This is a genomic window from Desulforhabdus amnigena (assembly GCF_027925305.1).
GTDB classification, from domain to species: Bacteria; Desulfobacterota; Syntrophobacteria; order Syntrophobacterales; family Syntrophobacteraceae; genus Desulforhabdus; species Desulforhabdus amnigena.
The window spans coordinates 678,701-736,371 of record NZ_BSDR01000001.1 but is presented as its reverse complement, the minus strand read 5'-3'; the positions used below and the strand labels follow the sequence as shown (position 1 = coordinate 736,371).

Sequence of the window (57,671 nt, the reverse complement as noted above, 5' to 3'; positions counted from 1 at the left end):
ACTTCGTTGAGATCCAACACTTCGATTTGGACTTCCATACGGCGGGCAAATCCCAGAAGGCGATGCGTAATGGAACGACACCGATTGATCGATTGAAGGATCACCTCGGCCAGCGCCTTGAACTTTTCCTTCTCCGGGAAATCCTCGCTGTATTCGAGCAGGTCAGTCATCAGGCCCGCCTTTTCGTTGATGATGGCCAGTGGGTTGTTGATTTCGTGAGCCACTCCCGCAGCGAGCCTCCCTATAGAGGAAAGCTTATGCGTGTGCTCCATTTCTCTGAATGCGGCTTCCCGCTTTTCGTCACTTTCCCGCATGCGCCGCACCATGACATCCGTAAGCTTTAAAACTACAAGGAAAATGACGACCACGCTGAAGAGAAACAGAAAAAAGAGTTCTGTCTTGAGCGTATACCAGGCCTTCAACACTTCTCCCCGGGGCTTTACAACAGCCAGGATATAGGGGGAGTGGAGAAAATAGGTATAGGCTATCAAGACTTCCCGACCCTGCGGGTCCTTTTCTTCCACAACATTGGCTTCACTGCTGAAAGGGGGAAGAACGAGCGGAAACTGGTCCAGGACCCCCCCATACCGCTTGGACGGGGTTTGAAAAACACCGCTCTTGTTGAGCAAAAACGCATCGCTACTGGGATCCAGCTGCATGGAGGCAATGAGGTCGTTGAATTTTTCAGTATCGATAGTGGCCCTCAGTATCCAGGCGCTCCCACCGTCCGTCCGGCGCTGCACCGCCATAACAATGTGAGGGAATTTTCGGTATCCCATAAAAACATCACTGATGTAGGTCCCCCGAATCCTCACTTCATGAAACCAGCTCTGTTCTTCGTAATTCTTCCCCTTGAGGTCGTAGGGCCCCACATAGCTGACCTGGACCCCCTTGTCATCGATGAGGCCCAGGTCGACGAACCCTCCGAACTCCTGCCGCATTACCCTGAAGATACGGTTCAAAGCGTTTTCATCCGCCAATTCTTCAAGAGGATAGGCAGAAGCGATGAAACTCACCGTGGAGAGCCGCTGAGCGAGAAACAACTCAAAAGAGTGTTTCGTTTTGTTCACGAGAACCCTCAAAGGATTGACGATCTCGTCTTTGAGAGTGGACTGATACTGGTGATAGTTCATAATCGCCATAAAAAGGAGGGGAACGATCGTGATGACGATCATCAAGATCATCATATTACGGCGGAGCAATCGGTAGCGTACGGGGGATTCTCCTTCTTCAGGAAAATCCAAAAGATGAAAACTCTTGAACCACTCCTGGACCTTCATCTGTCTCCCTTCACCTCCCGTTCAAAAAGGATGTCTCCCGGTTTCAGCATTCCCCGCCGAAACCGGTTCAACACCGCTTCTGCAGAACCTATGACGGAATCAAACACCTGGACGCGCTTCCAGGTGAGGTATTGGTGATATTCTTCTTCAATAGCCCCGCAAATCACCGCCTGGACATCTTCCGTGAGGACCATGTGGCAGAGCTTTTCCGCCGAAGCCTGGGGAAGAACGAGAATCTTTTCCTCCACCACTTTTCCGTCTTCTCCCACTGCGGCGATCAACACTTCCGTCGCCAGATCGAACCTGGGAGCGACATCATTCCCGTAAAGTGATATTAATACTCTCTTTACCATAGCAGCCACACAATGGAGTACCAAATTGCTTCATTCAAGTACAGCATTTTTAAGAATCCATCCCATATTGTTTCATTTTTCTCCACAAGGTGCTTCTTCCCCATCCAAGGAGCTCCGCAGCCTTGCTTCTTCGTCCTTTAGCCTGCACGAGAGCATCCAAAATCAGTTTTCTTTCCATGGCTGCCCAGTCGCAACTCGTCTCCTCATTGCCTTGAACAGGTACCGCAAAGGCGGGAGGCACTGTCTCCTCGCTCCTCATCTCGTGAGCCACTCCAGGTTCGGTAAGATAGGCGGGAAGATGCTTGGGCTGAATGCGATCTTCCTGGCAGATATTCAGGGAATACTCCACGATATTCTTAAGTTCCCTCACGTTCCCCGGATACCTGTAATCGATCAGGATTTTGAGCGCCTTGGATGAAAAGCCTTGAACCGGTTTCTTGAACTGCGAGACATACGCATGCAGAAAATGATCCAGGAGGAGGCGAACGTCGTCGCCTCTCTCCCGCAGCGGCGGCAGTTGCAGACGAACCACGTTCAATCGGAACAAAAGGTCTTCACGAAACCGCCCCTCACGTACCATTTTTTCGAGATTCCGGTGTGTTGCGGCGATAATTCGAACATTGACCTGGAAGCCCTTGGTGCTCCCCAGAGGATACACAACCTTGTCATCGAGAAAGGTGAGAATCTTCACCTGCAGGGAGAGGGGAAGATCACCAATTTCGGTGAGATAAAGCGTGCCGTTGTGCGCCAACCGAAATCGCCCCGGTTTGTTTTCGACAGCCCCCGTGAAAGCCCCTTTCTGATGACCGAAAAGTTCCGACTCCAGGAGGGTTTCCGGCAGGGCTCCGCAATTGACCTTAATGAAAGCATCGCGGGCTCGGGGGGATGCCTGATGAATGGCTTCAGCCACGAAGTCTTTTCCTGTGCCGGTTTCTCCTGTGATCAATACGGACGAATCGGATTGAGCGATGACGGGAAGAACCTGAAAGATCCTCTCCATTTGAGGGCTGCGCCCGATCAGGTGTCCGAAGCTGTAGGCCTTCCCGATATTTCCCTCTTTGGCTCGAAGAGCCCGAATATCTTCCACCGCTTCCAGAAAGCCGACAATTTTACCCACCGAATCGCGGATAGGGGCGAAAGTGATCCTCACGGGAATTTTCTGGCGATCCCGGTTGATGATGTTTCCTTCCAGGGAAATGGGCTCGGACGATTCCTGGATATTGAGGAAAGGGCAATTTTCAAGACAGATATTATTGCGAAGGATATAAGCACAGGGAATGCCGTGCGCTTCCCGGCGCACAAACCCCGTCAATCCCTCCAGCGTTCTGTTGAGCAAAACAATGCGGCGTTCGGCATCGAGCACGGCGATACCGAGTGGAATTTCATCCAGTATAAAGGGGAAAGAAACGGTGTGTTCGAAGAGACCCAGAATTCTCGCTGCTTCGGAGACGGTCATTTTATTGTTGGAAACCTCTTTTTTTTAAAGGTCAACAAAAGACCTCCTCCTCTTCGGAATGCCGCTGAACGAAGCCATTCAGCATTCCCAGTTCCATCAAGTGATCGAAGGCCTTTTCATATTCTTCCAGAGTGATTTTTCGGTCCAAAGGTGAAACCTGAAAAGCCTTGTGCGCCGGGAAATACTGGCACATGAGGCTGACCCAGACTTCAGGCCCCATGGCATGCATCAGGAAGGACAGATTCTCGAAAGTTCCCGACAGGTCTTCCGGCAAAACAAGATGGCGAACCATCATGCCTTTGCGCGCAAGCCCCTTCTCATCCATCTGGAGAAGTCCCACCTGGCGCCACATTTCACGCAGGGCCGTCCGGTTGAATTCCACATAGTCCGCCGCTCCCGAAAGGGTCTGCGCCACTTTGGAATCGGCATATTTGATATCGGGGAGATAAATATCCACCACCCCCTCCAGGAGACGCAGGGTTTCCACCCGTTCATAACCGCTGCAGTTGTAGACGATGGGAATGTGCAACCCCATGGGTATAGCCAGAAGGAGAGCCTTTAAAAAAACCGGCGTCTGGTGCGTAGGGGTCACGAGATTGATATTGTGCGCCCCCTTTTTCTGAAGCTTCATCATTCCAACCGCAAGATCTTCGGGGCTCATGCTGCGCCCGACCCCCATCTGACTGATGGGAAAATTCTGACAGAAAAGGCACTTGAGCGTACATCCGGAGAAAAAGATCGTTCCGGATCCGTTCGTTCCCGAAATGGGGGGTTCTTCCCAGGGATGGATGCTCATGGCAGCTATCCTGGCTTCTGGACCCACTCCACAAAAACCTGTTTTCCCCGCCTTACGATTGACACCGCATTGCCTTGGGCAAATATTGCAGCAGGCCATTGCGTCATCCAGAATGCGAGAGCGCTCTGCAAGCACTCCCGATTCGAAAAGTTCGATATAAGCCGGTCGCTCTATTTTTCTATCGCTCATCCCTGTGTTCTGTCCGAATCCATTTCTCACCATCCCAAATTCCCATAAGAGCGCCTGAAGCGCTGACGTCGTAACCACCGAGATCGGTAACCATCCGGCGGAAGGACTCTGAGACAATGATTTCAAGGAGAATTTGTATTTTAGGGTCATTCCAGCTCGTTTCAGGAATCACCAGGTCATAACGCTCTTCGGCTACGGGAACGAAGTCAAGCCCCAGAGCCTTTGCAGAGGCATAGATGGCCATGCCAGCGTCGGCCCGACCGCTTAGAACATTAACGGCCACGGCCATATGAGTGAATTCCTCCTGGTCATATCCCTGGACGGAATCCGAAGCGATCCCCGCCTGCTGCAATGAATAATCCAGAAGAATACGTGTACCCGAACCAGCCTGACGGTTGATGAATGTCACATCTTTCCGGGCGAGGTCTCCGATACCTTGAATGTTTTTCGGGTTGCCGGCGCCCACCACGAATCCCTGCTGTCGGTTAGCCAGTTGTACGAGCCTCAAAGGGGTCCCTTTCAGATAGCGTTCGATATAGGAAAAATTATATTCGCCCTTATCCGTGTCGAGAAGATGAGATCCAGCCAGATGTGTTTGTCCCCGCTTGATGGCTATAAGCCCCCCGAGACTTCCCACGTTGCTGGATGAAAGGTGAACTCGGCTGTCGCGCTTTTTCAATTCATTGGCAAGTATATCAAGAGTATTGTCGTGGCTTCCGATCATGATGAGGGTATGATCCAGCTGCTCTTCAGGACGAAGGAGCCGCACTCGGACTCTCTCACCCGCATCCACTCCTTCCAGATCCTGAGGAATGCGCAACAATCCGTCTGCACGGGTGAGAGATGTGATCACTCCCGCCCCCCTTTGAAGCGGCATGGCGATGAGCTCTCCTTGAACTCTTCCCAGAATGACACGCACAAATTCCTCCAAGCCCAATTTGGAAGGTGTCTTTCTTCCCAGTTGGGCTTCCACATGGGCAAAGGAAGGAGCGGGAATGCCCTGCAGCGCATGGAGGAGTGGGTTGACAAACTGTTCGAATGCCAGAATTCCTGAAACGGGGTATCCCGGAATTCCAATCACCGGCTTTCCCTGAATAAATCCCAGGATGGTCGGCTTCCCCGGCATCATCGTGACGCCATGCACCAGGACTTCTCCCAGTTCGTCGATGATAGCCGCCGTGTAATCTTCCGACCCCGCCGAGGAACCGGCATTGACGAGGACAACCTCTGCGGAGGAGGCCACAGCCTCCTGAAGCATCTTCTTGATGTGCTCGTACTCATCCGGGATAATGTCGCGCAGAATGGGTTCGCCACCACATTCCTTGACGAGGCCGGAAAGAACGGTGCCGTTAAACTCGATGATTTGCCCGGGCGCAGCCTCATGTGCCAGGGTGGCAGGAATGAGTTCGGTTCCTGTGGGCTGAATCCAGACCTTGGGTGGAGCATATACCGTAACCTGAAGAACGCCGGCTGCAAGCAGAGAACCGAGGTCTGCCGGTCTCAGCTTGTGGTTCACCGGGAGCAGCAGTTCGCCTGCCACAATGTCTTCACCCACTTTTCGAACGTGTTGCCAGGGGAATGCGGAGGAACGAATTTCCACTTCCCCTTCCCCAACTTGTTCCACGTACTCGATCATAATCACTGCATCCGTTTCCGGTGGTAGGGGATCTCCTGTATCTACGGGAAATGCCTTCTTTCCGATTTGAAGGCGAAGCGGATGGACATCACTGGCTCCGAAGGTGCTCTGAGCTTTCACCGCAATGCCGTCCATGGCTGCCCCGTGATAGTGGGGAACCGACCGGCATGCAATCACGGGCCGAGCCGTGACCCGGTGCAAGGCGTCCAGTGTCGAGACAACCGCCATGGAAGAGCGGATGCCCGACGTTCTTTCTTCCCAAATGCTTCTGGCATCTTCAAGGGTGCGCATTTTCAAGTAGATGTTTCTTTTAGGTCTTTCCATATCGAGCAACCCCTATTCACGGATTCTTGCCAAATGGAATTCTCTCCGACTTTTGCAGCAAGTCTTGAAGATTCCCACTAGTACTGCCGGAAACCGAAGCGATTTCGAAAGTCTTCACGGAAACGCCTCACAGTGCCGAGATGGATCTCCACGAAATGAACCTGTTCCAAACCATCCAGCTTTACCCGCACCCAGTCTTCGATGTCATTCAAGCTCTTTATCCAGCGGCGAAAATCCTGTTTGTCGAGCATCTTGGGCGGGTAGATTACGAAACTTCCCCCTCCGTGATGGTGTATTCGCTTTTCACCAAACAATGCATTGTAATCTGCGGTGTTCACTCCCGCTACTGCGAAGAAGTTGTCAAAAGCTCTGGTAAGGACCCCTACTTTCCAGTGGCCACGTAGAACAGGAAAAAGGCTTATATTAAAAACCACGTCGACACCCTGTTCGGCCAACTGCTTGCCCGCTTCGGGCTGTCCCCAGAAATCGATGCAGACCGGTATGCCGATTTTACCAAAATCCGTGGCAAAAGCTCGGAAGACGCCATCTCCCGCAGAGATTCCCAGCTGCTCCCGTTCCAGCACGCTCACATTGCGCTTGCGCTGCCGCCCCAGAAGGCGTCCGGCCCTATCGAAGAGGGTTGCGGTATTATAGAGCTTTTCCCCTTCAGCTTCCACAAGACCCGCTATGATATAAGCCTTGTGCTGTCTCGCCGCCCCGGCGAGCTCACGTTCACCCTGATAGGGAAAATATTCAGGGAAACAAATGACATCCAGCCTTTCTCCGCGGCAGCGTTCGAGTAACTGCATGGCATGACCGATATTCCTGGGATCGTCAAGTGAAGGGTAAGGCTTGGGTTGAATCAAAGCCACTCGAATTGTGTCCTGCATCATTCCTCCTGTATAAACCGTATCCTCTGTAACGAAAAAATCGATATCTAAAGATGCCCGGCGCCCCTCTACATGCAGCCGGAAAGAAATCCAATTTACACTGAGCCATTTCCCAAGCGAACCGCGTACAATAGGGGACGGCAGGCAATCATGCCCATGTCAATTCCGCAAGGTAGGGAAAGTGATCCGATGGATAACGCCCTCCTTTGTGATCCCGGATAACTAGAACATCCAGAACCCGGAATTCGCAGCTCACCAATATCCAATCCATTCGAAATTTGTTCGGCACCCCGTGAAAATCATGGTGCGTCATGGTCTCTTCACTTTCCACTCCACCCCGCACATCCCACGTATCCTTCATGTTCTCGGCAGGTTCCGTCAGTATGTGGTGAACCGAAGAGTCAGGCCGATCATTGAAATCACCCATGAGAATGCGGGGCCTCGAATGTTTTCCCAGCCAGGCCGCAATCATTTTACTTTGCTCGATACGCGCCCGACTTCCTATATGATCCAGGTGCGTGACAACAGCCCAAAAAGAACCTGAATCAGCCCGATCATGAAACAAAGCGTAACTCATCATTCTCGGGAAAGCACTATCCCAGTCCTTGCTTCTGTGAGTTTGCGGGGTTTTCGAAAGCCAGAATTCCCCACCTTCCATCACTTCGAACCCATCCTCCCTGTAAAAAAGGGTGGGATATTGGCAGGTATCGTCCCAGGTTCTCTCTGGAGCGTGCATCCTGTATCCCGACAGGTATTTCTGGAGATAATCCAGTTGCTTCCTGGTGCCCTCCTGGGTTCCCAATATGGAAGGACGATACTTTTGAATCAGGTCAAGGGCCACCTGCCGGCGGTAGACCCAAGCGTTTTCACCATCATGGTCGTTTTCAAAACGGAGATTGAAAGTCATCACTTTCATGGAGTGTTCACCCCTTTCCAGGATCTTTTGAGTTGTGATCGAACCCATGCTATGGGCTAGCAGGTACAAGATTCAAGACAAACGGGAACATTCCCTTTCGATTTTTTCGAAGCAGTCTCTTTACCCGCTTTTGTATAAAATGGCGAATACGAATCAAGCGAATTGTCACCAGATTGTTTCAGCATGACAGAAAAGCTGTTTCATTTCGTTGCGCCACGTTGTGACAAATGGCACATGATTTAGGGATTCTTGTGCAAAATAAATCAATATTATTTAATAATATCGATATGTTCCTTTTCGCTTGACAAGGCAATTCAAGAGCGTTTACTAGACAAATCATTCGTAAAAAAAATAGTTGTCCATGTTGCTCTGAATTCCAAGGGCAATAAGATTCCACCCTAATAGTGACATAGATGTTACACGAAAATCATCTATGTTTTCAGGGTAAAACATCAGGATCGTCAAATGGGAGCAACTGAGGCTTGTCTTATGAATGAAGAGAAAAAAAATACTTCCGGTAAAAGCAGGGTTGGCGGCGCCATTTTCTTTGCCGGCTTTATCGTTGCCCTGGTCTTCGGCTGGGTTCTCTCTCCTAATCTCATCTATTCGCAACGCATGCAGCCGATGCAATTCAGTCATGTTGCCCATCAAGACAGTAGTTGCGAGGATTGTCATTTTTTTAGAGAGGATGGAACATATTCGGGAATTCCCAGGATTGAAAAGTGCAAGGAATGCCACGAGGCGCCCATGGGAGAGACAGAAGACGAGCGAATCCTTGTGGAAGAGTATATTCAAAAGGACCGCGAAATTCCCTGGCGGGTTTATGCCTGGCAACCGGACAATGTCTACTTTTCTCATGCCCCTCATAAAGCTGGGGGAATGGAATGCGTGGCATGCCATCGCGACGTCTCTTCCGAGGAAAAGCTTCCCCCTTACCAAGAGAACCGTTTGACCGGCTACAGCAAAAATACCATGAAGATGGATGCCTGTGAGAAGTGCCATGCCGACCGGGGGATCAGCAATAATTGCAATACCTGCCATAAATAGAAGCATTCATAAGATTTTCCAGTGGCAAGAAGTTCCAACAAAATGGCATCGACGAGAGGTTCAAAGGGATGATGTTTGGTAGGAGAGCTTTTTTACAGTTTGCTGCCGGCGCGGTAGGAGGTACTTTGCTTTCACCTTTGCCATGGAAATTGGCCGATGATTCCGCCATCTGGAGCCAAAACTGGTCATGGCGTCCATCGCCGGAACGTGGGCCGATTACTAAGAAAGCCACCATCTGCACTTTGTGTGAAGGAGGTTGCGGCATTCGGGCTCGCCTGGTAAATGGCAACCGGGCCGTTTTGCTGGAAGGAAACCCGGAGCATCCCATCAATCGAGGAGGAATATGTCCACTTGCTGCTTCAGGACTTCAGTTCCTTTACGCTCCCTACCGGATCACTCAACCCATAAAGCAGACTCAGAAGAGAGGGGAAGCCTCCGGCTTCAAACCCATCCCTTGGGATGAAGCGATGAGTGAACTGCTCGACAAACTGGTGAATCTCAGAACGGGGGGGACTCCTCACGCAGTGGCCTGCATCACTGGGCAGGGACAAGGCAGCATGAGGGATTTATGGCAACAATTTTTCGACGCCTACGGGTCTCCCAACTTTTTCCAAATGCCCTCCCACTCCGATAGCCTCAAGCTTGCAGCCTTTCTTACGCTGGGCAAAGAGGAGCCTCTGGCATTTGCTTTGGAGAAAGCATCTTATATCCTCAGCTTTGGATCCGATCTCATTGGAGGTTGGGGAAGCCCCGGACGTATGCTGGCCCTTTGGGGAGACTGGAATGCGGCACAGAGTGAGAACAAAACCCCTTCAGCCAAAATCATCCAGATCGAGTCGCGCTGTTCCATGTCCGCAGCAAAAGCCGACCGGTGGATCCCGATCATTCCCGGCAGCGAGGCGGCTCTTGCTCTTGGAATTGCCCATGTGATGGTGAAGGAAAACCTCTATGACACATCCTACGTGGCTACAAACGTTTTTGGCTTCGAGGACTGGACCGACAGTCAGGGGAAAGCGAGGCAAGGATTCAAGAGTTTCCTTCTGGCTTCGGAAAACTCCCTTGAAGAGGCATCCAGGCGCACCGGTCTTGAACCAGCCAAGATCGTCGAACTGGCCAAAGATTTTGCCACACAGCCCAACGCTGTCGCAGTATGGGGAAAAAGCCGGGACCTCCCGGAAAAAGTCCATCATGAACTGGCATTTCTTGCCCTCAATGTACTCAAAGGCAATCTGAAATCCCAGGGCATGATATCCCTCGCCCCATCTGTACCGCTTGGACCCATGCCCCAGGTCCTTGCAGACGAAGTGGCACAACAAGGGCTGGCTCGGAAGAGCCTTGACCAGGTCAAAGCTCAGGATATTCCTCTTTCCCGCAAGAGCCTCTATGGGTTCCTTAAAAATCTGTCCGAGGCTCCCTCTTATCCCATCGAAGTCTTGATGATCCATGAAGCCAATCCGGCCTATAGCCTTCCAGGCAATCAGGTCTTTCAGAAGGCTATTCAAAAGGTAGGGTGGGTCGTATCCTTTTCTTCCTACATGGATGAAACTTCCCTGCAGGCCGACATTATCCTTCCCAACCATACTGCCTTCGAACGGTATGACGATGTCATCGGTGTTCCCGGACTGCCCCAGGCTTATTACGCAGTCGCAGCTCCCATTCTGCCCCCTCAATGGAATACCCGCCACTCTGGAGATGTTCTCCTTCAAATGTCAAAAAACATGGGCGGGTCGGTCGCCGATGCCCTGCCATGGAAAAGCTATGATGCATTTCTTCAGGATCGGGTAAAGGGGTTGGCTGCATCCGGAAGAGGTGCGGTTGCCCAGACCTCAGCGAGGCAACTGCAGGAAACCCCGGAGGGAGCATCCCCGAAGGCCAATTACAAGGATGGAGCCGATCTGTGGAAGAAGCTCGCTTCGGGACAGTGCTGGTATGATGCGCCTCAAAATCCGCTTCAGCTTGTGCAAAGCCCATCCGGGAAAATAGAGCTCGCTTTTCAATCACTGCAGTCAAAGGAGCTAGAGGCAGGAAAGGATGAACAATGCTTGCCGAATTTCTCTTCCATCGCTCTCTCGGGAAATGAAAAAGAGTACCCCTTGACGCTGGTTTCCTATCAAGCTTTGTTTCTCTCTCATGGATATTTGCCGAATCCTCCTTTCATGACCAAAACATTATGGGATTTTATTTTAAGAAACGACGACTCCTTTGTGGAGCTGCATCCTGAGACCGCTCGATCCTTGGGGCTTGATGAAGGGAATCGCGCAGTACTCAAAACTCCTGCAGGAGAGTGTATTGTCAGGGTTCATCTCTTCCCCGGGGCACGTCTGGATGTCATCTATATGCCACAGGGCCTGGGCCACAAGGCTTACGATCAATACATCCAGAGCAAGGGAGCCAATCCCAATGAGCTGCTGGAGGTTCAGATGGATCCCGTATCAGGGCTCGGAACTGCCTGGGCTGCTCGTGCACAGTTGCGTCGCGCATGATCATACCCGCTCCCGATCCGCGCAGCTTTCAGCCTTGATCTGTAATCTTTCCGTTGGGCTCTATTGAGAGGTCCGAAGGAATTCAATGAAACAACCTTCTCGGCCCTGAACAAAATTGGGGGTAACCAGTGAGTGAAGAAGAACGAAAACAAAGTGCAGTCCGCTTTGGAATGGTAATCGACCTTGATAAATGTTCGGGTTGTATGGCTTGCAGCGTCGCCTGCCAGGCGGAAAACAATATCTCCTTCCGGCCGGATGAAACCAACAAGCTGCGCTCCATTACATGGATGGAGGTCTTCTATCTCCAAAATGGAAAGGATTACGGGGAGTATCAATACACTTATCTGCCACGTCCCTGCATGCATTGCGATGCACCGCACCATGCACCCTGCACCTTCGTATGCCCGGTGAACGCCACCACACGGAATGAGGAAAACGGCATTGTCGAACACATTTATCCCCGTTGCATCGGTTGCCGGTACTGCATCGTGGCCTGCCCGTACCATGCTCGCGATTTCAACTGGTGGGATCCTTCCTGGCCAAAGTCCATGGAATCCATGTTGAACCCTGAAGTGAGCACGCGCATGCGAGGCGTGGTGGAAAAGTGCACTTTCTGCCACCATCGACTTCTCAATGCCCGTGCCAAAGCCTACCTTGAAGAGACCGATCCCGACAAGGCCACCTACCTTCCTGCTTGTGCCGAAGCCTGCCCAACCAAGGCGATTTCCTTCGGCAATCTAAACGATCCTGAATCGGAGGTCGCAGCACTCATCAAGGATCCCCGTGCTTTCAGACTTTTGAGCAAATTACACACGGAACCAAAGGTTTACTACCTCAGCAAGCATGACTGGGTAAGAAAGCAGGCGGACAAGGGGTTTTAGATCGGGTGACTCCCCCCGGCATGGCGGGCAAAAAAGCAAAGCTGAAAGCATAAGCATAAGAGTATGTAAAAGCATAAATGTTTTTGCATCTACAGACTCAACCTAATATCACAATGGAAATGCGAGGGATATATATAATGGATAAGGCGTTGATTCCCGAAGGAGTTAGGCGGTGTTCGCTTCCTGCGTTTGGGATCTGGATTCTGGTACTCGCCGCTCTCATAGGATGGGGAGTATACGCAGGAGTGGTTGTCCTCATACAGGCGCTGAACGTTACGGGTTTGAATAACCATTTTGGATTCGGACTTTATATTACGGCAGATTTGGCCATCATCGCACTGGGAGCCGGCGCCTTTTTTTCAGGCTTCCTATATTACGGGTTATCGAGATTTTTCCCCGCGCTTAGAGAACTTCACAAGATCATCAATCTTGCGGTCATCGTGGGGTTTGTCTGCTATACTGGAGCACTTGCCGTATTGCTTCTGGAAATAGGGCAGCCTCTTCGCGGATGGTTTGGCTACTGGCATGCCAATGTTCATTCCATGTTGACGGAAGTGATCTTTTGCATCACCTGTTATGCCATCGTTCTGGTCATAGAGTATGTTCCTATTGTTCTCAAGAACCGTAAGCTGGATGCTATTCATCCGGTACGCATCTTCGGGCACACTCTACACGACATGATGGCCATTTTTGCTCTCACCGGAACCTTCTTGAGTTTCTTCCATCAGGGTTCTCTTGGAGGTGTGGCCGGCGTGCTTTTTGCGCGTCCCTTCGCCTACCGGACCGGCTTTTTTGTCTGGCCCTGGACTTTTTTCCTCTTCATCCTCTCCGCCATCGCTTCCGGCCCTGCGTTTACTGCACTCGTTTGCCGTTCGATGGAAATCGTCACCCGCAAAAAATTGGTGGATCGAAGTGTATACGAACTCATCTCCAAAATCGTCGGTACGCTTCTTTCCATCTATATTCTTCTGAAGATCGCCGACACAGTCTATTGGGCCTTCTTTCTCTCTCCTGAACTGGGTTTCAAGCTGGGCGATTATTACCGGGCGCCTTACGGCATGTGGCTCCTCTTTACCGAGATCATCCTTTGTGGAGTGCTGCCCGCAATCCTTTTGACGGCTTCCAGGGGCAGGCAAAACCATTTCATCGTCTTTAGCAGTTTCCTGCTGGTCTGTATCGGCGTTATCATCAATCGTTTCGTAATGACGGTCCAGACCCTGGCAACCCCCGTGATGCCTTTCGATAAATGGGAAGTCTATGTCCCCACCATATACGAATGGGCTCCCATCATTGCAATGCTCGCTTACTGTGCGCTGATTCTATCCCTTTCTTACCGCTACCTGCCCTTGTTCCCAAGAGAGAAGGAACTCAACACCATTTCTTGAAAATAAAAGTTCTACCGTCGGGTGGGTAAAATTCCACTTTGCCCACCTCTTCATTCAACATAGACTTCGCAGACTCTCACGGGCATATCTATTCCCTTCACCTGAATTTCTCTTAAATCACCGGTGGGCACTTTGCCTTTAACCAGTTCATGGGTGCGGTCTGAAATGAGAATCCCTCCTACGGGAGCATTGGATTCAAGACGTTGTGCCAGGTTCACCGCCGAACCAAGCACTGTATAAGAAAGACGCTTGGACGACCCCATGTTGCCCACCACAACCTCACCCGTATTGATCCCGATGCGAATTTGAAGGGGTATCCCCCCTTCTCCTTCCCACTTTTGCTTCAATTCTCTGACTTTTTTCTGCATTTCGATAGCTGAACGAACACAACGCAATGCATGGTCGTTCTGGGGTTCAGGATCTCCAAAAAACACCATAAGGCCATCACCGATGTATTTGTCCACTGTGCCTTCATATTTAAAGACAATCTCGACCATTGCCTCAAAATATTCATTGAGGGCTCTCCGTATCTCATCGGGAGTGAGAGATGCGGAATAAGTGGTAAAACTTTTAATATCACTGAAAAGTATCGTCAGTTCTTTTTTCTGCCCCTTGTTGGATATCATTTCCGGGTTGGCCATAATCTTCTTGACGACGGAAGGTGGGAAATAAGCCTCGAAGGACTTGCGTAAGACAAGCTTTTCTTTTTCCTCGCTGACATAGCGGTAGGCAGTGATGAGGGCTGTTGAAATTCCTATGAGAAAAAGGGGGCGCACCAAGTGCAGTATGGTGCCGGCGAGAAAAAAACTTAGAGCCACAGCTGAACTGTAAGCCACAGCCAATCCCACACTTCCCATGACGAAAGTTATGGGGGAGAGACAAATGGCGAGGATCACAAGACAGACCCCAATCCCCATTTCCAACAAAGTCATCTGAGCTTCTGAAAGCTCCTTCAAGAAGTTTTCAGTCAAAATAGTATGAATGACGTTTGCATGAAGACCGCTTAAAGGGAAATTGATGTCCGTCGGCACGGGACCAATGTCTGTAGAACCAGTGGAAACATCGGAAACTACAACTATTTTTCCTTTCAATTCTTTTTTCCAAAGTTCCATTTCAAGGGGATCATCCGAGGCACGATAAACATCGGCAAAATTATAATGCTTCATCGCTTCCCACGGACCTATAATATTCATCAGCATGTTGCCATGGTCGTCAATGGGAATGATTATATCATGAATCTCTTTTTCTTGCGGTTTATGGGCTTTCTTCAGAACGATCTTCCCGGAACCGATGACAATGTTTTCGGATGAAACTCCGAGATAATCACAGGCAACGCGAAATGGCAGGCTGGGATAAAAGCCTTTTTCATATTTCACCAGCAGCGGAGCACGCCGGAAGACACCATCCATGTCACTTTGGATACTTAGAAATCCCACCCCCCTGGATGCTGTGGCGAGGCCGGAAAAAGTGAGCAGTGGCTGAGAGCCCACAAAGAATTTCGAAGTTTCGCCCTGTGCCTTCACATGCCAGTTTGTTGCCTTGAGATATTCCAAGGCCTTACGATCGGGAGGCTGTCTGTCCACCTCACCATTTCCATCAGACAAGGCGAAAGCTACTCCGAAATATACGTTTCCGGCGTGAGTCGTTGCATCTATCAACGCCGCATCATCCAATTCGTTGGATGGTGCGGCGAAAATAAAGTCGTAAGCCTGCATTGCCGTTCCCATTTCCCCAAGATTTCGGATGACGCGAGCGTAATGGGACCGATTCAGATAAAAGTTATTGAATTTCTGGATAGTCGTATTATTGAGATCGACATGGACAATGGTATTGTCATATGTTGGTTGAAGAAAATCGTAAGACGATCTGAGCATAAAGAGCTGGTCGATCGCCTTGGCATTCCAGGGTTCAAAGATGTGGGGAAGTAGAAGAAAACATAGACGCGCCATGAAAAACGAGGTCACAATCAGTGTGACAGCAACCCCGTTTTTTTTTCTACTATTGGTGCTCAATGTTGTAGGTCCTCGCAATGGAACCAGTACACGCAATATCTTCGGCTATAGAAGCCACATCGGGGAGATTGTTCCCCTGAATTTTTTCCATGCCCCTAATGGCCCCTCCTATGGGCACGGGACGTTCAGCGGGCGCAGCCAGTTCACGATTTATATTCTTGATGCTCTGGATTTCATAAAGGATTCGCTTTATGAGTTCGGACCTTTTGGCTGCATCGGCCGTTTCATACTCGTTGAACAATTCCTCCATGGCGGTGAGCCTCTGTGCGGAAGCGAGAAGATGAAAAGTCTCCCGCCCCACATGTTGATCAAGCTCAAACCAGGCATCCCCCTGAGGGATATAGTACTTTTTAGCGACCTGATAGTCGGTTTGGAATTGGTTGATATCATAGGGGAAGAGCATCTTCACTCCGTCTTTAGAATTATAATAGATCACATAGACGAAACAGGGCTTCTCGAGCTCGACCATCATCTTGAACTGATCCCCGGTTTTCAGCGTTGCTTCCTCGGCAACGCGCTCGAGCTTGCGCTCATTGTTATTTCCCAACAAAGCACCAAATGCCCAACGAAAGCCAATGACCTCTCCAGCCTGTACACCAGAGGCGGAAGCGATTCCGCCCTCCAGGCAGAACATCAGCCCCAAGATCAAGAGCGTCAGTCCGCATGTCATCCATTTCATTTGTTTCAATTTACCACTCAAAGAGAACATACTCTCCTCTCCTTTCGGTTTTTCGGCAGACTTGCCAAAAGTGGAGATCAGATGCCTTTTTACTGATAATCTCGTTTCACTTATGTTTTCAGGGTTCTCGCACCAGCCGAAACCCCAAGTCGTCATTCATTCCCCCAGGTAAACCTGCACCACGAAGAGCGCACCGCACCTTATCAGGCCCTCCATGCCAGAACCCTCCGCGGATCACTCGTTCGGCACCGGGGTTACCGCCGGAAAACGCAGGATTGTTTTTATCGTGTTTCGAATATGCGTCAGCACTATAAACGTCGGAACACCACTCCCAAACATTCCCCAGCATGTCATACAGGCCAAATGCATTCGGCTGAAAACTGCCGACAGGAGCCACCACAGCATAACCGTCCTCACAGTCATGCACATTCTCCATCTTCCACTGGCGACCAGTGGTCTGATCACCGACATTTTCATAACTGCAGGCTCGACTGGGGTCGTCTCCCCAATAATGAGAGCCTTCCGTCCCGGCTCTGCAGGCATATTCCCATTCCGCTTCCGTAGGGAGTCTGAACTTATACTGCCCGCCATTCTTATTTGCCAGCCACTGGGCCAAGGCGTTGGCATCCTTCCAACTTACATAAACCGCAGGCTGATCATCCCCGTTGAGAGAATATCCCTGGTAATCTTTACTGTCATGAGTGGGCTGAAACTTCCGGAATTCACCATTGGTCACTTCTGTCTTGCCCATCCAAAATCCATCGACACAAACCTCGTGCACGGGCCCCTCATCGGCTTCCCTTCCTTTCTCGTTTTGAGGGCTCCCCATGAGATAACAGCCACCCGGAATCCAAACAAATTCCATTCCGGTAACTGGCTCTTTCCAGATTTTGGGAGCAGTATGAGGAGCGCTATCACCTCTGGGGACTTGAGGAACACTCACAGGCGCCGTGCGCTCCGTTGCATACGTGGGAGCGACATCCCCGGACGGCAATTGGAAGTAGAAATCGCCTTCCAGGGAAGAAGACTCCCAGGGAACTTGTTTTCCGCCCGTCGATTCCCTCACGGCGGATCGAACCTGCTTGAAGACATCCTCGATCTTCAGCCCGGGTTGCAGCATGACTTTAATGAGTTCGCCCGTATAGACGCCATTGTCCTGAGGGCCGTCATTGGCCACCGAACCCGGTGCAGTGGCATAGGCAATAAGTGTTCCAGTCGGCGCATTGATTGAAGCCAGACCCAGGGATTGAGACCGGAAACTTCTGGCGAAAGGATTGTCGCGGCAAGCATCGAGAATCACGATATTCAAGCGGTTGCGGGCGTAGTCCATTTCCGTCAGGACGGAACCGACATCAACCGCTTCATATTCCACCTGCTTTTCATGTTCGATATTGGCACCGACAGGAATCAAGTAGTTGCGCCCGCTCACCTGCATCCCGTGTCCAGCGTAATAAAAAAGGCCAACCCCACCTTTCTGAAGCTTTTCACCAAATGCCTGGATCTCGCGTTTCATATCTTTCTGATTGAGATTCTCCCTTTCCACAACATCAAATCCAAGATCCTTCAATGCCTTACCCATTGCCCGAGCGTCATTCACAGGATTTCGAAGAGGTGCGGACTCATAATTGCCATTCCCGATGACAAGCGCCACACGTTGTTCGGTTTTCATGAGGGAAGGCGTAGCCTTCTGTGTGATGATGATGCCTCGGTCCTGGGCATAAACCCGCCCGCAACAAAAAAGGCTTATGCAGAAAAAGACCAAAACTATTGAAATTATAGACCGTTGCATAACTTTCCTCGCTGATCTTACAAGCAAAAAGAAAAAAGGGAGTCTTCCCAAAAGGCTAAGCTCCCTAACTCATTTCATTTTACCGATTTTTCCTGTTCTGGAAGGATTGAAGACAAATCCCTAAACTGTATTACACCGACACAGCCGATCCACCCTATGAAATGATAATTTCGCTCAAAACCCGGATCAATCGATGACATTAAAAGTAGGCTCAAAGACGACTCCAACCACATGGTCCCAGAGAGCGTACCCTTCAACCCTTCCTTCTGTCGAACGGATGGGTTCATATCATTTTTATACAAATTTGGCAAAAGAATTTGAATAGCTTGGAATGCTTCGCGTTCCATAATTCCCAGCCCAATCATTATAAAAATCCCGGCGAGAAACCTCTTATACCAGGTGCCCCCTCCACTTACTTTGAGAGTCATGCCCCAAGACATTCACTTCCGGTTCTCGACCAAACGGCATCAAGGATTCCAGAGTTGACATCATAGACATTGCACTCAAGGATGAGGGTTCTTATTTTTAATAATAAAATTATACTAAAACAATAGGTGGAAAGGAGGTATCTCATGAATACCATTAAATATGTTATGCTTGTTGTTGCTCTCTTATTTTCACTGACTTCCTGCGCAGGAATGAGCACAACTCAACAGCGCGTTTTGAGTGGTGGAGCTATTGGTGCAGGTTCGGGGGCGGCAATTGGCGCTATCACAGGGGGATCGCCGGCTGTCGGCGCCGCCGTCGGTGGTGCTGCGGGAGCAGCAGGAGGATATATTTACGATCAGTCCAAGAAAAATGGTTACTAATTCCTATTAACTTGGGACAGCCACAACCAAGGATGAAAACGTAGGTTTAGATTCTTTCCCGAGAGGGGAAGAATCTAAACCAAATCACGCCATTTATAATTTTAAGCTATTGAAATTAAATATTATTTTTTATAAAAGTTGTCATTCGAGGAATGGCATTTTCGAACGATGATCCTTGAGTCGCCAAAAAAGAACCGCACCAGTTGGTAAGACGGTTATAGGGAGATAAAATTATGAATGATGCAATCAATTCATTTTATTCCTTTCTATCCACTATGGGGTACTCCCATCCCATACATCCCACTCAAGTTCATTTGGTCATCGGATTGATTGCCGGAGCATTCATATTCGCTGCCTTGGACCGCTTCAGGGTGTACTCCAACCTGGCACAATCGGGTCGGCATTGTTTTTTATTAGCTTTTGCATTTTTCTTTCCCACTGTGCTTTTTGGTTTCATGGATTGGCAGCATTTTTATTCGGGAACTTTCCTGTTTCCCATTATGGTGAAACTAGCCTTGGCTGGAATCCTTTTGGGACTCCTTTTTCTTGGATTCATCGTAGGCCGACGAGGAAAAGAAAAATCCACTTTTTTGCTGACCATCTATTTCGTGGCTTTCCTCACGGTGGGTGGGCTCGGATACTTTGGAGGACAACTGGTGTACGGTGCTAAAGATGTCACACTCGCTGAAAGCTTCAAAGAGGGCCAAGACATCTTCAAGGCAAAGTGTGCGGGATGCCACTTGAATGGAGGAAACGTCATCAGTCCCGACCACCCCGTGAAAGGCTCTTCCAAGCTCGCCAATTTCAACACTTTTCTTGATTGGCTTCGAAATCCCGAGGCTCCCATGCCCTCGTTTCCAAAAACGGCTCTGCCGGACAACGATGCTCAGAAGCTTTACAAGTACATTGTCAATGTGCTGGAAAAAGGATAAATGCTCTCTGTGGTAAAGGGATATTAGAATCCGCCAACTCCCTTATTTGACCGTATCAACAAATTCTCTTGTCGCTTCGATCTGATAATCCAGTGTGCGAATTCGAAAATCCTCTCCATGTCGAGTCAGAATCAAATGAAGAGGACCGTTGGATTCTCTATGCATGTTCTCATTTATCACCGAATCCAGGGAAAATTTGCCCATTACATCCAATCCTCCTTCAATGGACTTCCAACTGAGGATTTCGATATCGTAGCGAAATTTTTTTATTCGATGAAAATTATTCTGATAGAGCGGCCGAAGGCTTGAAAAAGCTTCACCGTTTTCCAACGCATCCTTTTCAAAGAGCTCCTCCAAGGCTTTAATATTTTTCTTTTCATAGACTTGTGTATACCGATTGAGAAAGCGCAGCATATTTTCCTGAATCTTTACGTCATTCTTCATTTCAGGCGTTGTTTCGCTGCGAGAGTCTGAAAATCCGTTCGGTGACATATCCGGTTCGTCGGAAGAAGAGCTGAGGTCCGGTTTCTTCTCTGCACTTCGCTTTTGAACGTTCATTGCTTCCAATGACGTCGAAAAAGGAACTTTTGAGGAAGACGAACCCGCAGTCGGCTTGATACCTGAAGAAGCCTTTGCGGGTTTCCCCTTTAAAGGAGATTGCTTGGCACCCTCCCCTGTTTTCGAACTCGTCTTCAAGGACTGTTTTGCGGACGGTTCCTGTTTTGGTTCCGACGGAACTACAGGTTGTGGCTCCTGCGAGGTTTTTTGAACTGATTCCAAAAGCCCACTTGTCTCTTTAGGAGAAAACTCGCCTTTGGGGCTTTCAATTCGCGCTTGTTCTTCCACGGCAGGAGACGCCGGCATTATTTCTTTAGGAAGAGAACTGTCGATAGCCAGAATTTTCTCTGCAGAAGCCAACAAGGATGGACTCTCTTTTCCCTTCTTCACCCTATCGAGTGGAAGCGCCTTATCGGATGAGGCGAAACCGGAAAAGACAGGTTCTGTCTTCGAGGCTTGTTCAACCGGTGTAAGAAAATCTCCAACATAGGAAACGATGACAAACCCCAAAAAAGTAAGTACACCCGCAACCATCCTCGATCGCCAGACATCTGCACGGAACCATTCGATCAGTCGGGAACCCATTCCATCCTCAAATTTCGTGATCTCGTGATCTTCGGTCGAACTTTGATTTTCCAGGTCATACGCACGCCGCAGTTCAGGGTTGCTCAGAACGTCGTGAGCCCTGCAGATAAGTTGAAAATGTTCCAAGGCTTCGGCTCTATCTGCGTTCAGATCAGGCCTCCACAACCTGCTCAAGTGCTGGAAGGCCTGATCTATCTCTTGCGCAGTAGCACTTTCATTCACCAACAGAACCTCATAATAATTGAGTTCACCCTTGACGAGTTCGATGGTTCTCTTGGCCGGGACAGTTTTCATGTCCTCCCCTTCAGTCCTGCATCTCTTAACCATTCAGCGGAACGCCGCAAAGCGCCAAACCATTCTAACTTTTCGGTTTTGTTTTAGCCAATTCGGCCTCGATCATCTCCTTGAATTGTTCCAGGGTTGGCGCACCCGGAACAAATTTGCCGTTGATTACATAAGTGGGTGTCGTGGAAACGCCGTTTACTTTGCCCTCCTGGCGATCCTTTTCCACTTCGTTTCGATACTTACCGTTGCTGAGGCATGCAGCAAACGGTTCCGGTTTCATTCCCAGATCTTTTGCAATGAAAGACAACTGTTCAACCGTCAACTCCTTATCACTGGAATACAAGCGATCCTGATATTCCCAGAACTTCCCCTGCTCACCGGCACAACGGGCAGCTTCGGCAGCCAGAGAAGCCCATTGGTGCTGTCTGAGTGGAAAGTCCTTGAAGACCCAACGAATTTTCCCCTTGTACATCTCCTTGATTTCTTTCGTGAGAACATGAGTTTTACGGCAGACAGGGCATTCATAATCCGAAAATTCGACAATGGTTACCGGAGCGTCTGCAGGACCATCCGACATATTGTCTCCTATACTCACATCCGCATTCGGAAGCTGCGGTTCTTTGAGATAAACGATCACGTCATCTTTGCTAGCTAGGGACCATGCAAATTTCTTCGCTTTGTCGTATGCTTTCTGGCGCGTGAGAGAAGCCTTGATCTGTTTCTTGAGATCCTCCTCAGACCCATCCCATTCGGGCCATCTGGCACGATTCTCAATATAGAATTTTTCTACCTCATCATCGCTGACTTCAATGGGTTTGGACAGTATGGCGTCATCTATCAACTCCTGAATGGAAATACCTTTTTTGTGCGCTTCTCCCTCAAGAAGCATTTCGGTGATCATATCATTCAGACGATCCCGCTTCAGTTTATAGATCTGCTTTTCCAAATCCAGAATTTTGAAAGCCAGTGGATTTTCCAACTCCCGGTTTGTGATGGCTTGTCCTTTTACGACCGCAGCAATCCCGGACTCATGGTCCTCCATTTTTGTCATAGGGGAAGCCATGGTTTGATTTTCTTTGGTGATCACAAAGACGGAAATCAAAAAAGCAAGCAAACTGACGGCGAGCGTTTGCCACAGCCGTTCTTTTTCCAAAAAGACAACCAGGATCAGAAGTACCACCAACAAATTTGCAAGGCAGAAGACGCAAAGTGCACTGATGGAATACATGATCCAGACCAGGCTGAATTCGACTCCAATGGCTGGAGCAACCCACCAAAATATCGCGCCTCGCACTTTGAAGAAGAGCAATAACAACAATGACAGGTAATAGCCGACTCCCCAAATCCACAATGGGAGCCCCAGTAATGTGAACTGAGCTGTTTCCTTACAACCCGTAGAGAATCCGGAGCAAAGAGCACCAATCCATTGCACATATTCTGCCAGACCCGCCACTGCGGCAACGATGAGTCCAAGAATACTTAAAGCCAATAACAGATTTTCTTTCTTCAAACCCAAAACCATCTAAAAAAACCTCCCGGAAACCTCGCCACCTGCCTTGCATTGGAGTTCTCGATCATCCCGTGAGAGCAACTGCAAGTGAATCGAAGTTAAAGCAAAATCATTGCCAAATATTTCTACCGCTTACATCATCAGGTCAACTATCTTTACAAAATAAAACACGATTTTCAACCGCCTGTACCTCCCTTTCTTGATGCAAGAAGCCCACAAAAAAGAAGAACCCTATCTAGCGCCATGAGGCCTCACGGTCAAATTCAAAAGACAAAGTAGCGTATCGAACCTCCAACATTATTACTTTTATGGTAAAATAATTTATTTTTTTTGTAGAAGGAGCGGCATCCGACCTGCTCGGGTTTCACCTTAGCCCTTGAGAATACGAAAAGGTGAAACGTGTTTTTCTACCACGTGCATGTCTGACTGCCTACAATATCAATAAAAAATTTTTAAGGTGTCTGGCATTATCACATGGTTCAATCTCTCATGAAGACAAGAAAAGAGATTCTGAACATTTTAGAAGGGTTTCGAACATGAGTAAAATATTTCACCTCCTGGTGGGTCATCTTATTGACGGGACAGGCGGTCCCATAAAACGCAATGTGCTTTTGTCCGTTGAGGAAGACTGCATCCGTTCAGCAAAAGAGATGCGACCGGAAGCCTTGGCCAAAGTCAAAGATACCGCCATTGAAGATCTGTCTCACTGCACCCTTTTGCCCGGCCTGGTCGATGCTCATGTTCACCTGACCATGTCGGGAACGAATGATATGCAGTTTCGCCAAAAACAACTGACCTTCGGCTATACGGAGGCAGCCCCTCTCATTTCAAAGCATCTCCATCAACATCTTTCGCACGGAATAGTGGCCGTGAGAGACGGCGGGGATTCAAACGGCCATACATTGCGTTATAAACTCGAAGACCCTCTTTTTAAAGGTTATCCAATCCATCTCAAAGCGGCAGGCAAAGCCTGGCACGCTCCCGGCCGCTATGGAAGGCTTATCGGACGCACGCCCCTGGAAGGACTCACATTGGCGGAATCCATCACCCAGGAAAACAGACAATCCGACCACATCAAGATCATCAATTCGGGTTTGAACAGTTTAAAGCATTTCGGCAAAGAAACACCTCCACAGTTTCATGTCTCGGAACTGAAGGCGGCAGTCCAGGCTGGCCTGGAACATCATTTGAAAACCATGGTCCACGCTAACGGGATACTCCCCGTTGCACAGGCTCTCGAAGCTGCCTGCCATTCCATAGAGCACGGATTTTTCATGGGCAAGACGAATCTTGAAAAAATGGCGGAGATGGGCAGATTCTGGGTTCCCACAGCCTGTACGATGAAGGCTTATTCAGAAGAATTGCCCGCCGGGGCACAGGAATTGGATATTGCGCGCCAAAACCTCGAGCACCAGTTGGACCAAATTGCCTATGCTCGAAAGACTGGGGTTTTGCTGGCGGTGGGAACCGACAGTGGAGGACTAGGAATTCATCATGGCGCATCGATTGTTGAAGAACTCAAGCTATTTATCGCCGCAGGATTTTCCCTTGAAGGAGTGATTCAATGCTGCAGCGCCAATGGATCAAAATTGATAGGATTATCCGATGTGCTCGGTGAAATAAGATCAGGCGCAGCTGCGACCTTTGTTATCACCGCAGGACCCCCATCCTGTTTGCCGGACGCATTGAACAAACCCGAGAGGGTTTATGTAAACGGAAACATGATAAGTGGAGCACATTGATCATTTTGGTGGAACGAACGTAACCATCCACCGCAGAGAATAAGAAAAGTTCAAAAATCGGCTGTTTTTCCCTTTCTGCGGCATCTACATAATCTGCGGATTTAGGCAAAGAGGGTTGAACGGCTACGAATGAACCATTTTTCGAGTGTGCTTCTGTAATAACTGCACTGAAAATGAGAATAACGCCTACAGCCGAGTTGAGGATTTCCCCTTCTTTAGTAAGAATGGTCCTTTTCCATTGAAACGGAATCTGCTATAGAATCGACGTAAGCTTGGAAATGTTGGGCTTTCCAATCGGTATCTACATGACTATATTGAGTTCTTCAGATTAAAGTATTGCTAAACCTTTAAATATTTGATCTGAGTACGCCAATATTGCGTTCTATTCCCCTGCGGGGTCAATGGGTTGTACAGAAAAGACTTGCATTCCGTATAGAGGATTTCCAGGTCTGATTCTTGAAAGCCCCTGCTCGTCAACTCAACCGCATCATTTTTAAGGAGGCTTGTCTCTTGAGTCCGTTTTATAAGAATTTAGCCCTTTGGTTGGTCATCAGCCTCATGGTGATTCTCCTATTCAACATGTTTCATCAGCCTCAACGTTCTAGAGATGAAACTACCTACAGCCAGTTCCTCGCTGCAGTTCAAAAAGGCGAAGTTTCACAGGTAACAATTCAAGGGGATCATATCCTCGGGACATATAGCAAAGATGGTAAACCATTCCGTACTTTCATGCCGCGCGATTCAGATCTCATTCGCACGCTGAGAGAACACGGTGTAGATATTCAGGCAAAGCCCGAAGAGGAATCCCCCTGGTACATGACCATACTGATCAGTTGGTTCCCAATGCTTCTATTGATTGGAGTTTGGATTTTCTTTATGCGCCAAATGCAGATGGGTGGTGGAAAAGCCATGAGCTTTGGAAAGAGCCGCGCCCGGTTGCTCAATGAAACCGCAAAGAAAGTCATGTTCGATGATGTAGCCGGTGTGGATGAAGCCAAGGAAGAGCTGCAGGAAATTGTGGAATTTTTAAAAGATCCCAAGAAATTCACTCGATTGGGAGGCAGAATCCCCAAGGGGGTTCTCCTGGTGGGTGCGCCGGGAACGGGAAAAACGCTTCTGGCGCGAGCCATTGCAGGGGAAGCCGGCGTTCCCTTCTTCAGCATCAGCGGGTCGGACTTTGTCGAAATGTTCGTAGGCGTCGGAGCATCCCGTGTCCGAGATCTCTTCATGCAAGGCAAAAAAAATGCTCCCTGCATCATCTTCATTGACGAAATAGATGCCGTGGGGCGTCACCGCGGCGCCGGACTCGGTGGCGGCCATGATGAACGGGAACAAACTCTTAACCAGCTCCTCGTTGAAATGGACGGTTTCGAATCCAACGAAGGCGTGATCCTCATCGCTGCAACCAACCGCCCCGATGTTCTGGATCCCGCTTTATTGCGCCCGGGTCGATTCGATCGCCAGGTCGTGGTTCCCGTACCGGATATTCGTGGTCGTATCGGAATCTTGAAGGTTCACATGCAGAAGAAACCTCTTGCCCCGGACGTGGACACAAAAACCCTGGCTAAGGGAACCCCCGGCTTTTCAGGGGCCGATCTCGAAAATCTCGTCAACGAGGCTGCCCTCCTGGCAGCCCGAAAAAATAAAGACCAGATCGATATGTCCGATTTTGAATCGGCCAAAGACAAGGTCATGATGGGGCTTGAACGCAAGAGTATGATCTTGAGTGAAGAAGAAAAACGTACCACTGCATATCATGAGGCCGGTCACGCCCTGGTGGCAAGGCTCCTGCCCCACGCAGATCCCCTGCACAAGGTCACCATCATACCACGCGGACGCGCACTGGGGCTCACTCAACAGCTTCCTCAGGATGACCGCCACACTTATTCAAGGGATTATCTTCTCGATAGCATCGCCATTTTGATGGGAGGTCGAGTAGCGGAAGAGGTGGTTTTCAACCAGCGCACCACGGGTGCATCCAATGACATTGAGCGCGCCACTCAAATGGCACGTCGCATGGTGTGCGAATGGGGGATGAGTGAAGTGATGGGACCTCTCAGTTTTGGAAAAAGAGAGGAACAGGTCTTCCTGGGACGGGAAATCGCTCAGCACAGGGATTACAGTGAATCGACAGCCATCGAAATCGACAGGGAGGTTCGCCGAATCGTCGAAGAAAACTATCAGCGTGCCAAAAACATCCTGAAAGAGCATATGGAAGTTTTGGTTCGGATTGCCGACACTCTTCTTGAACGGGAAACCCTTGATCTTCGGGATATGGACAAGATCATTGCAGAGGTCAAACCTGAGCTCTTAGAGCGGTTACCGCCAAAGGAGGAGGAACCTGAACCGATAGCTCCCGAATCTTTTGAAGCACCTGCATCCAATCCTGCATTTGTTCAAAACCCTGAGGGGATGAAAGTATCCGAAAAAGTAGAGGACCCTTCCAAAAAGGAAAGTACAACGAATTCACCGGAGAAATGACAGGATGGGTGTTTTTCCACGCAAGAACTATACGATTCAAACAAAATCAGAGCCGATAGAATTGGGGGAATACACAAGGGTCATGGGCATTCTCAACGTGACCCCCGACTCCTTTTCCGATGGCGGCAAGTATTATAACTATCACTCCGCTGTGCAGCAGGCACTCGACATGATCGTCGCAGGTACGGATATTCTGGATATCGGTGGCGAATCTACGCGACCGAATTCGGATCCTGTTTCACCGGAGGTTCAATTGGAGAGAGTGATCCCGGTAATTGAAGCCATCCGCGAGAGCAGTGATATTCCCATTTCCATCGACACCACCTCGGCTGAAGTGGCTCGACAGGCCCTGGACGCAGGGGCTGACATCATCAATGATGTCAGTTCCCTGCGATTTGACGAAGAGATGGTTCGTGTAGCGGCCGATACAGGCGTTCCGCTCATTCTCATGCACATGCAGGGGAAACCCAAGACCATGCAGGAGTCACCCTCCTATGTTTCCCTGTTTTCCGAAATCATAGCGTTCCTGGAGGAACGCATTCAATTTGCCTCCCGGCATGGAGTCGATCGCAGCCAAATCATCGTGGATCCCGGAATCGGGTTCGGAAAAAACATCACACACAATCTGCTTCTCATCCGCAACCTGGAGCTTCTCCAATGCCTGGACCGTCCTATTCTCCTTGCAGCTTCCCGCAAGAGATTCATTGGAAGCATTCTTGGCCGCTCCGCAGACGATCGTGAAGTAGGTACGGCGGTTGTTCACAGTTTTGGAATTGCCGCGGGCGCACACATCATTCGAGCCCATGATGTGGAAATCCACAAACAAGTTGCTATCATGAGTGACGCCATCAGGGAAGCTCTGTAATACTCCTTGGACAATCAAGGCCATTGGGTCGGACTTTTGTCAATCTTTCTGAGCGAGAGTTTTCCGCATTCTACAGTTGCATTTACTGCTGATTTTCAGGCATTGCTTTAGGAGTACGAGATGGACAAGCTTTTTGGAACGGATGGCATTAGAGGAATAGCAAACGAATGGCCTATGACGACGGATCTCGCCATGAAGGTCGGCTTCAGCACCGCTCACGTTTTCAAGAGCAGCCACAGACGCCCCAAGATCATCATTGGCAAAGACACTCGCCTTTCTGGGTACATGATAGAAAATGCCATCACCGCTGGGATTTGTTCCATGGGGGTGGATGTCCTCCTCGTGGGACCCCTTCCAACTCCAGGAATAGCATTCATCACTACGAGCATGCGGGCGGATGCCGGCATAGTCATTTCCGCTTCTCATAACCCTTTCGAATACAATGGCATCAAGATTTTTGCTGCAGACGGATTCAAATTGCCAGACGATACCGAAAGGCATATAGAACAGCTCATTTTGAGTGGAGAAATAGAACGCCTTTCGCGCCCTTCGGCATCGGAAATTGGACGCGCTCGCAGGATTGACGACGCTCAGGGTCGTTACATTGTCTACCTCAAAACAACTTTTCCAAGAGATCTATCCATGGAGGGACTCAAGCTTGTCATCGATTGCGCTCACGGAGCATCTTACAGGGTCGCTCCCACCGTTTTCGAGGAACTGGGTGCAGAAGTCATTCTGACGGGCAACAATCCCAACGGGACGAATATCAATCAGGACTGTGGATCCCTTCATCCGGAGCACATGGCCGCCCTCGTTCGCCAGCATGGCGCCAATGCCGGTCTTGCATTCGATGGAGATGCAGACCGCATCATTGTTGCTGATGAAAAGGGCGAGATTCTGGACGGGGATCAATTGATGGCCATCTGTGCAAGCCACTCTCTCAAGAAAAAGAGCCTCAACAAAAACACTCTGGTGGCTACCGTTATGAGTAACCTCGGGTTGGAAATCGCCTTACGCAAACAAGGAGGAACACTCCTGCGAACCCCCGTTGGAGACCGGTATGTCGTCGAATGCATGCGAAAGCATGATTGCAACATCGGCGGAGAACAGTCGGGCCACCTGATTTTTCTCGATTGCAGTACCACGGGGGACGGCATTCTTTCTGCACTCCAGGTCCTGGCTGTTATGTTGCGTGAAAATCGCCCCTTGTCCGAATTGAAAAGGGTTATGGAACACTTCCCTCAAACTTTGGTGAATGTCCCCGTCACTCATCGCAGATCCATCGATGAGATTCCGGAGCTTGTTCTCCTGAAGGAAAAACTTGAAAAACGACTGGGGGAAGAAGGACGCCTCGTGATTCGGCCATCAGGCACGGAACCTGTCTTTCGAGTGATGGTGGAAGGTTCCGACCATGACTTGATCCATGAAGTAGCTCAGGAAATGGCGGAAAACATCCAAAAATACATGGGTGGTGACGTTTCATAGGAGCAAGGTCGCAAACGTGATCAGAGATCCACTTTTCGTACAAGAGTGGCTTTCACTTTCTCATTGGGCATCGCTGGAGAGAGAAAATCAAATGCCGCAGTTTGAACTGAAAAGTCATTCAGCCACACATTTGAGTGTATCTGCTCTGCGTCTGCTATCCATCACGAGGTAAACCATATGCTTTTAGCCATGGATATAGGAAACACCAATACGGTACTTGGACTTTTCGAGAACGACCAACTCGTTGACGAGTGGCGCATCCGGACCGATGTCAATACGACAGTGGATGAGTATGGAATCACCATCCGCAGCCTTTTTGCAGCCCACGCCCACCCCATTGAGCGGGTCAGATATATAATCATATCCTGTGTGGTTCCACCCGTTCTCAATGCCGTCGAAAGATTTTGCAAGAAATATTTTAGTATTACGCCTCTTGTGGTAGGTCCCGGCATTCGAACCGGCATGCCCATATTCTATGATAATCCCAAAGAAGTAGGCGCGGACCGAATAGTAAACGCTGTAGCAGCTTATGAGTTGTTCAAGAAGGCGCTTATCGTTGTTGATTTCGGGACTGCTACAACTTTTGACTATGTTTCGGACAGGGGAGAGTACATGGGGGGAGTGATCAGTCCGGGTATTATGATCTCCTGCGAAGCTCTCTTTTTCAAGACATCCAAACTGCCGCGAGTCGAAATTTTCGCCAGACCGCGATCGGTTCTTGGCAAAAACACCATCACATCCATGAATGCCGGCATCGTTTACGGGTACGCCGGGCTCGTGGAAGGCATCATCAACAGGATGAAGAGGGAGGTCAACTCTGACCTCAAGGTTGTTGCCACTGGAGGATTGGCCTTGCTCATCGCGAGCGAGTGTCCCGCCATTGACGAAGTGGACGATCATTTGACGCTAAAAGGCCTTCAGATCATTTTCGATAGGAACCGCAAGAACTTATGATTTTCAGTCCGCTTCAACCGGGTGACCGTATTGCCGTTGTGGCGCCATCCAGCCCCTTTGATCAGGAAAAATTCCTGCGGGCCTGTAAAATCATGGAAAATGCCGGATTCGGTATTTCTCCAGGGAAACATATTTTCTGCAAAAAGAATTACCTTGTCGGGACAGAAGCCGAGCGTGCCGAGGACTTGATTCGCGCTATCTGTGATCCCTCCATCTCCGCCATCATTTGCATCAGGGGGGGATACGGAAGCGGACGCATGCTTCCCTGGCTGCCATTTTCAACCCTTAAGAAAACACCAAAGATATTCCTTGGCCACAGCGATATCACTTTTCTCCACCTTGCCTTCCAATGCAAGATGCAATGGATTACATTTCACGGCCCTAATCTTATCGATTTGGACATGGTTCCCGAACGGCTTGAAAGCGTTCTCAAAACGCTCAGGGGGAAAAACGATTTTTCTTGGAATCTCAATGATTTTGAAATTCTTAGAAAGGGAAGAGCAACAGGTTTTTTGATCGGTGGAAATCTTACCTGCCTCACCCATCTTTTGGGTACCCCCTATTTTCCGGATCTGACAGGTGCAGTCCTTCTTATTGAAGATTGCAATGAAGCTCTTTATCGCCTGGACCGCCTTCTTGCCCATCTCAAGCTGGCCGGAATCCTCCAGCGGCTTGCGGGACTCGTTCTGGGGCGATTCAAGGATTGCGGGGAAGTTACCAAGATTTGGGAAACGGTTATGGAATCGGTTCAACCCTTCCATTTTCCCGTTGTGGCCAACCTCCCCTTCGGCCATACCTTTGAAAACGAGGTCATTCCATTCGGCATTCCCTTCAACCTGGACACTCGCCAGGGCATCCTCCGCCCAGTTGAGCTCCCTTTCCGGAATTCAACACCACGATGGGTCGATTTTTCCAGGTCATAAGTCCAGCACATCCATGAGCGAATCCCCTTCGACCGGCGACGGTCTCCGTAATGTGGCATCCCCATTGAATCAGCTTTTCAAAGAAGCATTGGGGCAACGGGTGTTTTCCGGAGCGAGTCTTCTCGTGGGTAACCCAGACTCCATTTTATTTGAAAAAACATGGGGATATACGCAGTGGGGAGGCTCTGCCGTCGATTTTCGAACACGATTTGACCTGGCTTCACTTACTAAACCCTTATTGACGGCCACTCTCTGTATGTATGCCATACAGGAGGGGAGAATTGACATCGACGATAAACTGCACCGCTTTTTCCCATCAACAAGTCTGGACATTCATAAATCACGAATCACCCTTCGGCAACTCTTGAACCACTCTTCAGGACTCCCGCCCTACATCCCGTTTTACAGAGAACTCATCGCCAATCCTGTGGAACAGAGACCCACCGTTCTCCAATCAAAGATATTGAAAACCCCATTGATTTCAGCTCCCGGCAAAGTCTGCCACTACAGCGATTTGGGATTCATTCTTTTAGGCATGATTCTAGAAAAGGTTTTCCATAAGCCCCTCAGCCTCCTGGCCTCTGATTGTTTTCAAAAGCTGTACACATGTACTCGAATGTGGAAACCTTCTCTTGCAAATCTCACGGCATATCCGACTTTTCGTCCGATGCAGGTAGGTTATGTCCCTACCGACTCTCCCGTTATGATCGATATGGATGCAAGGCCTCATTCCCCTGTCAACCGGCATGAACCTGCAGCATATTCCGCAACCGGAGCACGAATAAAAGACGACTCGGTTTCCTTTGTTGCGACTGAATATTGTCCCTGGAGAAAACGCATCCTCAAAGGGGAGGTGCATGATGAAAACGCATATTCTCTTGGGGGGATCGCCGGACATGCTGGCCTCTTTGGCACAGCCAGGGAGATTTTTCGCTTGATTTCTTTTCTCTGGAATATATATCGGGGTAGCATAAGAGGATTTTGTTCGCCTGAAGTTGTCAGGGTTTTTTGGGAAAAACAAAAAATGGCTCCAGAAAGCACCTGGGCTTTGGGTTATGACACCCCCAGCATGACGCAATCGAGTGCCGGGAAATATTTTTCACCTTGCAGTGTCGGCCATTTGGGCTTTACGGGAACTTCGTTTTGGATGGATCTTGAAAGAGAGATTCTTATCATCCTCCTGACCAATCGTGTCTATCCCACACGGCAAAACGATAAATTGAAGGCTTTTCGCCCTACACTACACAACCTCATAATGGATTCATTCAATGTCTGATGGAAATGTCAAAACGGTCTACATGATGGGTATTGGTGGCATTGCCATGGGAACTCTGGCTACTATGCTCAAAGAAAAAGGGTATTTCGTTGTTGGATCGGATGTGAATCTATATCCGCCAATGAGTGATCATCTCGAGTCCCTCCACATTCCCCTCTTCAAAGGATACAATGTGGAGAATCTTTCAAAATATCCGCCGGATCTTGTGATCATTGGAAATGTGATACGCCGGGAAAATGCTGAAGCACAGCAGGTACTGAATCAAGGCATCCCCTATCTTTCCATGCCCGAGGCCATTTCCCGCTTTTTTTTATGCAAGCACCAGAGCATCGTTGTAGCGGGCACTCATGGGAAAAGCACTACATCTTCCTTATTGTCCTGGATTCTTACCTATGCCGGCCTGGATCCGAGCACCTTTGTCGGCGCTTTTCTGAAAAACTGCGAACGCAGTTACAGGATTGGAAATGGACGTTATATGGTCCTGGAAGGGGATGAATATGATACGGCCTTTTTCGACAAGGGATCAAAATTTTTACATTATCGACCTCATATCGGGATCATCACCAGCATCGAGTACGATCATGCGGACATATTTCCCAATTTTGAAGCCGTATTGAGTGCTTTTCACCGTTTTGCGCAACTGATCGCTCCTTCTGACTACCTCATCATCAATGCCGATGATCCCCATTGCCTGGAAGTGGGGCGGAATTGCAAGGGTAAGGTCCTTACTTATGGATGGTCGGATAAGGCGCAATGGCGCATCCACGAAGTTGAATTCCGCCCGGAAGAAATTCGTTTCACTTATCAATCGCCGCATTCGGCAACACCGGGATCAATGATTTCTCATCTTCCGGGCAGGCATAACGTGAGCAACATACTGGGCATCATGGCGGCTGCAGACATCGCTGGAATATCCATGGAAACATTTCAGGAAGCCCTCTTGAAATTTCCAGGCGTGAAGCGCCGGCAGGACCTTATCGGTGAAACCAAAGGAGTGCTCATCATGGATGATTTCGCCCATCATCCAACGGCTGTCAAGGAGACCATAGATGCCTTGAAGCTCTTTTATCCGCAGAGGCGTCTCATCGCGGCCTTTGAACCACGGACGAACACGAGTAGACGTTCGGTTTTTCACTCTGCATACACTTCGGCATTCGATGGCGCAGATTGCATCTGCATCAAGCAACCTCAAGGGATGGAAAGCATTTCGCCACAGGAACGGCTGGATGCGAAAAAGCTCGTTCAAGACATTGTCCTTCGAGGAAAAGAAGCTCATTATTTCAGTACAACAGAGGAACTCATAGAATTTCTGTCCCAATACTGTGCGTCCAACGATCTGGTGCTGTGCATGAGCAATGGAAGCTTTGACGGACTGCCGGGAAGATTGTTGGAACAGTTAAGCCAACAGTCACAAATCTGAGCTGCTAAACTGCATGAAAACCATAGCTCACTAAAAAGAAAAGCAACTGCAATGGCTCGAATACTTCTTCACTCCTGTTGTGCCCCATGCACGATTTATCCATTGGAAAAACTCCGTACTCAGGGCTGGATCGTACATGATTTTTTCTACAATCCCAATATTCACCCCTACCAGGAATTCGAACGGCGCTTCACTACGCTTGAATCTTTTTGCAAGGAATCCGAGCTTCAGCTCATTATTCGGTGGGACTACGATTTAGAGGTCTTTTTTCGTGAAGTGGCATTTCGTGAACATCAACGCTGCATTCATTGTTATTCAAAAAGGTTGGAAGCCACAGCCCGTCTCGCGAAAAAAAGCGGCTTCGATGCTTTTACATCCACATTGCTCTACAGCCGGCAACAAAAGCATGAACTCATCCGGTCCCTTGCAGTGGAAGCCTCACGCAAATTCGGGATACCATTCTATTATGAAGATTTTCGTGAAGGATGGCGAGAAGGGCAGGAAAAAGCCAAGACGATGGGAATGTATCGTCAGCAGTATTGTGGATGCATTTATAGTGAAAAAGAGCGATTTTATAAGAAAAAATGAATGGTGCTGATGAAGTGAGCAGGTCGACAAATCTATCTCATGATTGTCGGCCTGCTTCATGGAACTCTCAGGGTGATTCCAGGAACCGAAATCAGCTCAATTATCGCTTCGCTAAGCTTTTTTCTCTTCCTCAACCATTTGAATGGCCTTGGTCGGGCATTCTTCGGCACAAATTCCGCAACCTTTGCAATAATCCATATCTATTTCGACGGGTATGGTCCTCTTGACCACCCCCTCGGGGCAATACAACCAGCAAATAAAACATGAAGGTCTCTGGTTCTTTGTGGGGGTGCATTTCGTATGATCGATCACGGGTCTGAAAGAACGCCAGTCCCCGGTTTTTCCGGCTTCCCCTTTACACAATTTTGAATGGGCGTAAGTGAATTTGTCCTTTTTCTCGCTGCTCATCAACTCTTCCTTCCAATATCCACAGATCCATGACCGTCACGGTCATCAAGCACAACAGGCCAAAGTGCATTCATGCATGACTTTCGTTCCATCATATGCCAGACGCGCTCCGTGTACATTCTTCTCTCCCGCTTCCCCAGGGAAATGATTGCGCAGCGCCTTCTCAATACTGGCAAGGCTGATCAATCCGGTTGCTTTTGCAAAACCGCCCAAAATCGTCGTATTGAACAAAACCGATCCCGCCACTACCAAACCTGATTCCCTAGCCCATTTTTCCGCATTGGTGGTGGCGATATTGATGGGATTCTTGAGTTGAAATGCATCAGGGGTTTTTGAAGTATTGATCAGCACGATGCCATCGGGCTTGACGCCAAGAGAGACATCCACAACGTGGAGCAGAGTTTCATCCAGGACCACCACGATGTCGGGATGCTCAACCAATGAAAATGTGCGGATGGGTACCCATGAAAATCTATTGGTGGCGATGATGGGCGCCCCTCTGCGCTCAGCACCAAAGAAAGGAGCTGCAGTCACACCTTTGTACCCGTCATAATACGCCGCTTCCGCCAGAATACTGGCCGCCGTAACAGCTCCTTGTCCTCCGCGTCCATGCCACCTTACTTCAATACACTTTCTCTCCATCTTGAAATGACCTCGTCTGATTTACAGGAGTTTGGAAATGTTAAGGGAAAATACAATATTTCTTTCTTGATGGAATCCTTCTACAGGGTTCAAAAAAGCATCATAAAGCACAAAGATTCAATATGCCCCATGGCATTTCAGCCCCTTTGCCTGATATGAAAAAAGGCTCATGGCTCAGGCTGACATCTCTTTTCAAGAGCGTTTCCCGCTTTCCCTATTGTTTTTGCCTTTTTTCATTCTTCATTGTGACCGTTCCGATCATGGGAGTTAATAGCGTTTTGCGCATTCCGAGTCAACAGGGCTTATCTTTTTATTCTTGATCTGTGCACATCTTTGAGCTAATTCCCCCACAAATAACACGTGTAAATCAAGGAAAAGGAAGAGAATCTCATGCAATCGGAAAAGCGTTTAATGGAGACTGTGGAACTCGAGAATGGTTTGATTTTACATTTTTACGATCTTTCAAAACCCATTACCGGCGGCAGATACCAGGTGCAGCTTCTGGTTTCCATGACCGTTGAAATCAAACAGGAGTACTTCAATGATTTTGAAGACCCTCTCAGTGCGTTCAACTCTTTTCGAAAAGCTAAAGGAAAAGAAATAGAATTTCGGCAGGAAAAATTTCGCAATTTTATTGCAGACGTTGAAATGAAGGTGGTCTTGGAAAAAATGAAACAGGAATACCTGGAAGCCAATCGAATGTATCTGGGGCATGCCGCCTTTCCCAAAAAATATGTAATGAAAGTATACCGTGAATGGCAGGATGAGGAAGCTATTCGCTGCGCTCAGGAACAGGCGATGTAAAGTAAAAGAAATTGATGCCAGGTGCCGTCGGTGATTGCGGCATAGTTAAAATGTCACGCGGCGAAAACAAGAAGGCGGAAGATCACCTCCTGGAATGTCATATCCATACATGGGTGCATTTTCCGCCGACATAGGTCAAAAAACTTATCTTGGCTCCCTATGTGCCAAGGATCTAACCGGAGTGCTCAGGGCCGAATGGATACGGGCGTACCCACAGCGGCAATTTTGAACAATTCTTCCATATCGCTATCATAAAGAGCTACACAGCCGTTCGTCCAATCTTTATGGGCCCCTCCTGAATGAATAAAGATCTCTCCACCAAGGACGGTGTTCCATGGTGGTTTATCCCTGTTCTCAAAAGCCAGCAGGATATCCCTGAATTCAACGGGGCTTATGATACCTGCAAAAAAAGCTCTTTCAGCGTGTTTCTTGTCCGGGTAATTCAGTCCAAGAGATTTTCCAAACTGACTCGCTGCATTCTTCACACAAATCCAAAATTCCCCTTCAGGGGTCCGACCATCACCCTCTTTTTCTTTATCACCTTGCGGATGAAATCCGAGTCCCACGGGATAATCTCTTACAAGGACATTGGATTGAACAACGTAAAGTCGACGTTTTTCTTTATATACAAAAACCTCCGGCGCCGAAATATTGCACAAAGGGGTAAGATAGTCCACCTTGAGAGCACCCTTTTCATGGGACTCATTTTGTTGAGATAGATTTCCGGAAGGTTTGCAGTTTTTATCAACTCTTGCGGATTCGAGTTTGGATCCGGAATTTTGCATGGAACAGGCGGACAAAAAGAAAGCCAACAATAACATATTGATAGGAAACTTCATCTTGCCATCCAACCTCATGATCTGCATTGATGCTCAACCCCCAAATGCCATTTTCTCCACCATCCTCATATGCTGACTACTATCACAAAAAACTCACTGTATAAAAAGTTTTTTGTATAAAAATACTCATCTCAGCCATTCTTATCAAGCCCCCTGAACGCGTTTCCGGGGCTCCACTATCTTTGGACTGATAAATATCAGCAACTCAGTCTTATCCGTATTAGAACTGTCTGACTTGAAAAGCCTTCCTACCAGGGGGATCTTGTTTAGACCGGGTGTTGCATTCGTACTCGTATCTACCCTATCACGCATGACTCCACCGATCACGATGACGTTCCCATCATCTACAAGCAGTTCCGTGGTGATCTTGCGTGTATCGATGGATGCCTGCCCATTATACTCCGTACCTGGTTCATCCTGCTTGGCTTGAATTTTCAACCTGATCTTCTGGTCAGGCGTAATGTGGGGCGTAACCTTCAATTCCACAACCGCATCCTTGAACTGGGTAGTGGTCACATTGACATCGGCACCACTGAAGTTCTGATAAGGTATTTGAGTTCCCTGTGAAATCTCCGCTTCAACATTGTCGAGAGTGAGCACTTTGGGTGCAGCGATGACCTTAAGGTCCTGGGACGTTTCCAGCGCCGAAATGGCCGCATTGACTTGCAAAAAAGTCTTTCCGATCAATTGGCCGAGCTCGAGCCCAAAAGAGGATGGACCCGCTGAAGGAATATTGATTTGGTAATTTTGAGTAAGGCCGGGGTCCACAGTCGTATGCTCTGTCGACAGGCTCCAGTCGATTCCCAGATCCAGGGAAGCCTGAGTGCGAAGAGTGACAATCCTGGCTTCAATGAGCACTTGAGGTGTTGGTTTGTCCAAGCGGGCCAGAAGATGCCTCGCGTTTTCAACGCGCGAAGGATAATCGGAATAGATGATCAGGCTGGTTCGTTCGTCGATAGAGACTTTACCCCGTTCGCTCTTGCTTTCCGATAACTTGGCTGCAATATCCTGCGGCAGTGCATAGTTGACTGTAAAGTAAACCGTGCCGATCTCTCCAACGTCTTTCGCGACCTCTTGAAGCTCTTGTTTGGCACGGATTTCTTCAGCTTTTTGAGCCCACTCATCCTTCAGCTTCCCCTTCTTGGCAATGCGAATGACATTTCCGACCTGTTCCTTCCCCAGATCATTCATGGCCAAAACCATGTCCAGAATCTGGTCCCAGGGAACCTGCTCAACTTTCAAGGTCACCTTGCCCGCAACATCCGGTTCAATCACGATGTTCTTGCCTGTGATGTCGGAAAGAAGCCGCAACACATTCCTCACATCGGCGTCCAGGAGATCCAGGCTGATGGGTTTGCCGGTATACTGCTTTTGAAACATTTTTGTAGAGGGTTGCGGTTCGGTCAAAGAAGAAGTTTCAGTACCTGGAAGGGATATATTGTCCGTCGCGGAGGGAGCACATCGATTTGCGGAGGTTTTCATCGAATCCCCCAAAACGGCCGGTCCTTTTGTAGCAGAAACGTTCATCGTCTTCAATTCAGGGCTGTCAGAACGGTCATGAGCGGATTTCCAGGAAGCTTTTACTGGGGAGGGCAACACAGGGCTATCGTCATTTTTAAAATATAAGGTCAGGATGAGCTCATTTCCGATACTATCCAATATGTAGTTTTCAAGAGGCCGGTGATGAGTCCCCAATATTTGGATTCCTCCAGGAGATCGCGATTCGGAGTATCGTAACATCACTTTCTCTGAGCTGTCGGGGAGAACGGGCAAATTGATCCGATCCGTGATATCCGCAAGATCGAGCGAAAATTCATCTTCTCCCAATTTTTCAAGCCGATAGTCGTGCAGTGGGCTGCTGGCCCCGATTCGCACCATCGTCGTCACGACATCATCCAGAACATCAACTTTCAGAAGGCTGACGGTCGCCTTAGGTGCACCCATGGGTTCCTGCGGCATATTCCCGACTGTCTGGTCTCCCGGAAGGGTGTTATTACTTTGATTGCTTCCCACCGTACCCGTTCCGGCACATCCCCAAACAAGCAGAAGGACGATAGCACCAATACAAGAGCTTTTCGTACCTCGCAAGAATCTATACATGTTTCCCCCTCTTTCGCTGCTCTTACCTCTTTACAAAAGCTCCGATATTTGCCCTCCGGCGCCCCCTACCTTCACGAGCAATATCTGCCTATTTCTTACCTGCTTGCTTTGCAACCCCATCCCCCTGGAGGGGTGTATCCACAAAACGATATGTTTCTATAGTGCAGTCAACTTTAAGGACGGATGACGGTTTCTGACGCGTCATGCTGACATTTTGAACTTTGAGAATACGGTTCAATTTGCTGACCTTGTCAAAAAAGCTCCCCACTTCGTGGTACGTGCCGAGAAGATCCAATCGGATGGGTATGGCCGCATAAAATTCTCGAGGTTGCTCCGCCTGAGGCTGGAAGAGAATGTTTTCCAGTCCAACCTGTGCGCCAAGTTCCGAAACACTATCGAGCAACGCAGGAATTTCCTTCTGATCTGGAAGAAGTGCCAGCAATTGAGAAAAATTCTCTTCAGACTCCGCAAGCTGCTTTTCAAGGATTTCGACCTGCTGTGCAGCCTTCTTCAGAGTCGCCAGGCGATTTTCAAGACCGGAAATACTGCTTTCCAGGCGTTGAACCGTCTCCAGCTGTTCCTTATAGACGAGAAAATAAAACCCCCCCGTCAACACAATGAAGGTCCCTGCAAAGAGCAAAATCTTTTGAACAAGGGTCAGTGATGAAATCTTCTCGTTTACCGTCGCATGTTCAAGGAATTGCATTCTCATGGTTTTTGCGTCTCTGGCTGTGGCTGTGTTTTCAGTTGAGAGTAAGGAATAAACTGGTAACTGATTTGAAATTCCCTGAGCTTCATATTACTGATTAAGGTTTGACGCGAATGCGTCAAATTTACACTACCTTTGATCACATAAGGAGAAGACTGTAAGTTTCTCATAAACTCGGCAATCGCCTCATTGCTCAAGGCCAAGCCATCCAATGTGATGGTACCGGCACTTTGGCTAAACCGTTCGAACCACATTTTGTCTGCAGGCAACTCTACACTGAGCAGCGCAAGCATCCGGACTATCGTATCTCGATCTTTCTGAAGGCCATCAATCACACTGCGTTTTTTGTCGACCAGTTCTTTTCTCTTGGTGAGATCCTTGAGCATCTGTTCGAATTTCAAGTATTTTTTCACTTCTACCTGCAATTGAGATTCCTGTGCAGTCAAGGACTCGATCTGATTTGCCTTGGAATACCACAAGTATCCCATCCCTCCAGCCGTCAGAAATATGCCTGCCAAATAGATGGAAAGGAACTGCCTTACAGTTTCCCTCTTCTTCTTGGTCTGGACCGGAAGTAAATTGATCTGTATCATTTCTCTTTGGTCTTTCTTAGGGCCAAGCCTAATGAAATAGCCATTTGGGGTCCAATCTGGTCCAAATATTCAGGATCAAAAGTCTTGGGATCAGATGAGACTTTAGTTAAAGGATTAAAGACTTCCACAGCCACACCCGTGTTTTCCTGAAAAACCCTTTCAAGTCCGGGAATAGTGCATGATCCTCCACTTAGGAACACCTTTTCGATTTTGTTCTCCGGATAGTTGCTGTAATAAAAGTCAATAGCCCTTTTACACTCGGCTACCCAGTTCCTGACTATCGAAGTGAATATCTCTTCCAATTCTTTCTTGGAAACATCTTCTGTCAGTTCTCCGAGTTTTATGCGTTCCGCTTCATTATAAGAATTCCGGAAAGTCTGACGAATCCTCTCGGTGATCTGATTTCCTCCGATGGATAAACCTCGTGTAAAAACGGGAATTCCACGGTTGATGATATTCATCAACGCCTTATTTGCTCCTATATCCAATAGGACAATACTTTCCTCGCCGAAACCGTATGTCGCTTCAAAGACATTGCACAAGGCGAAAAAGTCCACATCCAAAACCGCGGTCTGAAATCCTGCAGATTCCAGCAGGCCGACATACTCTCGAATGGATTCCTTCTTGGCAGCAACCAGGAGAACATCCATATAATTGAGACGCTCTTTTGCAAGCCCCAGGATCTGATAATCCACGTCCACTTCTTCGATGTTGTAAGGAATGTATTGCCTCAGTTCCGTCTGCATCCTCGAACCGAGTTCATCCTCTGTCATCATCGGCAGTTCAAGCTTCTTGATCATGACTTCGTAACCGGAAACCGCACAGGAGACGATCTTGTCCTTAATCTTCAAATTAGACGCCAGCCGCTGGATGCATTGCCCAACCAACTCGGGCCGAGTCATTCTCCCTTCGCCAAACGCCTCTTTAGGGATAGGAATAACACCAAGATTCAGCAATTTCAGGTTGGAGTCTCTCTCTTCCAACTGGATGATCTTGATGGCGTGAGAACCTATATCTAAACCGATTATATTCTCTTTTTTACCGAACATAGAGAAGTATCACTCCAAGAGCGGCCGAAGGTTTTGATTGACTTTTAACTGCTTTTCCACTTTACCATCACCGATTGTAAACTTGACCGAAACGAATTAAATTAAAAGGCTAAGTGAAAGTATCTTAAACTTCTACAGGAGGGTTCGAAATTGCACCGCACAAAAGAAAACGAAGTAGAGAAAAACAGTTCAAAAAGCTTGTTGAGAGAATATGCCGAGGCTATCATTATTGCCGTCCTACTTGCTCTGGTGATCAGGGCCTTCGTCGTGCAAGCATTCAAAATTCCATCCGGTTCCATGAAAAACACCCTGCTCGTCGGAGATCATATCCTCGTCAATAAATTCGTCTACGGTATCAAACTCCCGATCCTCAACAAAGAGCTGCTGCATTTTAGAGACCCGGAGCGAAAGGACATTGTTGTTTTTCGCTATCCTGTAGATCCTTCCAAGGATTTCATTAAAAGGGTCATTGGCCTTCCGGGGGATACCGTTCGGATACAGGACAAGAAAGTCTATGTTAACGACCAGCTTCTTGTTGAACCCTATGTCGTTCACAGCGATCCCAGGATCTTGCCTGCAAGTGTCAGTCCAAGAGACAATATGGATTCGATTTTAATTCCTCCCCACAGCCTTTTTGTTATGGGCGACAATCGAGATGAAAGTTTTGACAGTCGCTTCTGGAAATTCGTCGACATGGACGAACTAAAAGGTGAAGCCTTTATCATATACTGGTCGTGGAACGGGGATGGAAAACTGACGTGGAACCCAACAGAAAGCTACATTCGTTGGAATCGCATCGGGAACCTGTTGCATTGATACCTCTGGCCGCCAGCAAACCTCCTACCTCGACTCCCTATTTGTTCTCTAAACAAAAAGGCTTACACAAAAAGGGGGTGTGGCGAGTTCAACGGTTACGCCTCCTGGCCTCTCTACTCCCTCCGAGAGCCCGAAGAATAGAGATTTGTCCGCAACCCGCTTTCAGGAGTTGCCCCAATCGATGACCTGAAGAAATCCGAACGTCTCAAAGAAAAAAGTATTATTCGGGATAAAGCAGGCAATCCTTACATTCGCTCCGATACGCCCTGAGCTCTTGCTCCCATCCTGATTCCAATTCCTTAATGTCTGCCCCATCCTCAAGCCTTTTCCTCAGCGTTCCATCACCCAACAGAATATCGATAGGGAGTTTTTCCCATTCGTATTCATAAGGTGGAGGAGTCCAACGAAAATCGTCTCCATGCACATGAATGAATGTTTCAAGCAAGACCAGCCCCAATCGGTAAGGACGAAACGATTTCCGATCCGTAATATGAATCTGGAAACCGTAACATAACTCACCAACATATTTATCAAAGACAGGCTCAAAACAAATGGGGCGGAAAAAGACACCTTTTAGTTCGGATCTTTTCAAACAATCATTAAATTTTTTTTGATCCAAGAATGGGGAACCAAATATATGAAATGGAAGGGTCGTTCCACGCCCTTCACTCACATTTGTACCCTCGAGGAGCACCATTCCAGGATAGAGCAATGCAGTCTCCCACGAAGGCATGTTAGGGGATGGGAAGACCCACTGCATTTTTGTCTCGGGGAAAAAATCTCTCCGCCGCCATCCTTTAAGGGGAATGACCTCCAAGTCACACGGAATATGACACTTTCTGACCATATAACGGGCCATTTCTCCCATGGTAAGCCCATGCCGCATTGGAATGGGATAGCGTCCCACAAATGAGCGATGGTCTTCTCGCAGCAAATTGCCTTCGATCTGTTTCCCATTGATAGGGTTGGGTCTGTCCATCACCACTACCTTGATTCCGGCATTTGCGGCAGATTCAAGGCACAGCCCCATCGTTATGGCATATGTATAAACCCTCGTTCCTACATCCTGAAGATCGATCAAAAGCACATCGATCCTCTCAAGCATTTCTGGTGTCGGTTGCCGAACATCGCCGTAAAGACTGAAAACGGGAACCCCACGAAACGAATCCCAACCATCCGACGACTCCCGCATGTTCGCTTGTTTTTCCCCATAGAAACCGTGTTGCGGAGAAAAAAGGCAAGTCAAGTTCCCTTCAGCCGAGAGGATCAGATCCGATACATGCTCCAGAGATTGGCTGACTGAAGCTTGATTCACCAACAATCCTAGGCGTCGATTCCGAAACCATGAAGGAGGATCTTGAAGAAAGACTTCACACCCCAGCTGGAATTCTTTAGAATTCATATTTTCCTCTCTTTTCAAACACATGCTTTACACGGATAAAGACTTTTGGCCATCATGTAGCAGCTGAGTCCCCACCGCGACCATCTTTAATCGCAGGAGGGGACGCCGCCTCTACGAAAGTGAAATGATCAACCATCGCAAGCACAAAGATCTCCCCCTCTCCCCTCTTGCCTTTTATGAGCCCCCGGTCAGCAGTCCGCCCAGGAATTTACATAAACCGCAAGATGGGATTGAATAAAGTTTTTCTGTGAATGTTGAGATCTTAATCGTCAGAAGAAGATTTACACAAGTGAAGGGGAAGATGGATGATAAATCTGGCACCCTGTCCAGGTTCGCTCTCCAATTCTATCCAGCCACCATACTGGCGTATGAGTTCCTTGCAGTGATACAGGCCAATTCCCATCCCCATGCTTCCTACAGCACCCATGCTGGTCGATTTGGTGCTAAAGAAGGGTTGAAAAACCTTTTCTTGCAAGGGCTTGGGAATACCGGGCCCTGTATCCTGTATGATCAGATGGATTCCTGAACTGTCGTGCCATGTCTTAAGAAGGACCTCTTTGACGGGTGCGTCTTTCATCGCTTCGGCAGCATTTCTCAAGATGTTGCCGAAAATTTGGCTAAAATCGGCAGCAATCCCCTTGAACTCAGGGAGATCGGGTGCTAACTGCCAGTCCTTTTTGATATCGGCATTGAAATAAGGATGCGATTCGAGGAAAAAAACTTCCTCCTGGAGGATTTCATTGAACTGCAACCATTCCGATTGACGGGTCTGCGATTCTTTCACCCGTTTCATGATGGTCGTCATGATTCTTTTCATGCGAACAGCCTGGTTCTTAATGCTGCCAAGATTCTCCACTTCAGGATGGGTAAGCTGCAACAATTCTGCCTGTCCCATAATATAGGTCAGGGGATTGTTGAGATTGTGTAAAATTCCCGCAACCAGCCTTCCCGTATGAATCAGAGGTTCAACTTCGGAAAACTTTTTCAATTGTTCTTTCCACTGCTCTTGAAATTCCTGTAATTGGTTGCGCAAATCCAGCATCTCATTCTGAACTTCTCGCGCTGACTGAAGGGACGATCGGGCTCTATCGAGAGTCGACTTGAGAGAATTCAGATCAATAGGCTTGGTGATAAAATCAAAGACATCCAGCCGAATAGCATCTATGGCCGATTCCAGAGTACCATATCCGGTAACGACAATGATTGGGGTGTGTGCATTGATCTTTCGAATTTCCCCGATCAGTTCGATGCCGGACATACCGGACATCCGTAAATCGGTCATCACAAGGTGAGGATTCACTTGGCGAAAGACATCGAGACCGCTTTTCCCTTCGAGTGCTTGATGAACTTCAAAACCCTCGTCATCCAAAAATTCTGTGAGGCCTTCGATAACCGATGGTTCATCGTCAATGATCAAAATGGGAGTGTCTCTATCTGCCATCTATGAAATCTTCCTCATTTTCGTCGAATTACGGTTCCCAAAAGCCGCTTCAAAACCAAAGTATATAAGACCATGACATCCCTTAAAAATCGATGCGCAAGATGACTCAGTTGCAGGACTTCTCAGCGCAGACCACCCCTCTCCATGTAGAGGTATCGAAGCATGAACGCATTCATCCTTCAATACCTCTTCAGAACGAACAGAGCACTTGAACCCAACCCTTGGCACAGCATTCTAGCCTGCGAAAATAATAAATTAACATAGGCTTTCATTGCAGATATTTCAACTTTTTTATTGAATGCCCGCCTCCCTCCTATCAATGCAACGCTTCGCGCGTGATCTCCTCTACTTCATCGATGTCAAGCGGTTTTTTCAGATATCGGTAGATCCCGTACTGGTGGGCGGATTCCTCATAATGGGATTGAGGCAAGGCCGTTACAATCACTACTTTGGTGGCAAGCTTCTTGTCCCGAATCCATTTGAGGACTTCGATCCCACTCATCCCCGGCATTTTGATATCCAGGAAAAGCAGACGCGGATTTTTTTCATACAACAACCGTAAGGCTCTAGAACTGTCATTGAACATAGCAAGAGGGTAATCATCTCCCAGCAGCGCATCAAAAGAATCCAATATGCCTTGGTCGTCGTCCACAACAAATATTTCTTGAATGTTTTTCATCAGCTTAGTCTCCTTACATGGTTCGGTTTAAAATTCTCCATCGAGGTAAGGGCACAATAAAGTGAAACGATGTCAACAATTCGCGATTGTGCCCATTCCTTTTCGGAGCATTATGAGAATGCAATCGGCTCTAAACTCAGACAACCTCAAGGGGGTATACAACGGAATACAATTCAACAGGTTATTGAGAGAATGATCCTCGTTGTCACCCTATGAAAGCGGAAATCCTGGCAAGGCGCTTCGGAGGCTTTTTCACACCTTATGCAGGTAGAACCGCCCTCGATGATTCCATCAGGAAGAACCGCAGTGCAAAGTGTTGCACCTTAGAAGATCTCAACTTGACAAATGTACTTAAACAAAAAAAATGCCACCCAAAGAAATTCTTGATAAGTATTTATTATATTAATAAAAAAGTCAGATTTCAGACTCAGGTGGGAATTTATTGAAATCATGATGTGCACAGGAGTCAGGGCAAATTATACTGAAGTGTAGTCAAGAAAAAGCCTTCCGGTCCAACTTCTCGTGAGGCAGATAAACCGAAAAGCAAGTGCCTGCTCCAACGCTGCTCGTAACATCTATGTGTCCTCCATGTTCGGTAATCACCTTGTGTGTGATGGCCAAACCGAGACCGGTACCGCTATCCTTTGTCGTAAAAAATGGATTAAAAATGTGCTTGAAATCTTCCGCATGAATTCCGGGTCCAGTGTCTTTGAAGCGAATGCAAACCCACCCGCCATGATGCTGATACTCGTCTTCTTTTTGCTTATCCAGGACACTCGACGCTTCCACCTTCAAAAAGCCTCCCCCCAACATGGCTTGAACAGCATTTCGAATGAGATTTTGAAAAGCTTTCACAAGTTGGTCTGCATCCGCCCTCACAAGAGGGATGTCTGAAGAAAACTGCAATTCAAAGCGAATGTCAGCCGCCCTAAAATCCATTTCGAACAACTCTGCACACTGTTGCAGCAGGGATTTGATATCCACCCAGTCAAAACGATATCTTGGATCTCTCGACAATTCCAACAAATCATCGACCAGTCGATTGATTCGTTCCAATTCTCGTGGCACGGTGCGATTGAATTTTTCCAGAAAGCCCGGTTTTTCGAGTTTCCGTGGAAGCAACTGTACAAATGTTTTGATGGCAGAAAGGGGATTTCGAATCTCATGAGCCATACCTGCAGCCAATGTCCCCAATGCAGCCAGCCTCTCTGTCTGACGAATGCGGGCTTCCAATTTTTTCAACTCGGTAATGTCATGCAGGTTTGTGATAAGTTCTTCGAGAGTACCATCCCTCTTCAAAAGGGGACTGCAGCTGGCGAGGATGACCCGTGTTTCAGCTCGTTTTGTCAGCCTAATCTGCTGCTGAGTAGCACCGACTGGACTCTCAAGTTTACTTTGTATGTATTCAAGCAACTCGGGGACATGCTCCAGTACCTCTGTAGCAGATGTCCCTCGTTCAATCCCTGGATCTATGCCAAGCAACCTGCAGGCCGCAGGGTTGACAGTGGCAACGGCTCCCCCATGGTTCACGGAAAGCAAACCATCATTCATCGTGGTCAAAAGCTTTTCCGTGTACCGCTGCAGATGCCGGATTTCTTCCAATTGATTTTCCAGCTGCTGTTTTTGTACAAGGATTTCTTTTATCATTTTGGAGAAATTGGAGGCCAATACCTCCACTTCATCTCCGGTGCGCACATCGATCTTCTGATCCAGATTTCCCTGAGCCGCTTCCAGAGTAGCCTGAGTGAGATATCCCAAAGGACGGGTTATTCTTCGTGCAACTAGACTTGAGACAAGGATGCCAAACAGAAGCGCCACGGTTCCAATGGCAAAAATGATCAACTGAGTCAAGCGGAGTTGATGGTACATCGGTTCCAGCGATAGAATCACCCGGACCGTTCCCCAGCGCAAATCCGAACCGGGAACATATACGGGAACCACCGTATCGAGCACGGGTTTCTTCAAATTTTCCAGAATCTCCTGCTGAGCCAATGGTTCTGTTGCGGAAACAGCTTTCCGGCTTTCTTCATCATCCAAAAACTTTCCCTGTAAATCTACACGACCGCTATATCCGGCTACACGCCCTTCCTTGTCATGAATAATCACAGAGATGATATCGGGGTCTTTGGATGCCTCGTTGGCCGACTGTTCAAGCGAGATATAGTTATAGGTAACTAAAGCAACCTTGGAGGTCGCCGCCAGGCTTTGTGCTATAGCCAACCCTTTTCGCTCCACTTGACTGCGAATGCTTCGGCTTTGCTGAGCGACCAGGAAAGCGGTTATGGTACCGAGCAACAGAATCAACAGGAAGGAACTGAGAAGAATAAAGCGAAACCTCAGCGGTATATAGCGGGGTGATTTCAGAATTCTGATTTTGAGAGGCGAGTTTTGCATGTTCCCCGGAAGCCGTCACTCCTGGTAAGAGAAAGGACTATTTCACCCACACACGATGATAAGACATGGTATGCGCTCCCAGGGGACTCACCTGGATGCCCTGGACAAAAGGTTGATAGGCCGAATCGACACTCAAATACAAGAGGGGAATAATCGGGACTGAATCAAGGATCGTCCTCTGCAGTTGCTGATACATTTCAGCGCGTGCTATGGGATCGAGCATTCCAACCGCATCCCGCAGCATTTTATCGACTTTATTGTCTTTATACCGCATGAAATTGTTTTGAGAGTCACTGGCAAAAAGGGGTTGTAAAAAATTGTCCGGATCCGGAATGTCTGCAAACCAGGCATATCGAAAAATCTGCAGACCGTCGGATTTCAGATATCGCTCAAACTCTGCCCAGTTCGTAATATACTTTATGTCTGTAGAAATTCCGAGCCGGGCCCAGCATTCCCGGACATAATTCAGCTCCGCCTGCGAAAAGGGCGATTGAACATTTGAGACGATTTCAACCGGACCTATTTTTTTCAACTCTTCGGAAACTTGGGCGCCAGGGTCCTTGAAACGCCTTCGCTTCTCTCTTTCAATTCTTTCATTTTCTGGAAGATACCCCGGTAAACCTGGGGGGATGATACTGCGTGCGATTTCAAACTGGCCACGGTAAATTTGAGATACCAGCTCCTGGCGGTCAAGAGCCTCCGACAATTCTTTTCTAATTCTGGGGTCCTTAAAGCGAGGATTCTGACAGTTAAATCCGTAGAAAAGAAGACTCAATGAGGGACGGTGAATCATCTTGATGTTCTTGTCCACCGCCAATCTCTCTCGAATTTTTCCATAAACAGGCATTTCATCCAAAACATTCTTCTGAAAGTCAGCAAAAACTTCGTCCAGCTGACCTCCTGGATAGATGAAGAAATCTATACCATCCAGATAGGGGCTTCCGGCATAGTAATCGGAGAACTTTTCAAGTTTGATCTTTTCATTCTCCTCCCAGGAGGAAAACTTGAAGGGCCCGCTTCCCACAGGATGATGGGCAAAATAATCTTCCCCCTTCTCCAACTCCTCGGCAGGAACAATCTTCGCCTGGTACATTCCGAGAGCAATGAGAAAAGGTGCATACGGTTCTTCCAACCGGATCACAAGAGTACGATCATCCACGGCGGTCAAGCCTGAAATCGTTTCCAATTTCTTTTCGGCATACTCTTTGGCACCTGAAATTCTAAGCAAATGGGGAAGAATAGCCGGGGGAGGATCAATGCGAAAAAGACGAGTCAATGAAAATATTATATCGTGCGAAACGATTTTCCTACCATTATGAAAATGTGCATCATTTCGCAACCTAAAGCGATAGACCTTGCCACTTTCTTCCGCCTGCCAGTTTTCGGCCAGTGCTGGTATCACAAACAGGTCCGGGCTGAATTGAACCAAACCGTCAAAAAGTTGCTGAACAACGGTTACACCATACATGTCTTGAACATATGCAGGATCTAGTGTACTTGGATTGTTCAGCAAAGGGGCTCTATATATGCCTCCGTAACGGTTTTCGGTTTTATTGGCATTAGTGCTTTGCGATGTCGGCCTCTCTTCGGCATTCATCTGGCCCATCAGAGGGTTCACGGTGATCATCACGACTGCCAGGCAAATGATCAAGAGTGAATAAAGGTGTTTCATTGTCATACACCTCCCTCAGAATAAAATTCTTGAATCTCTTTATCTTCTCCTCCAACTCCCAGGTCATTCATACCAAACAATGCACTTTTTACAAAAAAGAAAAAGCACGAACCAAGACGATTCGTGCCTCCTCTATTCTTAGAACCCGGCAGATTTTCATTTTTTAGAACTACCAGGTTGCTCCTCTACAAGCCCTGTTTGCGAGCACACTAACCCTACCAGTATTTGCAAACAACAGATGATCGTTTTTCCCTTGCCGTATAGCCATTTTGAAAATTCTATCCCACTTGCAATGTTATCTCAAACAAACCGAATGATATCTTATTAGGATAAAAGTTAAAAAACCAGAAAGCCAGCACCCAAGGCAACAAGAAAAGAGCCTAAGAATATTTTGCCAAGGCACTTATCACTAGGGGCCACCACCTCCACACGCCAGTACAGGAAGTGCGTAAGATGCCACCAGTGATCCTAATACAAACAGTTGCAATGCCAATTTTTTCATATTTGTTCTCCTGGAATTCTATCGATTGAGTTTAGCTTGCAAACGATACATGCTACATATTGACCTGTGTTTACATTCAACTAGGGGCCACCGCCTCCACACGCCAGTACAGGAAGTGCGTAAGATGCCACCAGTGATCCTAATACAAACAGTTGCAATGCCAATTTTTTCATATTTGTTCTCCTGGAATTCTATCGATTGAGTTTAGCTTGCAAACGATACATGCTACATATTGACCTGTGTTTACATTCAACTAGGGGCCACCGCCTCCACACGCCAGTACAGGAAGTGCGTAAGATGCCACCAGTGATCCTAATACAAACAGTTGCAATGCCAATTTTTTCATACTAATATCTCCTTTTCATATTATATAAATATCATCTATTAGAATATGTAATTACACTGTGTTGCTTTACCTGTGCAATAATATGAGCAAGGCTCGTACCAATAAAAAAAAATGATTGTTTTCATTAATAAGTATTCAATATTATTTAATATTTAATTGAAAGACTTAAAGGGAGGAATGAGAGAGGCTCCAGCATCAATCAAGGGAATGCACAGGATGGGGTGCTGCATGATGGAGTTTAATAATTCTCGATGCTTATACACCCCAAATGTAAGCCATGTGCCTAGAGGTGAGGGCAGTGCACATTTTCGTATGCATGATCTCTGTAGGGAGAAGGAAACTTATTCTCTCTTTCAAGGGAAGAAGTGGCTTGAAAGCTAAGCCTATTTTTCGCACTTTGACAATAAAGAGTTTCTTAACATCAACCTGGAGCATACTTTTGGACTCTTTCAAAGGAGGTATAGATGACAGATAAGAAATCGGATCTAGCAGGGCCCGGCATCAGCACTTATGAAGAAGTGGACAAAATCCTTCCACGCAATTATGAGGCGTTGTTGGGTCCCAAGGAGAGGATGAAGGCACTATTCAAGATAAAAAATTTTATTGAAGAAAACTTGTGCAGGGAACTCAACCTTTTTATGGTCCAGGTTCCGCTTATCGTAACCAAGGAAAGCGGCATCAATGATTATCTTGACCGGGATGGTTCACGTACGCCCATCGAATTTCCTTGCGGGCTCGGTCTTGAAAAAAGAATCGAAGCCCAGGTGGTTCAGGCGGCCACGAAATGGAAACGGATGGCCTTGAAGCAATTCGGCTGTGAAGTGGGCGAAGGCATCTGTACAGATATGAGGGCGGTTAGAAAGGATTACTTCCTGGACCATGACCATAGCGCCTATGTGGATCAATGGGATTGGGAACGGGTTATCACTAAAGATATGCGCAATCTGGATTTTTTGCGGGATGTCGTGGAGAGAATCTGGTCGGTTATCTATGAGGCGGGTCAGATGGTCAAGAAAGACTTCCCAAGGCTCGATACCGATAAGTATCCAGATATTCCCAAAAAGCTGGAATTTTTTCACGCGGAGGAAATCTTGGAACGCTACCCGGACCTTACCCGCAAGCAACGAGAGACGATAATGGTCCGGGAGGTGCATCCGGCGATCTTTATCATCGGCATCGGGTATGTCCTGGAAGACGGTTACCCCCATGAGATGCGAGCGGCGGATTATGACGACTGGATCACGCCCACGATCAAAAAGAACGGAAAGCAATTTCATGGACTCAACGGCGATATTCTGGTCTGGAATCCGGTGACGAAGCGTCGTCATGAACTGACATCCATGGGTATCCGTGTGACCAAAGAGACCATGGTGCAGCAGCTCAAGGAGGCCGGGCAGGAGCATTTCCTCCAATTGCCCTACCACCAGGCGATCCTCAATGATGAGATACCACTAAGCATTGGAGGCGGTATAGGTCAGTCACGTACATTCATGTATTTGTTAAGAACCGCTCACATTGGAGAGGTAAGCACTACGGTCTGGCCCGATGTTCTCAAAGCGATTTGTAAAAGAAAAAATATTCACGTATTGGAATAATATTGAGGAAACGGGATGTCCGTTTAACCTGGATTCTGAAAAAGGCCTTGTAATGAGCGTGGGATTGGAGGCGTCTTTTGGATTACCCAAATGATTCAAGTCGTTCCATTGGCCTCCATAAGCCTGGACTTTCCCTCACTGATTTCCGGACTTGACCGTCGTTCCAAGAGAACCACACCCGTTTCATATAAATTGTCATTCCGGGAGGCGGCGTCCTGCACGATGAAAAGAGCCTCCCGGAGATCTATTTTCTATGTCATCGAGTTCTTTGTGTGATTGGTGATTTCAATCAGGAAATCACCGAACCGATCGTCAAATCGCTTTTACCCCACTGTCCAGGTGCGTAGAGAGTCATCCGGTCTTGATGGTGATCTGCCTGGATTCTTTCTTCGGCCCTACCTTGCGGGGGATTGTGACCTTCAAGATACCGTTCCTGTATTCGGCACCAATGCCATCCTGGTCTGCATCTTCAGGCAGAGACAGTACCCTTTGGAAGGAACCGTAAGAGCGCTCCATCCGGTAGTAGTTCTTGTCTTTTTCCTCCCTTTCCTGTTTCTTTTCGCCTTTGATCACCAGGGTGTCCTCCGAAAGCTCCAGCTGAACGTCCTTTTCATCCACTCCGGGCAGTTCGACAGAGATCGTATATTCCTTGTCGCCAGCCGCGACATCCAGCATGGGCTTGAACCACTCGCTTTGAACCAGCGGGGCATGTTCTCTGCCAAAACCAATGGAAGGGAAACTGAATCCACGGAAGAAGTTGTCGAACATCCGATCGATTTCCTGGTGAAACTGCGCAATGGGACTGTAAGAGCGCAGCTGGCCATGACGCTGCACAGGAAGTGATATGGGCTGTTCCTCCTCTTCCTTCCTGAACCAGTTCCAGGGTGCAAGCTTTTTCAGATCCATGACATTTGCCTCCTTTCCGAATTCAGTCCGAGGTGTCGGAACCCGATCCTCAACTCCGTTCTTGAAAGGTATATGACTGTTTCAAGGAGCTTTACCCCTCCCTGACCCCCAAAAGGTCAAGGGAGGTTTCCGGATAGGCTGTTAGTACATGTCTTCCATGCCGCCGCCGGGCATAGGATGCATAGGTTCTTTCTTCTTAGGCTTTTCGGCGACCATGGCCTCCGTAGTGAGCATCAGGGCAGCCACGCTGGATGCATTCTGCAGAGCGAAGCGTACTACCTTGGTCGGATCGATGACTCCCGCTTCGACGAGATCGCCGTATGTTTCCGTTTCGGCGTTGAAGCCGAAAGCGCCGTTTCCGCTCCTGACCCGCTCGACCACAACAGAGCCCTCAAGGCCGGCATTGTTGGCGATCTGGCGCACGGGTTCTTCGAGAGCGCGCTTCACGATCTTGACACCAAAGGCCTCCTCCCCCGTGGCCCCTATTTTATCCAGAACGGGAATGCAGCGAAGGAGCGCCACACCGCCTCCGGGAACGATACCCTCCTCGACGGCCGCACGGGTCGCGTTCAAAGCGTCTTCGACACGGGCCTTCTTTTCCTTCATCTCTACCTCAGTGGCGGCTCCGACCTTGATCACCGCGACGCCGCCAACGATTTTTGCCAAGCGCTCCTGAAGCTTCTCGCGGTCGTAATCACTCGTGGTCTCTTCGATTTGAGCCCGGATCTGTTTGATGCGACCTTCGATGGCTTCACGGCTTCCGGCGCCATCCACAATAGTGGTATTCTCCTTGTCCACCCTGATGGTCTTGCACTGGCCGAGATCGTTCAGAGTAATGTTCTCGAGCTTGACTCCGATGTCTTCAGAAATCAATTGGCCGCCCGTGAGGATGGCGATATCCTGGAGCATGGCTTTGCGCCTGTCGCCGAAGCCTGGTGCTTTGACGGCACACACTTTCAATGTACCCCGCAGCTTGTTCACGACCAGGGTTGCCAGGGCTTCGCCCTCCACATCCTCTGCAATGATGATAAGCGGCTTGCCCATCTTGGCGATCTGCTCCAGGATGGGAAGCAGGTCCTTCATGTTGCTTATCTTCTTTTCGTAAGTAAGGATATAAGGCTCTTCGAGAACCGCTTCCATGCGCTCTGGGTCGGTCACAAAATACGGAGAGATGTAGCCGCGGTCGAACTGCATGCCTTCGACTACCTCAAGAGTAGTCTCCATGCTCTTGGCCTCTTCAACCGTTATGACGCCCTCTTTTCCCACCTTGCTCATGGCTTCGGCGATGATCCCGCCGATGGTGGAATCGTTGTTGGCGCTGATGGTGCCCACTTGAGAGATTTCCCTCTGGTCCTTGATGGGCTTACTGATGTTTTTCAACTCTTTAACGGAGGCATCCACGGCCTTTTCGATACCGCGCTTCAAGGCCATGGGGTTGTGTCCCGCGGCGACCAACTTGGAGCCTTCACGGTAGATGGCCTGGGCAAGGATGGTTGCTGTCGTGGTCCCGTCGCCCGCCACGTCCGAGGTTTTGCTGGCCACCTCTTTGACCATCTGGGCCCCCATGTTCTCGAACTTGTCGGCCAGTTCGATTTCCTTGGCTACCGTAACGCCGTCCTTCGTAACAAGGGGCGAGCCGAAGCTCTTTTCGATGACCACGTTGCGGCCCTTGGGTCCCAGGGTGACCTTGACCGCATCGGCGAGGATGTTGACACCGTTCATGATCCTGTCCCTGGCTTCGGCATAATACTTGATTTCCTTTGCAGCCATATGATCCTTCCTCCTGACTACTCGATTTCAGTTTCTTTGAGCCTACTGCACAATGGCCAGCACATCGTCCTCGCGCATGATGAGGAACTCTTCACCCTCGACCTTGATTTCGGTTCCCGCATACTTGCCAAAGAGGATGCGGTCGCCTTCCTTCACGCTGAGAGGAGTCCGGTTGCCGTTTTCCGTGAACTTGCCCTCACCCACCGCCATCACTTTCCCCTGTTGGGGCTTTTCCTTCGCAGTGTCGGGTATAATGATCCCTCCAGCGGTCTTTTCCTCTTCCTCCATGCGCTTCACGACAATCCGATCATGCAATGGCTTAAGTTTCATACCATCACTCCTTTGGGCATTGCGTCATGCCACGATGCTTATTTGGGAATTAGAATGGATCACAACCTTGGACCAAAACATTTTTGGCACTCTCTGAATGAGAGTGCTAACACGCTATTTTTTTAATCCGATGTTCGAAAATGTCAAGGGGGGACTTTCGCAAAATTTGTCGCATCGTGGATTGGCCTGGTTTTACTATATTTTCAACAGGCTATCCGCATGGTCGAGGTGCAAAAATGCCTTCTTTACCGTCACTGGGGAGAATACGCTCGAGGCGGGAGTGGATTTGATGCCCTCGGAATATGAGGGAGGGCAATCAATGTCCTATTGGTTTTCTATGGATTTCAGTCTTCACGAAAATCCGGAAGCCAAGCATTTAAAGCAAACAGGTTGTTCCTTGTCAATTCCTGATGACAAAGGCTCAAGGTCCACTCTTACTGATTTCGATCTCGTTGGAAAGCGTCCATTCCGGCATCTGCTCGAAAGGCCGCCGGCAAAAATCGACTTTCATCCTGTACTTACCCTCACGCAATGCCGGTGGTACGGAGAGATGAATGAAGCGGGAAGCCTTCCTGTCTTTTATCAGAATGCAGTCGTCATCCTCCTGGTTCCGGATCTGAGCCGCCGCGACGGTATGGGATCCTTCGGAATCATTTACGAAGGAAACGGTACGTCCGATCCCAAAGCCGAAAACACTGACCGAGGAAAATGAAAGCCGCACTGCGTCGCCGGGCCGATATCGGTCATAATCCGAAGAGACATAAATCCTTCGGTTGTAGTCGCTCTCGCCCGTTTTCACTTTCGAGGTTGCTGCCTCCCAGAACCGGGGCCTCGCTGAATCCAGGTGGATGCTCGATCCTCCGTAATGTCCGACACCGCAGCAATTTCTGCTCCGGATGATCTCCCACAGTTCCTTGCCGTTCACGCCTTCTATGCTGAAATCGAGCGCCATGCCGTCTATGTGCTGGCTCGTCTTGGCGACATTTCCTCCTGAATTCCGAAGGCTGGAGTTGTATTCCGGGCTGCGGTAGCCGGATTCCAGCTGGATCACCTTCCCGGGGGCAACCAGGTCGGAAAAATAATCGAGCATGAAAATCAGCCTCGGAGAGATGTGTTCCTCCTTTTCCCAGGTCGGGAAACCGAAAAGCTCATCGACCTTGTTGAAGCCTTCCTCATTCAGGTCCCCATCCGGAGTGAGGAGCGTGATGGAGGCATCCTGCCCACTACGCACGTTCTTGATATGAATGCTGCCATCCCCCATGAGAAAAAAACGGTCAGGCCCCTTCTCAGCCCAAACCGGAGGGGAAAGAAAAAAGAGCATAAGGCAGAACAGAAACAAACGAGAGAATCGAAGATCGAACATGGCTCCTCCATTTTCCATGGCTTTCAGCTTTCCTGAGAGAATTTCCGGAAGCATACCGTCAATGCCCATGACCGTCAATCCCATCCCGCGGAACTTGAGGCAGCCATCTTGCGCTTTGGGGAGTTGGCGGATTCCAATATCCCGTTATTCACTGCGGAGACACGGAGAATATTTTATAATTCTTATGAAATTCCTCTGTGATCTCTGTGCCTCCCAGGTAAATGGGGATTTCAAAAGCGATTCACTTCAAAATGATCTGCGCGGTGGATTGCGTAGTGCGTATGAGAGCTGTGTTTTGTTGAAAAAGATGAGCGCAAGCCTTCGACAGGCTTTATCTTAATAAATACCGAAAACACAGTGACTTATATTCATCGAAAAGATATATACATCAGAAAGCGGCCGCAAAACTCGACTTCGATAAATACCGAGAATCTGCCCGATCCCGCAGGCGCCGGATTCGTGGACTTCCTGACCCTCCCAAAGCCAAGGAGATAAAACCATGAATAAAAAAACTGTACCTATGAAACTTCTCATAGGATTCCTTGCCTTGATGCTGGCTGCGCCCTCCGGGACTATGGGGCAAAACTCCGAGGCAACGCCGGTATTCAACCAGGAACAACTGGACCAGATGCTGGCGCCCATCGCCCTCTACCCGGATAATTTGCTTGCACAAATCCTCATGGCCGCCACCTACCCTATCGAGGTGGTCCAGGCGGACCGGTGGGTCAGGGCAAACAAGAATCTAAAAGGCCAGAAACTCCTTGACGCAGCCGAGAAAATGG

General features: G+C 48.5%; 48 protein-coding genes (2 of these 48 running past the window's edge). 19 read left to right on the top strand and 29 right to left on the bottom strand.

The features are described from left to right. From QMG16_RS03270 to QMG16_RS03240, 7 genes are all read right to left on the bottom strand, one after another. A protein-coding gene (locus tag QMG16_RS03270) for a sensor histidine kinase (RefSeq protein WP_281792240.1) crosses the window boundary here: on the bottom strand, positions 1 to 1,280 show its 5' portion. Its footprint begins 442 nt before the window's first position; 1,280 of the gene's 1,722 nt are visible here — the first part of the coding sequence; the start codon lies at positions 1,278 to 1,280; its stop codon lies off the left edge, out of view. Then, positions 1,277 to 1,633, bottom strand: a complete 357-nt coding sequence (locus QMG16_RS03265) for a NifB/NifX family molybdenum-iron cluster-binding protein (RefSeq protein ID WP_281792239.1) — start codon at positions 1,631 to 1,633, stop codon at positions 1,277 to 1,279. The genes QMG16_RS03270 and QMG16_RS03265 overlap by 4 nt, the downstream gene beginning before the upstream one ends. Positions 1,634 to 1,682: 49 nt before the next feature. Beyond that, on the bottom strand, positions 1,683 to 3,089 hold the full coding sequence (locus QMG16_RS03260) for a sigma-54 interaction domain-containing protein (RefSeq protein ID WP_281792238.1): 1,407 nt from the start codon (positions 3,087 to 3,089) through the stop codon (positions 1,683 to 1,685). A gap of 31 nt (positions 3,090 to 3,120) precedes the next feature. Then, positions 3,121 to 4,074 carry a radical SAM protein gene (locus QMG16_RS03255; protein WP_281792237.1) on the bottom strand — a complete coding sequence of 318 codons (954 nt, stop codon included), beginning with the start codon at positions 4,072 to 4,074 and terminating at the stop codon, positions 3,121 to 3,123. Further along, positions 4,064 to 6,034 carry a molybdopterin biosynthesis protein gene (locus QMG16_RS03250; RefSeq protein ID WP_281792236.1) on the bottom strand — a complete coding sequence of 657 codons (1,971 nt, stop codon included), beginning with the start codon at positions 6,032 to 6,034 and terminating at the stop codon, positions 4,064 to 4,066. The genes QMG16_RS03255 and QMG16_RS03250 overlap by 11 nt, the downstream gene beginning before the upstream one ends. Positions 6,035 to 6,111: 77 nt before the next feature. Next, entirely contained in the window at positions 6,112 to 6,927 is an 816-nt protein-coding gene (locus QMG16_RS03245) for a carbon-nitrogen hydrolase family protein (RefSeq protein WP_281792235.1), read from the bottom strand. 145 nt (positions 6,928 to 7,072) lie between these two features. After that, positions 7,073 to 7,840 (bottom strand): endonuclease/exonuclease/phosphatase family protein, encoded by a 768-nt coding sequence (locus QMG16_RS03240; RefSeq protein WP_281792234.1) that lies wholly within the window; start codon positions 7,838 to 7,840, stop codon positions 7,073 to 7,075. A gap of 489 nt (positions 7,841 to 8,329) precedes the next feature. On the opposite strand from QMG16_RS03240, the gene qrcA reads away from it, so the two are divergent. The 4 genes from qrcA (at position 8,330) to qrcD (ending at position 13,636) form a co-directional block, all read left to right on the top strand. Then, positions 8,330 to 8,887 (top strand): menaquinone reductase multiheme cytochrome c subunit QrcA, encoded by a 558-nt coding sequence (gene qrcA / locus QMG16_RS03235; RefSeq protein WP_281792233.1) that lies wholly within the window; start codon positions 8,330 to 8,332, stop codon positions 8,885 to 8,887. Between the two features lie 68 nt (positions 8,888 to 8,955). Then, positions 8,956 to 11,370: a molybdopterin-containing oxidoreductase family protein gene (locus tag QMG16_RS03230; RefSeq protein ID WP_281792232.1), complete on the top strand. Its 2,415-nt coding sequence runs from the start codon at positions 8,956 to 8,958 to the stop codon at positions 11,368 to 11,370. Positions 11,371 to 11,540: 170 nt separating this feature from the next. Then, the gene (gene qrcC / locus QMG16_RS03225; RefSeq protein WP_373878707.1) at positions 11,541 to 12,251 is read left to right on the top strand and encodes a menaquinone reductase iron-sulfur cluster-binding subunit QrcC; all 711 of its coding nucleotides are present in this window, start codon (positions 11,541 to 11,543) and stop codon (positions 12,249 to 12,251) included. 137 nt (positions 12,252 to 12,388) lie between these two features. After that, a complete protein-coding gene (qrcD, locus tag QMG16_RS03220; RefSeq protein WP_281792230.1) occupies positions 12,389 to 13,636 on the top strand; it encodes a menaquinone reductase integral membrane subunit QrcD in 1,248 nt (415 codons plus the stop codon). Between the two features lie 50 nt (positions 13,637 to 13,686). Here qrcD and QMG16_RS03215 read toward each other — a convergent pair whose 3' ends face one another. The 4 genes from QMG16_RS03215 to QMG16_RS03200 form a co-directional block, all read right to left on the bottom strand. After that, entirely contained in the window at positions 13,687 to 15,648 is a 1,962-nt protein-coding gene (locus QMG16_RS03215; protein ID WP_281792229.1) for an adenylate/guanylate cyclase domain-containing protein, read from the bottom strand. After that, positions 15,635 to 16,357: a DUF4384 domain-containing protein gene (locus tag QMG16_RS03210; RefSeq protein ID WP_281792228.1), complete on the bottom strand. Its 723-nt coding sequence runs from the start codon at positions 16,355 to 16,357 to the stop codon at positions 15,635 to 15,637. The genes QMG16_RS03215 and QMG16_RS03210 overlap by 14 nt, the downstream gene beginning before the upstream one ends. An 88-nt stretch (positions 16,358 to 16,445) precedes the next feature. Beyond that, complete coding sequence (locus tag QMG16_RS03205; protein WP_281792227.1) at positions 16,446 to 17,996, bottom strand: SUMF1/EgtB/PvdO family nonheme iron enzyme; 1,551 nt, start codon at positions 17,994 to 17,996, stop codon at positions 16,446 to 16,448. Positions 17,997 to 18,190: 194 nt separating this feature from the next. Next, positions 18,191 to 18,556: a hypothetical protein gene (locus QMG16_RS03200; protein ID WP_281792226.1), complete on the bottom strand. Its 366-nt coding sequence runs from the start codon at positions 18,554 to 18,556 to the stop codon at positions 18,191 to 18,193. 132 nt (positions 18,557 to 18,688) lie between these two features. Between QMG16_RS03200 and QMG16_RS03195 the strand changes: the two genes are divergently transcribed. Together QMG16_RS03195 and QMG16_RS03190 are read left to right on the top strand one after the other, a co-directional pair. Then, positions 18,689 to 18,925 carry a YMGG-like glycine zipper-containing protein gene (locus QMG16_RS03195; RefSeq protein ID WP_281792225.1) on the top strand — a complete coding sequence of 79 codons (237 nt, stop codon included), beginning with the start codon at positions 18,689 to 18,691 and terminating at the stop codon, positions 18,923 to 18,925. A gap of 233 nt (positions 18,926 to 19,158) precedes the next feature. Further along, positions 19,159 to 19,857 (top strand): DUF2231 domain-containing protein, encoded by a 699-nt coding sequence (locus QMG16_RS03190; RefSeq protein ID WP_281792224.1) that lies wholly within the window; start codon positions 19,159 to 19,161, stop codon positions 19,855 to 19,857. Positions 19,858 to 19,899: 42 nt separating this feature from the next. Here QMG16_RS03190 and QMG16_RS03185 read toward each other — a convergent pair whose 3' ends face one another. Further along, positions 19,900 to 21,294, bottom strand: coding sequence for a J domain-containing protein (locus tag QMG16_RS03185; RefSeq protein ID WP_281792223.1), 1,395 nt, complete (start codon positions 21,292 to 21,294; stop codon positions 19,900 to 19,902). A 64-nt stretch (positions 21,295 to 21,358) separates the two neighbouring features. Next, complete coding sequence (locus QMG16_RS03180; protein WP_281792222.1) at positions 21,359 to 22,807, bottom strand: thioredoxin domain-containing protein; 1,449 nt, start codon at positions 22,805 to 22,807, stop codon at positions 21,359 to 21,361. 524 nt (positions 22,808 to 23,331) lie between these two features. Here QMG16_RS03180 and QMG16_RS03175 point away from each other — a divergent pair. From QMG16_RS03175 to QMG16_RS03135, 9 genes are all read left to right on the top strand, one after another. Then, complete coding sequence (locus QMG16_RS03175) at positions 23,332 to 24,537, top strand: amidohydrolase family protein (protein WP_281792221.1); 1,206 nt, start codon at positions 23,332 to 23,334, stop codon at positions 24,535 to 24,537. 510 nt (positions 24,538 to 25,047) lie between these two features. Next, positions 25,048 to 27,018, top strand: coding sequence for an ATP-dependent zinc metalloprotease FtsH (ftsH, locus tag QMG16_RS03170; RefSeq protein ID WP_281792220.1), 1,971 nt, complete (start codon positions 25,048 to 25,050; stop codon positions 27,016 to 27,018). A gap of 4 nt (positions 27,019 to 27,022) precedes the next feature. Beyond that, positions 27,023 to 27,883: a dihydropteroate synthase gene (gene folP / locus QMG16_RS03165; protein WP_281792219.1), complete on the top strand. Its 861-nt coding sequence runs from the start codon at positions 27,023 to 27,025 to the stop codon at positions 27,881 to 27,883. A 120-nt stretch (positions 27,884 to 28,003) separates the two neighbouring features. Next, on the top strand, positions 28,004 to 29,368 hold the full coding sequence (gene glmM, locus QMG16_RS03160) for a phosphoglucosamine mutase (protein ID WP_281792218.1): 1,365 nt from the start codon (positions 28,004 to 28,006) through the stop codon (positions 29,366 to 29,368). 177 nt (positions 29,369 to 29,545) lie between these two features. Continuing rightward, positions 29,546 to 30,322, top strand: a complete 777-nt coding sequence (locus QMG16_RS03155; protein ID WP_281792217.1) for a type III pantothenate kinase — start codon at positions 29,546 to 29,548, stop codon at positions 30,320 to 30,322. Further along, positions 30,319 to 31,245: a S66 peptidase family protein gene (locus tag QMG16_RS03150; RefSeq protein ID WP_281792216.1), complete on the top strand. Its 927-nt coding sequence runs from the start codon at positions 30,319 to 30,321 to the stop codon at positions 31,243 to 31,245. Before QMG16_RS03155 ends, QMG16_RS03150 begins: the two co-directional genes overlap by 4 nt. Positions 31,246 to 31,258: 13 nt before the next feature. Continuing rightward, positions 31,259 to 32,521 carry a serine hydrolase domain-containing protein gene (locus QMG16_RS03145; RefSeq protein ID WP_281792215.1) on the top strand — a complete coding sequence of 421 codons (1,263 nt, stop codon included), beginning with the start codon at positions 31,259 to 31,261 and terminating at the stop codon, positions 32,519 to 32,521. After that, positions 32,514 to 33,941, top strand: a complete 1,428-nt coding sequence (locus QMG16_RS03140) for a UDP-N-acetylmuramate--L-alanine ligase (protein ID WP_281792214.1) — start codon at positions 32,514 to 32,516, stop codon at positions 33,939 to 33,941. Before QMG16_RS03145 ends, QMG16_RS03140 begins: the two co-directional genes overlap by 8 nt. Positions 33,942 to 33,992: 51 nt before the next feature. Then, positions 33,993 to 34,529, top strand: coding sequence for an epoxyqueuosine reductase QueH (locus tag QMG16_RS03135; protein ID WP_281792213.1), 537 nt, complete (start codon positions 33,993 to 33,995; stop codon positions 34,527 to 34,529). Between the two features lie 111 nt (positions 34,530 to 34,640). Here the strand turns inward: QMG16_RS03135 and QMG16_RS03130 are convergent, their stop codons facing one another. Both QMG16_RS03130 and QMG16_RS03125 read right to left on the bottom strand, forming a co-directional pair. Beyond that, complete coding sequence (locus tag QMG16_RS03130; RefSeq protein WP_281792212.1) at positions 34,641 to 34,937, bottom strand: 4Fe-4S binding protein; 297 nt, start codon at positions 34,935 to 34,937, stop codon at positions 34,641 to 34,643. A gap of 45 nt (positions 34,938 to 34,982) precedes the next feature. Further along, positions 34,983 to 35,579: a 2-oxoacid:acceptor oxidoreductase family protein gene (locus tag QMG16_RS03125; protein ID WP_281792211.1), complete on the bottom strand. Its 597-nt coding sequence runs from the start codon at positions 35,577 to 35,579 to the stop codon at positions 34,983 to 34,985. A 390-nt stretch (positions 35,580 to 35,969) separates the two neighbouring features. Between QMG16_RS03125 and QMG16_RS03120 the strand changes: the two genes are divergently transcribed. Continuing rightward, positions 35,970 to 36,383, top strand: coding sequence for a hypothetical protein (locus QMG16_RS03120; RefSeq protein WP_281792210.1), 414 nt, complete (start codon positions 35,970 to 35,972; stop codon positions 36,381 to 36,383). A gap of 185 nt (positions 36,384 to 36,568) precedes the next feature. On the opposite strand, the gene QMG16_RS03115 is transcribed toward QMG16_RS03120, so the two are convergent. The 5 genes from QMG16_RS03115 to pilM all read right to left on the bottom strand — a co-directional run bounded on the left by QMG16_RS03115 (position 36,569) and on the right by pilM (position 41,673). Further along, on the bottom strand, positions 36,569 to 37,060 hold the full coding sequence (locus QMG16_RS03115; RefSeq protein ID WP_281792209.1) for a L,D-transpeptidase family protein: 492 nt from the start codon (positions 37,058 to 37,060) through the stop codon (positions 36,569 to 36,571). A 306-nt stretch (positions 37,061 to 37,366) separates the two neighbouring features. Beyond that, entirely contained in the window at positions 37,367 to 39,166 is a 1,800-nt protein-coding gene (locus tag QMG16_RS03110; RefSeq protein ID WP_281792208.1) for a type IV pilus secretin PilQ, read from the bottom strand. Between the two features lie 244 nt (positions 39,167 to 39,410). Further along, positions 39,411 to 40,034 (bottom strand): type IV pilus inner membrane component PilO, encoded by a 624-nt coding sequence (locus tag QMG16_RS03105; protein ID WP_281792207.1) that lies wholly within the window; start codon positions 40,032 to 40,034, stop codon positions 39,411 to 39,413. Next, on the bottom strand, positions 40,031 to 40,624 hold the full coding sequence (locus QMG16_RS03100; RefSeq protein WP_281792206.1) for a PilN domain-containing protein: 594 nt from the start codon (positions 40,622 to 40,624) through the stop codon (positions 40,031 to 40,033). Before QMG16_RS03100 ends, QMG16_RS03105 begins: the two co-directional genes overlap by 4 nt. After that, the gene (pilM, locus tag QMG16_RS03095; protein ID WP_281792205.1) at positions 40,621 to 41,673 is read right to left on the bottom strand and encodes a type IV pilus assembly protein PilM; all 1,053 of its coding nucleotides are present in this window, start codon (positions 41,671 to 41,673) and stop codon (positions 40,621 to 40,623) included. Before pilM ends, QMG16_RS03100 begins: the two co-directional genes overlap by 4 nt. A gap of 150 nt (positions 41,674 to 41,823) precedes the next feature. Between pilM and lepB the strand changes: the two genes are divergently transcribed. Next, positions 41,824 to 42,489, top strand: coding sequence for a signal peptidase I (lepB, locus tag QMG16_RS03090; protein ID WP_281792204.1), 666 nt, complete (start codon positions 41,824 to 41,826; stop codon positions 42,487 to 42,489). 220 nt (positions 42,490 to 42,709) lie between these two features. Here lepB and QMG16_RS03085 read toward each other — a convergent pair whose 3' ends face one another. The 5 genes from QMG16_RS03085 to QMG16_RS03065 form a co-directional block, all read right to left on the bottom strand. Continuing rightward, complete coding sequence (locus QMG16_RS03085) at positions 42,710 to 43,891, bottom strand: exo-beta-N-acetylmuramidase NamZ family protein (RefSeq protein WP_281792203.1); 1,182 nt, start codon at positions 43,889 to 43,891, stop codon at positions 42,710 to 42,712. Between the two features lie 262 nt (positions 43,892 to 44,153). Then, a complete protein-coding gene (locus QMG16_RS03080) occupies positions 44,154 to 45,332 on the bottom strand; it encodes a sensor histidine kinase (RefSeq protein WP_281792202.1) in 1,179 nt (392 codons plus the stop codon). A 316-nt stretch (positions 45,333 to 45,648) separates the two neighbouring features. After that, complete coding sequence (locus QMG16_RS03075) at positions 45,649 to 46,011, bottom strand: response regulator (RefSeq protein WP_281792201.1); 363 nt, start codon at positions 46,009 to 46,011, stop codon at positions 45,649 to 45,651. Positions 46,012 to 46,503: 492 nt separating this feature from the next. Next, positions 46,504 to 48,405, bottom strand: a complete 1,902-nt coding sequence (locus QMG16_RS03070; RefSeq protein WP_281792200.1) for a sensor histidine kinase — start codon at positions 48,403 to 48,405, stop codon at positions 46,504 to 46,506. 37 nt (positions 48,406 to 48,442) lie between these two features. Then, entirely contained in the window at positions 48,443 to 50,083 is a 1,641-nt protein-coding gene (locus QMG16_RS03065; RefSeq protein WP_281792199.1) for an ABC transporter substrate-binding protein, read from the bottom strand. A 1,306-nt stretch (positions 50,084 to 51,389) separates the two neighbouring features. Between QMG16_RS03065 and QMG16_RS03060 the strand changes: the two genes are divergently transcribed. After that, positions 51,390 to 52,520, top strand: a complete 1,131-nt coding sequence (locus tag QMG16_RS03060) for an aspartate--ammonia ligase (RefSeq protein ID WP_281792198.1) — start codon at positions 51,390 to 51,392, stop codon at positions 52,518 to 52,520. A gap of 351 nt (positions 52,521 to 52,871) precedes the next feature. Here QMG16_RS03060 and QMG16_RS03055 read toward each other — a convergent pair whose 3' ends face one another. The 4 genes from QMG16_RS03055 to QMG16_RS03040 all read right to left on the bottom strand — a co-directional run bounded on the left by QMG16_RS03055 (position 52,872) and on the right by QMG16_RS03040 (position 56,958). Next, the gene (locus tag QMG16_RS03055; RefSeq protein WP_281792197.1) at positions 52,872 to 53,426 is read right to left on the bottom strand and encodes an Hsp20/alpha crystallin family protein; all 555 of its coding nucleotides are present in this window, start codon (positions 53,424 to 53,426) and stop codon (positions 52,872 to 52,874) included. 141 nt (positions 53,427 to 53,567) lie between these two features. Next, a complete protein-coding gene (gene groL / locus QMG16_RS03050; RefSeq protein WP_281792196.1) occupies positions 53,568 to 55,196 on the bottom strand; it encodes a chaperonin GroEL in 1,629 nt (542 codons plus the stop codon). A gap of 42 nt (positions 55,197 to 55,238) precedes the next feature. Beyond that, positions 55,239 to 55,526 (bottom strand): co-chaperone GroES, encoded by a 288-nt coding sequence (gene groES / locus QMG16_RS03045; RefSeq protein WP_281792195.1) that lies wholly within the window; start codon positions 55,524 to 55,526, stop codon positions 55,239 to 55,241. 421 nt (positions 55,527 to 55,947) lie between these two features. Further along, positions 55,948 to 56,958 carry a YcbK family protein gene (locus tag QMG16_RS03040; protein WP_281792194.1) on the bottom strand — a complete coding sequence of 337 codons (1,011 nt, stop codon included), beginning with the start codon at positions 56,956 to 56,958 and terminating at the stop codon, positions 55,948 to 55,950. Between the two features lie 430 nt (positions 56,959 to 57,388). Here QMG16_RS03040 and QMG16_RS03035 point away from each other — a divergent pair, with 430 nt between their 5' ends. Next, positions 57,389 to 57,671: the 5' end (the start) of a DUF3300 domain-containing protein gene (locus QMG16_RS03035; protein ID WP_281792193.1), read on the top strand. 1,007 nt of this gene lie beyond the right edge of the window; only the first 283 of its 1,290 coding nucleotides appear in the window; it begins with the start codon at positions 57,389 to 57,391; its stop codon lies beyond the right edge, outside the window.

What these genes read in the sequence shown, in the direction of transcription:
- QMG16_RS03155 (WP_281792217.1), top strand. Translation starts at nt 29,546, where the DNA reads ATGCTTTTAGCCATGGATATAGGAAACACCAATACGGTACTTGGACTT.
- qrcC (WP_373878707.1), top strand. Translation starts at nt 11,541, where the DNA reads ATGGTAATCGACCTTGATAAATGTTCGGGTTGTATGGCTTGCAGCGTC.
- QMG16_RS03070 (WP_281792200.1), bottom strand. Translation starts at nt 48,405, where the DNA reads ATGCAAAACTCGCCTCTCAAAATCAGAATTCTGAAATCACCCCGCTAT.
- QMG16_RS03060 (WP_281792198.1), top strand. Translation starts at nt 51,390, where the DNA reads ATGACAGATAAGAAATCGGATCTAGCAGGGCCCGGCATCAGCACTTAT.
- QMG16_RS03180 (WP_281792222.1), bottom strand. Translation starts at nt 22,807, where the DNA reads ATGGTTTTGGGTTTGAAGAAAGAAAATCTGTTATTGGCTTTAAGTATT.
- QMG16_RS03140 (WP_281792214.1), top strand. Translation starts at nt 32,514, where the DNA reads ATGTCTGATGGAAATGTCAAAACGGTCTACATGATGGGTATTGGTGGC.
- QMG16_RS03085 (WP_281792203.1), bottom strand. Translation starts at nt 43,891, where the DNA reads ATGAATTCTAAAGAATTCCAGCTGGGGTGTGAAGTCTTTCTTCAAGAT.
- QMG16_RS03175 (WP_281792221.1), top strand. Translation starts at nt 23,332, where the DNA reads ATGAGTAAAATATTTCACCTCCTGGTGGGTCATCTTATTGACGGGACA.
- QMG16_RS03130 (WP_281792212.1), bottom strand. Translation starts at nt 34,937, where the DNA reads ATGAGCAGCGAGAAAAAGGACAAATTCACTTACGCCCATTCAAAATTG.
- QMG16_RS03065 (WP_281792199.1), bottom strand. Translation starts at nt 50,083, where the DNA reads ATGACAATGAAACACCTTTATTCACTCTTGATCATTTGCCTGGCAGTC.
- groL (WP_281792196.1), bottom strand. Translation starts at nt 55,196, where the DNA reads ATGGCTGCAAAGGAAATCAAGTATTATGCCGAAGCCAGGGACAGGATC.
- QMG16_RS03120 (WP_281792210.1), top strand. Translation starts at nt 35,970, where the DNA reads ATGCAATCGGAAAAGCGTTTAATGGAGACTGTGGAACTCGAGAATGGT.
- QMG16_RS03205 (WP_281792227.1), bottom strand. Translation starts at nt 17,996, where the DNA reads ATGAAAACCGAACAACGTGTGGCGCTTGTCATCGGGAATGGCAATTAT.
- QMG16_RS03185 (WP_281792223.1), bottom strand. Translation starts at nt 21,294, where the DNA reads ATGAAAACTGTCCCGGCCAAGAGAACCATCGAACTCGTCAAGGGTGAA.
- qrcA (WP_281792233.1), top strand. Translation starts at nt 8,330, where the DNA reads ATGAATGAAGAGAAAAAAAATACTTCCGGTAAAAGCAGGGTTGGCGGC.
- QMG16_RS03100 (WP_281792206.1), bottom strand. Translation starts at nt 40,624, where the DNA reads ATGATACAGATCAATTTACTTCCGGTCCAGACCAAGAAGAAGAGGGAA.
- QMG16_RS03105 (WP_281792207.1), bottom strand. Translation starts at nt 40,034, where the DNA reads ATGAGAATGCAATTCCTTGAACATGCGACGGTAAACGAGAAGATTTCA.
- QMG16_RS03150 (WP_281792216.1), top strand. Translation starts at nt 30,319, where the DNA reads ATGATTTTCAGTCCGCTTCAACCGGGTGACCGTATTGCCGTTGTGGCG.
- QMG16_RS03200 (WP_281792226.1), bottom strand. Translation starts at nt 18,556, where the DNA reads ATGTCTTGGGGCATGACTCTCAAAGTAAGTGGAGGGGGCACCTGGTAT.
- QMG16_RS03265 (WP_281792239.1), bottom strand. Translation starts at nt 1,633, where the DNA reads ATGGTAAAGAGAGTATTAATATCACTTTACGGGAATGATGTCGCTCCC.
- QMG16_RS03110 (WP_281792208.1), bottom strand. Translation starts at nt 39,166, where the DNA reads ATGGGTGCACCTAAGGCGACCGTCAGCCTTCTGAAAGTTGATGTTCTG.
- QMG16_RS03055 (WP_281792197.1), bottom strand. Translation starts at nt 53,426, where the DNA reads ATGGATCTGAAAAAGCTTGCACCCTGGAACTGGTTCAGGAAGGAAGAG.
- QMG16_RS03080 (WP_281792202.1), bottom strand. Translation starts at nt 45,332, where the DNA reads ATGGCAGATAGAGACACTCCCATTTTGATCATTGACGATGAACCATCG.
- QMG16_RS03245 (WP_281792235.1), bottom strand. Translation starts at nt 6,927, where the DNA reads ATGATGCAGGACACAATTCGAGTGGCTTTGATTCAACCCAAGCCTTAC.
- QMG16_RS03210 (WP_281792228.1), bottom strand. Translation starts at nt 16,357, where the DNA reads ATGTTCTCTTTGAGTGGTAAATTGAAACAAATGAAATGGATGACATGC.
- QMG16_RS03190 (WP_281792224.1), top strand. Translation starts at nt 19,159, where the DNA reads ATGAATGATGCAATCAATTCATTTTATTCCTTTCTATCCACTATGGGG.
- QMG16_RS03145 (WP_281792215.1), top strand. Translation starts at nt 31,259, where the DNA reads ATGAGCGAATCCCCTTCGACCGGCGACGGTCTCCGTAATGTGGCATCC.
- QMG16_RS03195 (WP_281792225.1), top strand. Translation starts at nt 18,689, where the DNA reads ATGAATACCATTAAATATGTTATGCTTGTTGTTGCTCTCTTATTTTCA.
- qrcD (WP_281792230.1), top strand. Translation starts at nt 12,389, where the DNA reads ATGGATAAGGCGTTGATTCCCGAAGGAGTTAGGCGGTGTTCGCTTCCT.
- QMG16_RS03230 (WP_281792232.1), top strand. Translation starts at nt 8,956, where the DNA reads ATGATGTTTGGTAGGAGAGCTTTTTTACAGTTTGCTGCCGGCGCGGTA.
- QMG16_RS03075 (WP_281792201.1), bottom strand. Translation starts at nt 46,011, where the DNA reads ATGAAAAACATTCAAGAAATATTTGTTGTGGACGACGACCAAGGCATA.
- groES (WP_281792195.1), bottom strand. Translation starts at nt 55,526, where the DNA reads ATGAAACTTAAGCCATTGCATGATCGGATTGTCGTGAAGCGCATGGAG.
- QMG16_RS03255 (WP_281792237.1), bottom strand. Translation starts at nt 4,074, where the DNA reads ATGAGCGATAGAAAAATAGAGCGACCGGCTTATATCGAACTTTTCGAA.
- pilM (WP_281792205.1), bottom strand. Translation starts at nt 41,673, where the DNA reads ATGTTCGGTAAAAAAGAGAATATAATCGGTTTAGATATAGGTTCTCAC.
- folP (WP_281792219.1), top strand. Translation starts at nt 27,023, where the DNA reads ATGGGTGTTTTTCCACGCAAGAACTATACGATTCAAACAAAATCAGAG.
- QMG16_RS03260 (WP_281792238.1), bottom strand. Translation starts at nt 3,089, where the DNA reads ATGACCGTCTCCGAAGCAGCGAGAATTCTGGGTCTCTTCGAACACACC.
- QMG16_RS03250 (WP_281792236.1), bottom strand. Translation starts at nt 6,034, where the DNA reads ATGGAAAGACCTAAAAGAAACATCTACTTGAAAATGCGCACCCTTGAA.
- QMG16_RS03240 (WP_281792234.1), bottom strand. Translation starts at nt 7,840, where the DNA reads ATGAAAGTGATGACTTTCAATCTCCGTTTTGAAAACGACCATGATGGT.
- QMG16_RS03135 (WP_281792213.1), top strand. Translation starts at nt 33,993, where the DNA reads ATGGCTCGAATACTTCTTCACTCCTGTTGTGCCCCATGCACGATTTAT.
- glmM (WP_281792218.1), top strand. Translation starts at nt 28,004, where the DNA reads ATGGACAAGCTTTTTGGAACGGATGGCATTAGAGGAATAGCAAACGAA.
- QMG16_RS03125 (WP_281792211.1), bottom strand. Translation starts at nt 35,579, where the DNA reads ATGGAGAGAAAGTGTATTGAAGTAAGGTGGCATGGACGCGGAGGACAA.
- QMG16_RS03040 (WP_281792194.1), bottom strand. Translation starts at nt 56,958, where the DNA reads ATGGGCATTGACGGTATGCTTCCGGAAATTCTCTCAGGAAAGCTGAAA.